At 70.1% G+C, this 57,671-nt stretch carries 43 protein-coding genes and 2 pseudogenes (1 of these 45 only partly in view); 22 read left to right on the top strand and 23 right to left on the bottom strand.

What is annotated here, in order from left to right; translation table 11 throughout:
- From ACFYUS_RS27810 to ACFYUS_RS27795, 4 genes are all read left to right on the top strand, one after another.
- Positions 1-490, top strand: partial view of a hypothetical protein gene (locus tag ACFYUS_RS27810; RefSeq protein ID WP_388857656.1) — the 3' portion only. The gene continues 146 nt to the left of window position 1, outside the view; 490 of the gene's 636 nt are visible here — the last part of the coding sequence; its start codon lies beyond the left edge, outside the window; its stop codon occupies positions 488-490.
- 700 nt (positions 491-1,190) lie between these two features.
- A complete protein-coding gene (locus tag ACFYUS_RS27805; protein WP_388857653.1) occupies positions 1,191-2,801 on the top strand; it encodes a phospholipase A2 in 1,611 nt (536 codons plus the stop codon).
- A gap of 206 nt (positions 2,802-3,007) precedes the next feature.
- Positions 3,008-5,395: a proprotein convertase P-domain-containing protein gene (locus ACFYUS_RS27800; protein WP_388857650.1), complete on the top strand. Its 2,388-nt coding sequence runs from the start codon at positions 3,008-3,010 to the stop codon at positions 5,393-5,395.
- Positions 5,396-5,631: 236 nt separating this feature from the next.
- Complete coding sequence (locus ACFYUS_RS27795) at positions 5,632-5,787, top strand: hypothetical protein (RefSeq protein ID WP_388857647.1); 156 nt, start codon at positions 5,632-5,634, stop codon at positions 5,785-5,787.
- A 13-nt stretch (positions 5,788-5,800) separates the two neighbouring features.
- Here ACFYUS_RS27795 and ACFYUS_RS27790 read toward each other — a convergent pair whose 3' ends face one another.
- A complete protein-coding gene (locus ACFYUS_RS27790) occupies positions 5,801-8,776 on the bottom strand; it encodes a BTAD domain-containing putative transcriptional regulator (RefSeq protein ID WP_388857644.1) in 2,976 nt (991 codons plus the stop codon).
- A gap of 151 nt (positions 8,777-8,927) precedes the next feature.
- On the opposite strand from ACFYUS_RS27790, the gene ACFYUS_RS27785 reads away from it, so the two are divergent.
- Complete coding sequence (locus ACFYUS_RS27785; RefSeq protein WP_388857641.1) at positions 8,928-9,689, top strand: BTAD domain-containing putative transcriptional regulator; 762 nt, start codon at positions 8,928-8,930, stop codon at positions 9,687-9,689.
- Between the two features lie 19 nt (positions 9,690-9,708).
- On the opposite strand, the gene ACFYUS_RS27780 is transcribed toward ACFYUS_RS27785, so the two are convergent.
- Both ACFYUS_RS27780 and ACFYUS_RS27775 read right to left on the bottom strand, forming a co-directional pair.
- Positions 9,709-10,287, bottom strand: a complete 579-nt coding sequence (locus ACFYUS_RS27780) for a hypothetical protein (protein ID WP_388857638.1) — start codon at positions 10,285-10,287, stop codon at positions 9,709-9,711.
- A gap of 347 nt (positions 10,288-10,634) precedes the next feature.
- The gene (locus tag ACFYUS_RS27775; RefSeq protein WP_388857704.1) at positions 10,635-10,904 is read right to left on the bottom strand and encodes a DUF6928 family protein; all 270 of its coding nucleotides are present in this window, start codon (positions 10,902-10,904) and stop codon (positions 10,635-10,637) included.
- Between the two features lie 855 nt (positions 10,905-11,759).
- Here ACFYUS_RS27775 and ACFYUS_RS27770 point away from each other — a divergent pair.
- Entirely contained in the window at positions 11,760-13,283 is a 1,524-nt protein-coding gene (locus ACFYUS_RS27770) for a hypothetical protein (protein WP_388857635.1), read from the top strand.
- Between the two features lie 155 nt (positions 13,284-13,438).
- Here the strand turns inward: ACFYUS_RS27770 and ACFYUS_RS27765 are convergent, their stop codons facing one another.
- The 9 genes and pseudogenes from ACFYUS_RS27765 to ACFYUS_RS27725 form a co-directional block, all read right to left on the bottom strand.
- Complete coding sequence (locus tag ACFYUS_RS27765) at positions 13,439-13,627, bottom strand: hypothetical protein (RefSeq protein WP_388857633.1); 189 nt, start codon at positions 13,625-13,627, stop codon at positions 13,439-13,441.
- A gap of 32 nt (positions 13,628-13,659) precedes the next feature.
- Positions 13,660-13,935 carry a hypothetical protein gene (locus ACFYUS_RS27760; RefSeq protein ID WP_388857631.1) on the bottom strand — a complete coding sequence of 92 codons (276 nt, stop codon included), beginning with the start codon at positions 13,933-13,935 and terminating at the stop codon, positions 13,660-13,662.
- Between the two features lie 529 nt (positions 13,936-14,464).
- Positions 14,465-14,746: a hypothetical protein gene (locus ACFYUS_RS27755; protein WP_388857628.1), complete on the bottom strand. Its 282-nt coding sequence runs from the start codon at positions 14,744-14,746 to the stop codon at positions 14,465-14,467.
- A gap of 727 nt (positions 14,747-15,473) precedes the next feature.
- On the bottom strand, positions 15,474-15,983 hold the full coding sequence (locus ACFYUS_RS27750; RefSeq protein WP_388857626.1) for a hypothetical protein: 510 nt from the start codon (positions 15,981-15,983) through the stop codon (positions 15,474-15,476).
- A gap of 156 nt (positions 15,984-16,139) precedes the next feature.
- A pseudogene (locus tag ACFYUS_RS27745) lies at positions 16,140-17,653 on the bottom strand (NaeI family type II restriction endonuclease).
- Positions 17,654-17,662: 9 nt separating this feature from the next.
- Positions 17,663-18,379, bottom strand: a pseudogene (locus ACFYUS_RS27740) (FAD-dependent oxidoreductase); the annotation flags it as partial.
- A 14-nt stretch (positions 18,380-18,393) separates the two neighbouring features.
- Positions 18,394-18,804: an NUDIX domain-containing protein gene (locus ACFYUS_RS27735; RefSeq protein ID WP_388857701.1), complete on the bottom strand. Its 411-nt coding sequence runs from the start codon at positions 18,802-18,804 to the stop codon at positions 18,394-18,396.
- 3 nt (positions 18,805-18,807) lie between these two features.
- Positions 18,808-20,007, bottom strand: a complete 1,200-nt coding sequence (locus tag ACFYUS_RS27730) for a damage-control phosphatase ARMT1 family protein (protein ID WP_388857623.1) — start codon at positions 20,005-20,007, stop codon at positions 18,808-18,810.
- A 26-nt stretch (positions 20,008-20,033) separates the two neighbouring features.
- Positions 20,034-23,564, bottom strand: coding sequence for an NB-ARC domain-containing protein (locus tag ACFYUS_RS27725; RefSeq protein WP_388857619.1), 3,531 nt, complete (start codon positions 23,562-23,564; stop codon positions 20,034-20,036).
- 270 nt (positions 23,565-23,834) lie between these two features.
- On the opposite strand from ACFYUS_RS27725, the gene ACFYUS_RS27720 reads away from it, so the two are divergent.
- Genes ACFYUS_RS27720 through ACFYUS_RS27695 form a run of 6 tightly spaced genes read left to right on the top strand, consistent with a single transcriptional unit; the run spans position 23,835 to position 29,769 of the window.
- On the top strand, positions 23,835-24,512 hold the full coding sequence (locus ACFYUS_RS27720; RefSeq protein WP_388857616.1) for a class I SAM-dependent methyltransferase: 678 nt from the start codon (positions 23,835-23,837) through the stop codon (positions 24,510-24,512).
- On the top strand, positions 24,509-25,825 hold the full coding sequence (locus ACFYUS_RS27715; protein WP_388857613.1) for a N,N-dimethylformamidase beta subunit family domain-containing protein: 1,317 nt from the start codon (positions 24,509-24,511) through the stop codon (positions 25,823-25,825). The genes ACFYUS_RS27720 and ACFYUS_RS27715 overlap by 4 nt, the downstream gene beginning before the upstream one ends.
- Positions 25,826-25,844: 19 nt before the next feature.
- A complete protein-coding gene (locus tag ACFYUS_RS27710; protein WP_388857610.1) occupies positions 25,845-26,993 on the top strand; it encodes a glycosyltransferase family protein in 1,149 nt (382 codons plus the stop codon).
- Between the two features lie 6 nt (positions 26,994-26,999).
- Positions 27,000-28,547, top strand: a complete 1,548-nt coding sequence (locus ACFYUS_RS27705; protein WP_388857607.1) for a hypothetical protein — start codon at positions 27,000-27,002, stop codon at positions 28,545-28,547.
- Between the two features lie 5 nt (positions 28,548-28,552).
- A complete protein-coding gene (locus ACFYUS_RS27700; RefSeq protein WP_388857604.1) occupies positions 28,553-29,107 on the top strand; it encodes an FkbM family methyltransferase in 555 nt (184 codons plus the stop codon).
- Positions 29,108-29,130: 23 nt separating this feature from the next.
- Positions 29,131-29,769 (top strand): histidine phosphatase family protein, encoded by a 639-nt coding sequence (locus ACFYUS_RS27695; RefSeq protein ID WP_388857601.1) that lies wholly within the window; start codon positions 29,131-29,133, stop codon positions 29,767-29,769.
- A gap of 32 nt (positions 29,770-29,801) precedes the next feature.
- Here ACFYUS_RS27695 and metG read toward each other — a convergent pair whose 3' ends face one another.
- Positions 29,802-31,526, bottom strand: a complete 1,725-nt coding sequence (gene metG / locus ACFYUS_RS27690) for a methionine--tRNA ligase (protein WP_388857598.1) — start codon at positions 31,524-31,526, stop codon at positions 29,802-29,804.
- Between the two features lie 356 nt (positions 31,527-31,882).
- On the opposite strand from metG, the gene ACFYUS_RS27685 reads away from it, so the two are divergent.
- From ACFYUS_RS27685 to ACFYUS_RS27670, 4 genes are all read left to right on the top strand, one after another.
- Positions 31,883-33,178, top strand: coding sequence for a nucleotide sugar dehydrogenase (locus ACFYUS_RS27685; RefSeq protein ID WP_388857594.1), 1,296 nt, complete (start codon positions 31,883-31,885; stop codon positions 33,176-33,178).
- A 20-nt stretch (positions 33,179-33,198) separates the two neighbouring features.
- Entirely contained in the window at positions 33,199-34,149 is a 951-nt protein-coding gene (locus ACFYUS_RS27680; protein WP_388857591.1) for an NAD-dependent epimerase/dehydratase family protein, read from the top strand.
- A gap of 440 nt (positions 34,150-34,589) precedes the next feature.
- Complete coding sequence (locus tag ACFYUS_RS27675) at positions 34,590-35,885, top strand: DNA cytosine methyltransferase (RefSeq protein WP_388857588.1); 1,296 nt, start codon at positions 34,590-34,592, stop codon at positions 35,883-35,885.
- Positions 35,886-36,142: 257 nt separating this feature from the next.
- Positions 36,143-36,661, top strand: a complete 519-nt coding sequence (locus tag ACFYUS_RS27670) for a very short patch repair endonuclease (RefSeq protein WP_388857585.1) — start codon at positions 36,143-36,145, stop codon at positions 36,659-36,661.
- A 158-nt stretch (positions 36,662-36,819) separates the two neighbouring features.
- On the opposite strand, the gene ACFYUS_RS27665 is transcribed toward ACFYUS_RS27670, so the two are convergent.
- The 3 genes from ACFYUS_RS27665 to ACFYUS_RS27655 are packed head-to-tail and all read right to left on the bottom strand — an operon-like array spanning position 36,820 to position 41,499.
- Positions 36,820-37,410 carry a hypothetical protein gene (locus ACFYUS_RS27665; protein ID WP_388857582.1) on the bottom strand — a complete coding sequence of 197 codons (591 nt, stop codon included), beginning with the start codon at positions 37,408-37,410 and terminating at the stop codon, positions 36,820-36,822.
- Positions 37,411-37,417: 7 nt separating this feature from the next.
- On the bottom strand, positions 37,418-39,091 hold the full coding sequence (locus ACFYUS_RS27660) for a DEAD/DEAH box helicase family protein (protein WP_388857579.1): 1,674 nt from the start codon (positions 39,089-39,091) through the stop codon (positions 37,418-37,420).
- The gene (locus ACFYUS_RS27655) at positions 39,088-41,499 is read right to left on the bottom strand and encodes an ATP-binding protein (protein WP_388857576.1); all 2,412 of its coding nucleotides are present in this window, start codon (positions 41,497-41,499) and stop codon (positions 39,088-39,090) included. The genes ACFYUS_RS27660 and ACFYUS_RS27655 overlap by 4 nt, the downstream gene beginning before the upstream one ends.
- A 1,105-nt stretch (positions 41,500-42,604) precedes the next feature.
- Between ACFYUS_RS27655 and ACFYUS_RS27650 the strand changes: the two genes are divergently transcribed.
- The 3 genes from ACFYUS_RS27650 to ACFYUS_RS27640 all read left to right on the top strand — a co-directional run bounded on the left by ACFYUS_RS27650 (position 42,605) and on the right by ACFYUS_RS27640 (position 45,306).
- A complete protein-coding gene (locus ACFYUS_RS27650; protein WP_388857574.1) occupies positions 42,605-44,212 on the top strand; it encodes a hypothetical protein in 1,608 nt (535 codons plus the stop codon).
- Between the two features lie 26 nt (positions 44,213-44,238).
- Positions 44,239-44,634, top strand: coding sequence for a hypothetical protein (locus tag ACFYUS_RS27645; RefSeq protein WP_225800491.1), 396 nt, complete (start codon positions 44,239-44,241; stop codon positions 44,632-44,634).
- A gap of 171 nt (positions 44,635-44,805) precedes the next feature.
- Complete coding sequence (locus ACFYUS_RS27640; protein WP_388857571.1) at positions 44,806-45,306, top strand: very short patch repair endonuclease; 501 nt, start codon at positions 44,806-44,808, stop codon at positions 45,304-45,306.
- A 264-nt stretch (positions 45,307-45,570) separates the two neighbouring features.
- On the opposite strand, the gene ACFYUS_RS27635 is transcribed toward ACFYUS_RS27640, so the two are convergent.
- Together ACFYUS_RS27635 and ACFYUS_RS27630 are read right to left on the bottom strand one after the other, a co-directional pair.
- Positions 45,571-46,899 (bottom strand): class I SAM-dependent RNA methyltransferase, encoded by a 1,329-nt coding sequence (locus ACFYUS_RS27635; RefSeq protein WP_388857568.1) that lies wholly within the window; start codon positions 46,897-46,899, stop codon positions 45,571-45,573.
- Positions 46,900-47,007: 108 nt separating this feature from the next.
- Entirely contained in the window at positions 47,008-49,059 is a 2,052-nt protein-coding gene (locus ACFYUS_RS27630; protein ID WP_388857565.1) for an APC family permease, read from the bottom strand.
- Between the two features lie 233 nt (positions 49,060-49,292).
- Here ACFYUS_RS27630 and ACFYUS_RS27625 point away from each other — a divergent pair, with 233 nt between their 5' ends.
- Positions 49,293-49,961, top strand: a complete 669-nt coding sequence (locus ACFYUS_RS27625; RefSeq protein WP_041131658.1) for a TrkA family potassium uptake protein — start codon at positions 49,293-49,295, stop codon at positions 49,959-49,961.
- Entirely contained in the window at positions 49,961-50,638 is a 678-nt protein-coding gene (locus ACFYUS_RS27620) for a potassium channel family protein (RefSeq protein WP_388857561.1), read from the top strand. The genes ACFYUS_RS27625 and ACFYUS_RS27620 overlap by 1 nt, the downstream gene beginning before the upstream one ends.
- A 69-nt stretch (positions 50,639-50,707) precedes the next feature.
- On the opposite strand, the gene ACFYUS_RS27615 is transcribed toward ACFYUS_RS27620, so the two are convergent.
- From ACFYUS_RS27615 to ACFYUS_RS27600, 4 genes are all read right to left on the bottom strand, one after another.
- On the bottom strand, positions 50,708-51,457 hold the full coding sequence (locus tag ACFYUS_RS27615) for a DUF3159 domain-containing protein (protein ID WP_388857558.1): 750 nt from the start codon (positions 51,455-51,457) through the stop codon (positions 50,708-50,710).
- Positions 51,458-51,460: 3 nt separating this feature from the next.
- Entirely contained in the window at positions 51,461-51,859 is a 399-nt protein-coding gene (locus ACFYUS_RS27610; RefSeq protein WP_388857555.1) for an OB-fold nucleic acid binding domain-containing protein, read from the bottom strand.
- A gap of 69 nt (positions 51,860-51,928) precedes the next feature.
- Entirely contained in the window at positions 51,929-52,615 is a 687-nt protein-coding gene (locus tag ACFYUS_RS27605) for a response regulator (RefSeq protein ID WP_388857552.1), read from the bottom strand.
- 112 nt (positions 52,616-52,727) lie between these two features.
- Entirely contained in the window at positions 52,728-55,274 is a 2,547-nt protein-coding gene (locus ACFYUS_RS27600) for an ATP-binding protein (RefSeq protein WP_388857549.1), read from the bottom strand.
- Positions 55,275-55,444: 170 nt separating this feature from the next.
- Here ACFYUS_RS27600 and ACFYUS_RS27595 point away from each other — a divergent pair, with 170 nt between their 5' ends.
- Positions 55,445-55,846 carry a YciI family protein gene (locus ACFYUS_RS27595; protein ID WP_388857546.1) on the top strand — a complete coding sequence of 134 codons (402 nt, stop codon included), beginning with the start codon at positions 55,445-55,447 and terminating at the stop codon, positions 55,844-55,846.
- 892 nt (positions 55,847-56,738) lie between these two features.
- On the opposite strand, the gene ACFYUS_RS27590 is transcribed toward ACFYUS_RS27595, so the two are convergent.
- A complete protein-coding gene (locus tag ACFYUS_RS27590; protein WP_388857543.1) occupies positions 56,739-57,467 on the bottom strand; it encodes an ABC transporter ATP-binding protein in 729 nt (242 codons plus the stop codon).
- Between the last annotated feature and the right edge of the window lie 204 nt (positions 57,468-57,671).

Genomic DNA, 57,671 nt, shown 5'->3' with positions numbered 1-57,671 from the left:
CGCGGAGGCCGGGGGAAGCCGGCAGCCTGCGCCGACCCTCGCGGAGATCCAGGAGTACATCGAGCAGTCGTGCCCCCCTCCGGGTGCCCCGCCCGTGGCGCCGCCGACACCGGCACCGGCACCGCCCGGCGCGGAGCCGCGGGCCGACGCGGTCGTGCCGGTCGCGCCCACGGCGGGACCGGAAGTGGAGCTGAACGCGCGTGACTGGTGCGCGGGCAACCAGCACGAGCAGCGCATCGCCGAGGCCCTCTTGGATCTGGCGGATCCCACCCCCACGAAGGTCAGGACGATCCTGCACGACCTCGGCTACGCCGACGAGCGCATCCATGACCTGAAGCAGTCCGGTGCGACCACACGGTTCTTCCTCGACCTGCGCGAGAAGGGCGGGCGACTCTGCCTGGAGGGCTCGGCGGCCGGCGAGGAGACCGTCGTCGACAAGTGCGTAGCCCCCGCGACCGGCCCGTTCACGCCTGGAGACCGGAATCGGTGACCACCGGCTCGGCGTGATCGGCCCGAGGCCACGGGCACTCCGACTTCGGCGAGATCCGCTCGAGGTCCAGTACCACCGGACATGCGCCGCGACAGGACCGAAGGACGACGAGGGTGGCGTCGAGCCGGGAGAGCCAAGGGCTGCCGGGCCTGTCCCGCCGACGAGACCGGTCGCCTGCCCGTCTCCTCACGTGCGCCGACGGCTTGGTCTCGGACCGACTCCAGAGCGGCCGTGAAGCCGGCCCGATCGGGATCGGTGCCGGGGACCGACTCGACGGCGTCGACCCTCGCGGTCCGCAGGAGTGGGCAGAGCGTCACAGCTGCAGCCGGGAACCGAACTCGTACGGGTGAGCTCTTCCTTCCGGGCCACCGCCGCCGGATCACGGACCGGCGAGGTCCCCGCTCCCCCTGCATCAGGAGGTCGCCCGGCTTCAGCCCCTCCTTCTCGATGGGGGGTCGAAGGGTCCGAGTCGGCGCGGGGCGGCGGGGCACCGGAGGATCGTCCGAGGGCGTCACCGTACGGGCAACCGGATGCCATCGGAGCGGCATCGGGCGGGGCGATGGCGGAGGCATAACGGATCGAAGGGGCGGGTTCCTAGGTTTCTCGTTGCCGGCCGAGAACGACCGGTTCGAACAGGCGAGACAGGGGCCGGCCGCGAGGGTCCGGACCGTATGCCGCCGGTGACCCGAAGGAACCGAACGTGCGAAGAATCGCGCTGCCCGCAGTGGCGGCAGTGTCACTGGCCCTGCTGCTCCCGCAGTCCGCGGTCGCCGAGGAGATCCCCTCCCCGGCGCTGGAGACCGGGGAGACCCAGCTGATCGGCCCGGGCATGTACCAGTCGGCCGACGACACCTTCCAGATATCCGAGAACGACGTGGCGTACGGCCTGATGAGCCGCTCCCACACGGTGGACGGCACCGGGCCGGGCCTGGCCCAGGCCCAGGACGCCCCGACCACCCGCTCCGACCTCGGGGTCTTCGGTCCGAGCTGGGAGGCCGAGTTCGTCGGCGGCCAGCTGAACCGCAAGCTGGTCCCCGGCTCCGGTTCGATCACCACCACCGACCTGGACACCGCCGAGTCCGTCCGCTACGACCTCACCGACTCGGTGGCCGGCGCCAACGGCGGCAGCATCAACACCTACAAGGCGTCCGACGGCTCCACGCTGGTGGAGAACGTGCAGTGGGACGACCTCGCGGGCGTGCTGAAGACCACGGTCACCGAGACCCTCAACATCGACCTCACCCAGGTCGCCTCCGGCGACGACGTGCCGGTGGACTCCGCCGGCAACCCGATCGCGGCCGCCGCCCTCAAGCCGTCCTACACCTGGAAGCAGGTCGGCGGCAGCGGCGACAACTGGCGGGTGACGGCGGTCGGCAACACCGCCTACAAGCAGACGACGGTCACCTACGACAGCACCGGCCGCGTCTCCACCGTCAAGGACCCGGCGCGCGCCGACGTCCCCGCGCAGACGGTGAAGGTCAACTACGCGACCGCCACCACGGCCTCCGGCCAGACCCTCGGCGACGTCGCCGGCCAGGTCAAGGACATCACCGTCACCGTCGGCCAGACCGTGCAGACCCTGGCCCGCTACTCGTACGACGGCTCCGGCCTGCTCCGCAAGGTCGTCGACCCGGCGGCGGGCAGCCAGCTCAACACCTACAGCTACGACGCCTCGGACCGGGTGGTCACCGCCTCCGCCGAGGACGGCGCGTCCTGGCAGCTGACCTACTCCGGTGACGCGGCCGCCCCGCAGTCGGTCGAGACCACCGGCATCCGCCCGGAGGCCGGCAGCGCCGTCCAGGGCGCTCCCAGCCTGGCCCAGGAGGAGGGCATCGCCCCGGCCTCCGAGGACTTCGGCCCCGGCGAGATCACCTCGGCGCAGGCCTACCCGAGCTACTGCTCCCGCCCCGAGACGTGGATGTGGTACCAGTACAGCGGCTGCGCGACCAAGGTCGCCCACTACGGCTGGCACAACCCGAGCTGGAAGAGGACCCCGACCGGCGCCTGGGTCATGGGCATCTTCGAGGACCACTGCACCGACTCCTCCGACAAGCCCGGCGGCTGGGACTTCCGTACCGCCTGTGACTCGCACGACTACGGCTACGGCACCATCGGCAACAGCTACAAGGGCTACCGCTACTACCTGGACCGCAACAAGGGCATCGCGACCGACGTCGCGTTCTACAACATGCTCTACTACAACACCTGCCCGGCGTACTTCTGGAAGAGCGCCTGCCGCTCCACCGCGTACTCGTACTACCTCGGTGTCTTCTACTTCGGCAGCCCGAAGAACGGCGCCAACGCCACCTGACGGGCCGCGCGACCGCAGGGGAACCGGGCAGCTGAGCGACCGAAGCTGCTGCCCGGTCCCCGCCCCGGGGCCTGACCACCCGGCCCCGCCCCCTTGAACTTCCGGCCCTGAACTCGCGGGCCTCATGAGCGAGTTGCCCTCCCCCCTTCTTTCCTTCTCTACCGCCGCGGCACCGCCCGCTCGGTGCCTACTCCCTGGAGCCTGTCGTGAAGAGATCTGCTGTGGCCGTCGCGATGGCCTCGGGCCTGCTGCTCGGCGCACTGCCGGCGGGCCTGGCGCCCCTGGTCGGCGTGACCCCCGCGGCGGCGGCCGACGAGGTCCCGGTGGACCCGGCACTGGAGACCGGGACCGCGGACGGCGGCACGGTCCGGGTGAACGTGGTGACCCAGACCCGCTCCGACGTGGCCACGGCCGCCACGGCAGGGGAGACGGAGGTGGCGTACGACCGGCTGCCGATGGTCACCCTCACGGTGAACCAGGCGGGGCTCACCGAACTCCGCTCCAACCCGGACGTGGTGAGCGTGACGGAGGACGTCCCGGTCCCCGCGATGCTGGACGAGTCGACGGTCCGGATCGGCGCGGACAAGGCCTTCGCCGCCGGTGCCACCGGCGCGGGCACCGCGGTCGCGGTGATCGACACCGGTGTCGCGAAGAACCATCCCTTCCTGGGCGGCCGGGTGACGGCCGAGGCGTGCTTCTCGGTGAACGACGAGAGTTACGGCGCGACCAGCCTCTGCCCGAACGGCGAGGCCTCTCAGGAGGGCACCGGCAGCGCCGACGCCGACACCGGCGGCTGCGCGGAACTGGGCGCGGCCTGCTCCCACGGCACCCACGTGGCGGGCATAGCCGCCGGCGACGGCACCGGCCTGAGCGGCGCCCCCAAGCGCGGGGTGGCCCCGGGCGCGAACATCGTGGCGATGCAGGTGTTCTCCCGCTTCGACTCCGACGACTACTGCGGCGCGGGCAACAGCCCCTGCGTGCTGAGCTTCACCAGCTCTCAGATCAAGGCGCTGGAGAAGGTGTACGCGCTGAAGCAGTCCGGCATGGACATCGTGGCGGCCAACATGTCGCTGGGCGCCGGCCGTTGGACCACGGCCTGCGACACCGACCCCCGGAAGTCCGTGATCGACAGCCTGTACTCGGTGGGCGTGGCGACGGTCGTCGCGGCCGGCAACAACGGGTACGGCGACGCGGTCAACGCCCCCGGCTGTGTCCCGTCGGCGGTGACGGTCGGCGCGACGACCGACGACGACCAGGTGGCCTCGTTCAGCAACCGCGGCCCGCTGCTGGACGTGATGGCCCCCGGCACGGCCGTGGTGTCCTCGGTCCCGGGCAACGGCTACGCGGCGAAGAACGGCACCTCGATGGCGGCCCCGCACGTGACGGGGGCCCTGGCGGTACTGCGCCAGAAGTACCCGGCGGAGAGCATCGCGAACCTGGTGGCGAAGCTGGGCACCACCGGCACGCCGATCACGTACACCGGTGCCGTCACCCCCCGGATCGACGTCGGCAAGGCCGTCCTCGGCGCGGTCGCCCCGGAGCCGGCGCCGGCCGCCCGGCCGCGTCCCTCCCAGGTCTTCGACGACACCGACCGGATCATCCCGGACCCGGGAACCCTGGAGGCCCCGCTGACCGTCACCGGCGTCCCGGGCAACGCGCCCAAGGCGCTCCGGGTCGAGCTGGAGGGCAGGCACGACTGGCGCGGTGACCTCAAGATCGACCTGGTGGCCCCCGACGGGCGGCTCTACCGCCTGAAGTCCACCTCCGCCACCGAGACGGGCGGCGCGCTCGGCGGCTTCACCGTCGACGCCTCCGCCTCCCCCGCCTCCGGCACCTGGAAGCTGCAGATCACGGACGCCTCCGCCGGCGGCAAGGGCACCCTCCTCGGCTGGTCGCTGAACTTCCCCACCCCCTTCGCCATGACCGGCAACCTCAGCGTCCCGGACGGCGGATCGGTCACCTCCGACCTCACGGTGGACGGCATCGGCGGCAAGGCCCCGGCCGCCCTCCAGGTCGCCGTGGACATCACCCACGAGTGGCGCGGCGACGTCCGGATCGACCTGGTCTCCCCCGACGGCCGGACCTACCCGCTGCGTTCGACCTCCACCGCCGCCACCGAGAACGGCGGGGTGCTCCGCGAGACCTACCGGGTGGACGCCTCCGCCTCCCCGGCGGACGGCAAGTGGACGCTGAAGGTCTCCGACCCGTCCCCCGGCTCCGTCGGCACCCTCAACGCCTGGTCGATGACGTTCCCCGCGTACGAGGTGCAGACCCCGCACGCGGTCCCGGACCCGGGCACCGTCGAGGTCCCGGTCACCGTCACCGGCATCGCGGGCAACGCGCCGAAGAACCTCCAGGTGTACCTGCACGCCACCCACACCTGGCGCGGTGACCTCGACGTCCACCTCGTCGCCCCGGACGGCAAGGTGTACCTGGTCAAGGAGTCCGTGGAGGAGGAGGGCAACGGCGTGATCCAGCAGATCTACACGGTGGACGCCTCCGCCTCCCCGGCGAGCGGGGTGTGGAAGCTCCGGGTCGAGGACATCTCGGCCGGCTCCTCCGGCACGCTCGACAACTGGACCCTGAAGTTCTGACCGATCCCGCCCCGACCGCTCCGAACCGTTCCCGCACACGCGGCCCCCGGCTTCCCCCGCCGGGGGCCGCGCCCTTTTCCGCAGGTCGGAGGGGCAGAGAAGGGGAAGGGATAACGGACCGATAAGGACTCGAAGACCCGTTCTCCTAACGTCTGTCGATGTCAGAGCGAGTCGCCCGGGAACGGACCGGCAAGGGGCCGGAGTCCGGTGGGCGAGGGGTGAGAGGGAGTGGGGACATGGAGAACGGGCGTCTGATCAAGGCAGTCGTGGCGGTCGCGGCGGTCATCGCGGGTGCGGCGCTGGCAGCCGGTACCACGGTGGCCGACGGGGCGACGGTGACGGCCGCGGCCGGTGGGACGACGGTGGTCGTGCAGACCGAGCCCTGGGACTGAACGGCGGCCCGGGTCAGGCCTCCTGCGGGAGCTCCGCGCCCGGTGCCCGCGCCTCCTCGAGTTCGACGCGGAGCAGGTGCAGGCGGCCCATGAGGACGGTGCTGCCGGTCTCCTCGGCCAGGACGAGCGCGGCGGTGAGGTCCTCGTCGGCCCGGTCGGCGCGGCCGGCCCGCAGGCGGGCCTCGGCCAGACCCAGCAGGACGTAGGCCATGCCCAGCCGGTCGTGCTTGGCGCGGACGATCCCGGCCGCCTCGGTCAGGGCCTCCTCCGCCTCCGGCAGCCGCCCGGCCGCCAGCAGGGCCCGTCCCAGTCGGTGGAAGGCCTGGGCCGCGCCCCGGGTCGCGCCCAGCCCCCGGGCCAGCGCGACCGCCTCCCGGCCGAGGCGCACGGCCTCCTCCGGGTCCCCCGCGTCCAGGGCGATCTGGGCGAGGTTGTTGAGCGCGTGGGCCTGCGCGGAGAGGTCCCCGGCGGCCCGCAGCGCGGGCAGCGCCCCGTCCAGGAGCGCGCGTGCCGCGCCGGCGTCGCCCCGCTGGCGGACCACGACGGCCAGCTTGCAGGCGTTCAGCGCGGCCCCGTAGACCTCTCCGCCGGCCCGCAGTACGCCGTCCGCCTCCTCCAGGAGCCGGACCGAGGCCTCCGACTCGCCCCGGTAGAGCAGGGCGGCGCCCAGCTCGCCGAGCATCACGCCCTCGCCCTGCCGGTCCCCGGCGGCCCGGGAGGCCGCCAGGCCTTCCTCGCAGAGGCGGCGCCAGTCGTCGGTGTTGCTGCGGATCTCGCAGAAGCCGACGGTGGAGGCGGCCAGGTCCCAGGCGAGCGCGGCGAGTCCCAGCCGGGCGGACTGGGTGACGGCCGCCACCAGGCAGTGGCGTTCGGAGTCGAACCAGTCCAGCGGACGGGCCAGCAGGTCGTCCAGGAGGTCCCGGTCGACGTGCGGGCGGGGGGCCGGGCCGTGCACCACGGAGTGGTCGCCGCCGTACTCGCGGCGGTGGGCGGCCTCGGCGACGGTCAGCCAGCTGTGCAGCGCCCGGTCCCGGGCCGCCTCGGCGGCCGGGCGGTCGGGATCCTCCTGGGCGCGTTCGCGCGCGTAGAGGCGGAGCAGGCTCTGGAAGCGGTAGCGGTACTGGCCGGTGGCGTCCGGACCGGAGACCTCCAGGAGGTGGGCGTCGGTGAGTTCGTCCAGGTACTGCTCGGCGGTCTCCACGGGGCAGTCCAGGAGGGCGGCCACGGCCCAGGCCGGCACGTCGGGGACGTCCAGCAGGGAGAGCCGCCGGTACACGGAGGCGAGGCGCGGCGACAGGCAGCCGTGGCTCAGCTCGAAGCTGGCCCGGACCCGGCTCCCGCCGAGGCTGAGCTCGTCCAGGCGGCGGTGCTCGTCGGCGAGCCGGTCGGCGAGGCGGCGCACGGTCCAGTGCGGGCGGGTGGCCAGCCGGGCGGCGGCGATGCAGAGGGCGAGCGGCAGTCCGTCGCAGAGTTCGGCCAGCCGGGCCGTCTGCGCGCGGGAAGCGGCGGTACGGCCGCCGGTGACGATCCGGTCGAGCAGGGCGGTGGAGTCGGCCCGGTCCAGCACCCCGAGCGGCACCCGGACGGCGCCGTGCCGCAGCACCAGCTCCTCCATGCTCTCCCGGCTGGTGACGACCACACAGCAACCGCCGTTGGCCGGCAGCAGCGGGGCGACCTGCGCGAACGAGGAGGCGTCGTCCAGGACGACGAGGACCCGGCGGCCACGCAGCAGCCTGCGGTAGAGCGAGATCCGGGACACCTCGTCGTCGGGCAACCGGTCGCCGGACGCGCCGAGCGAACGCAGCAGGCGGCCCAGGACCTCGCCGGGGGCGGCCGGGGCGGAGCCCAGGTCCACATGGAGGCAGCCGTCCGGGAAGGAGGCGGCCGCGCGGTGCGACCAGTGCACGGCCAGCGCGGTCTTGCCGATCCCCGCCACCCCGGTGACCAGGGCGACCCGGGGCGGCTCGCCGTCGGGGCGGCCGTCAAGGAGGGCGTCGAGAACCTCGGTCTCGACGGTGCGGCCGGTGAAGGAGGGGATGTTCGGGGGAAGGTCGGACGGGGCGAGGGCCGGGGCGGGCCGGCGGTCGGCCGGGGCGGGGGCCTCGCCCGGGAAGTCCGCGGGCGAGGTCTCCGGCCGGCCCTCCGGCTCCTCGACCGTGACGGGTGCGACCGGCACGGCAGGCGCGACCGGTGCGACAGCCGCGACGGGCTCGGAGACGGTCGGCGGGGCCGCGATGGCCGGGTCCTCGCAGAGGACCGCGTTGTGCAGCTCCCGCAGTGCGGTGCCGGGTTCGAGCCCCAGTTCGTCGATGCTCAGCTGGTGCCCGGTGCGGAAGGTCTCCAGGGCGTCGGCGCGGCGGCCGGAGCGGTACTGGGCGAGCATCAGCGAGTGCCGGGTGCGCTCCCGCAGCGGGTGCTCCCTGACCAGGGCGGCCAGTTCGGCGGTGAGCTCCTGGTGGCGGCCCAGGGCGAGCCGGAGTTCGGCGTGACCGTCCAGCGCGGTCAGCCGCTGCTCCTCCAGCCAGCAGGCCTCCTGCTCCAGCGCGTAACCGGTCAGGCCGTCCAGGGCGGGTCCCCGCCACAGGGCGAGGGCCCGCCGGTAGGCGTCGGCGGCCTCCGCCGTGCGGCCGGAGCCCGCCAGCGCGGAGGCGTGTCCGGTCAGCGAGAGGAAGTCCACGAGGTCGAGTCCGTGGCCCTCGGTGTCGAGCCGGTAACCGGGGTGGGAGGTGACGATGGCCTCGCCGTCGACGCCCGCCTCCCGGAACAGCTTGCGCAGCTGGGCGACGCAGATGGAGATCTGGGTCCGGGCGGTGGGCGGCGGCGAACCGTCCCAGACGGTCTCGGCGAGCTCGTCCACCGAGACCGTGCGGCCGTGCCGCAGGACGAGGAGGGCCAGCACCGCACGCTGACGGGCCCCGCCGAGCCGGATCTCCCGGTCCTCGCAGGTCAGCCGGAGTGTCCCGAGCAGACCGAACCGTATCGACGCCAACCCGGGCCCCCCTCCCTGAAAGTTGTCATGATCATAATGTCTTGGGATGCATGTTCGACAGAGGGAGCGGGCCCCGTCCGAGCGGGCGGTCCGGACCGCCGATAAGCGGCCGATACCGGGAGAATGACCCGTCCTCCTACGGTCTCTCCCCATGACGCCCTTCCTGGAGACAGCACTGCTCGGACCGGTCCGCATCCGGGCCGCGTCGGGGGACGCGGAGAACGCCCTGGGCGGCGCGAAGCCCCGCACGGTCCTCGCCGCACTCCTGCTCGCCGAGGGACGGGTCGTTCCCGACAGCCGCCTGATCCGCGCCCTGTGGGGCGAGCGCCCCCCGGCCCGCTCCGTCGCCCAGCTGCACACCTACGCCTCCCGGCTGCGCGCCCCGCTCGACGGGGCCGCCCGGCTGGAACGGGTGGGACGCGGCTACCGCCTGTCGGCCACCCCGGGACGACTGACCTGCGATCACCGCCTGTTCGCGGAGCGCGCCGCGCTCGGCGGCACGCTGCTGCGGCAGGGAGACGCCCGACGGGCCGCCGCCGTCCTGCGTTCGGCGCTCGACCTCTGGCAGGGCGAGGCCCTGGCCGACACCACCGAGCAACTGGCCCAGGAGGAACGCCCCTGGCTGGAGGAGGCCCGGCTGACGGCCCTGGAGGACCGGGCCGAGGCGGAGCTCGTCACCGGGCTGCCGCACGGCCTGCTCGCCGAACTGACCGGGCTGGTGGCCCGGCACCCGCTGCGAGAGCGGTTCCGCTGCCTGCTGATGACCGCCCAGTGCCGTGCGGGCCAGCCCGCGGCGGCCCTGCTCCAGTTCCACTCCGGCCGGGAGCTGCTCGCCGACCGGCTGGGCGTCGACCCCGGCCCGCTGCTCACCCGCACCTTCCAGCAGGTCCTGGCGGGTGAACTCGCCGCCTGAGCACGGCTGCCGGCGATCATCAGGTGGGGAGCAGGGCGAGCGCGGCCGAGACGTCCGGCACGAGAGCGGGGTCCTTCAGTGCCCCCAGGACAGCGTCCACGGCCTCGTACGTCCACTCCAGGCAGTTCTCCCCGCCCGCCCGCCACAGCCAGAGGAAGGCGGCCCCGGCGTAGCAGAGCGCGTACCGGGCGGCGAGGCGCCCGGCGGCGGAGCCCTCGCGGAGGTCCCCGCGCTCGGCCAGCTCCCAGTGCAGCCGGTCGGCGGCCTCGGTGAGCCGGTCCGCGCGGGAGGCCATCGCGCCGCCCGCCGACTCCCGGCTCAGCGCGGGCAGGGACTGCACCAGGGCGCAGCCGCGCCCGTCGTCCGCCCCGGCGGCCCGGTCCGGGACGACCGTCTCCCCGGGAAGCCCGGCCGCCGCGCGGAACAGGGCCCCGCTGTCGGTCCGTTCGCCCGCGAAACCGCGCACCAGCTGCGGAATCCGCTCCAGGAGGGCGGCGGGCGGCCCCTGGAGCACGGCGGAGGTCACCGCGGCCTGGCCGGGTAGCAGCCGTAAGGTGCCCGCGGCGTAGTCGAGTACGGCGTCCCGCGCTTTCCCCATGCTCGCTCCTCTCCACCAGGCCCCGGATCGCGGGGCCGAAGGACCAACATCGCGGAGCAGGCTGCACGGGTTCTGTATTTTCTCCGTACTCCCCGCCTTCTCCGGCCGCTCTCCGCCCGTGTCAGCGGCGATGACGGCGGAGGCGAAGGACGCCCTCGACCGCTCGCTCTTCTTCGACGACGACGGACCTTGCCGTCACGCAGCCGGCGCCGCTCCAGGTCGGGCGAGAGGTATCAGGTGGGCTCGGTCTGCTGGGGCGGACAGATGTTCCGCCCTCCGCGATGAACTTGACGTCCGGAGCAGGACCGGCCACCGTCGCCCCCCCCTTGCAGATGTGAATGATCAACCTATCCCAGGCCGATGCCGCCGGGGCGGGCCGGCCTTCCAGAAGGAAGCCGGGGAAGCCCACAGGGCTGCATTGCCCGGTTCCAGAGGGCGAAAGGGAAGCGCATGGGGCTCCTCCTCCCCCTCCGGATCACCCGCCGGCTACCCGACCAGTAGGGCGTCTCGAAGGCGAACGGGTCGCCGGTGTTCTCCACGATGCCGCCGTCCGGGGAGAGGCCCAGCGAGCGGACCTGCCGCCCCAAAAACGCCCGAAGTTTTCGGGAGTACCCCATGCCAAGTGCGTCCGTGCAGGTCAGAGCCACCTCACTCCCGCACCCGCCAAGTCCCTTCCCATTCTGCAAACGTCGCGTTCGGCTGACCTCGACCGGACACCACCGTGGAGGGCCGAGTGAAGGTCAGCTCGTACAGCTGCCGGCCGTGCCCCGGCGAAGGAACTCCGTGCTTCCAGCGCCGTCGAGGACCGCCACGGCGTACTGCGCGTAGCCCCGTCCTCGCCCCGCGCGGGATTCCGCGAGAACGGTCCGGCAGGCCACACCGGCGGCCTCTGCCCCCCTCCTCCCGCGTGCTCTGGTCCCACTCGGGCTTCGTGGCCCACACGTACCTCACGCCTTCGTGCGGAGCGCAGCCGATGCCGGTGTTCTCGCCGCTGATGCAGCGGGGGGCTTCGAACAGACGGGAGTTGGCGTTCCAGTCGACAAAGAGCTGGTGGACCGCCTCGGTCACCACTCTGACTTCACGCTTGCCGACGCTGGGGATCCGGGCCGCGGCCAGTCCTTCTTCGGTGGGGTGCCGGCTCGGCTCCTGCCCGGAGTCGGCGGCAGTGCGGTTGGCTTTGCCGGTCAGCGGCGAGAGCGTTTGTCGACCAAGGGCGAGAACACCCCGTGGGCACGGAAGACGGTGCCGCCGAGTTTCAGCAACGCCCGGTTTCTTGACTTGCCCCGAATGACGCGCATTCCCCCGGCGAGGTGGATGTGGAGCCTGTCGGTGTGCCGGGTACGGTCAGCGTGCGCGTCATGAGCAAGACCCTCGCTACGTGGCTTGAAGCCCTGCAGGGGGAGCCCCGGTAAGCGCCGCCGCGGTCGTATGCGGGCGCCCCGGTTCAGGAGGCAAGGTGGCAGAATGGCGCGGTGTTCGACTCCCTGCGTGAACTGTGGCTGCGCGGCCTCGCCTTCAATCGGGGGGCGCCCTCCACCGTATTGGTACGCCTGTTGGATCGAGCGGCCGGTGAAGCCGGCCTGCTGATGTGCGAGGGTCGTGACCTGCCTGACGCCGTCATCGACGCTGCCCTGCGCCATCCGGAGGGAGTCATCCGCCGCGCGCTCGCCCGCAACCGGTACGTCGACCCGGCGCGGCTCGCCCCCTTGGCGACGGACCCGTCGGGGGTCGTCCGCGGGTGGCTCGCCACAGGCCCCCGTCACTATCTCCGATGGGTCCGACCGCTGCCGGACGACATCCTCGTGACTCTCCTGACCGCCCAGGACGCGGGCGTGGACGGCAAGGTCACCGTGAACGAGATCATCGGGAGGCTCGACTCGTCCCGGCAGATCCCGCTGTCCTCCTTCCGCTCCATGGCCGGCAGCGAGGACCCCGAACTCCGGATACGGGCCACTTGGCGGTGGGAGTCACTCACCCCGGCCCAGCGGGCGGGGCTGCTCGACGATCCGGACCCCGCGGTCCGTGAAGCGGCACAGGACAGAAACTGGCGGCTGGACCCGGAACGGGTGGAGGCCATGCTGCCGTCCTTCGGCTCGCGCAACCGATTCGTGTTCGACACGTGTGCTCTGTCCCCCGCGCTCGTCGAGCAGTGCTTCACGGACGGCACGGTGCTCCCCATGGCCCGGAACCCGCACATCCCCGCCTACGCCCTCGCCCGTCTCGCCCGCCACCCCGACGCGGCGGTCCGCGCGTCGGTCGCCGCCCGGCCCGACGTAGGACCGGACCTGGTGGCGGAGTTGAGAGAGGACCCGGACGAGGACGTGCGGATGTCCGCGCGCCTCCACCCCTTCCCCCGTACCTGGGCGGAGTACCGGGCGATCGATCAGGTCCTCGGGCACGGCCCTGACTGCACCTGCCCGATCGGCGAGCCGTTCACCAGGTCGCCTATTGAGCCGGACGTCGGGCCGTCGCCCGACTGGTTCGCCGCCTGCGCGGTGTCCGAGGAGCCGGTACTCCGCCGGGTTGCGGCAAGTTGGCCGGGCCTGTCGGCGGAACTCGCCGAGACGCTCGCGCAGGACGACGACGAGGAGGTGAGGATCCGGCTGGCCTGCCACCACCCGCTGGCTCCGCCGCACCTCCTTCTGGATGTCTTCGTCACCCGCCCGGTCCACCGTCCGTACCTGCTGGACCTGCCCACGTTCCCCCGCACCGGCCGGGCTCACCTCATCGACCACCCGGATCCCGAGGTACGGGCCCTGGCCGCGGCCGATCCCGCCTTGCCCGTCCCTCCGCTGGAGGACCCCGACGCCTCGGTGCGCCGGGCAGCGGCCACCAACCCGAATCAGTCACCGGAAGCCCTGGAGGACCTCCTTGCCGACCCCCGCACCGCCGAGGGCGCTGCGGCCAACCCTGCCCTCCCCGTTCCGCGCATGCACGCACTCCTCGACCACTGCCTGAACGGTGCTGCCACCCCACAGGCGGCCGTCCAGCGCTGAGAGACGACGCCCGCCAAGCGAGGCATGGCAACCTCTGTGGACCATCGACTGGCGCCGGCACACCGGACCAGCGTTGCCCAATCCCATCAACATCCGAGACATCGGCAACAAACGACCGCTCCTGCAACTCGTCTACAGACGTTCTCCCTTCTCACCTACGCAGCCATGCGGTCGATGGTCTGCGTGATGCAGCCGGTGTCGGCGCGGAAATCGTCCTCCCCCACGATCGTCGGCACCGTGACCGTGGTGTTGTCGACCAGGACGTACTCGTCGTACGGAAGGGACTTGTAGATGCCCGCCCTCATGCGCAAGGCGAGGCAGGCGTTCTCGGCCACCCCCTGCACAACCCGTGACTCCACGGCCGGGCCACTGATGGCTATGCAGAGCTCTCTCTCCGGGACGGGGCGTAGCCCACGTCGTACTGACCGCTGTAGCGGCACTCCTCGCCCATGCCGCAGCCGAGGTCGTGCCCGAGCGCGGCCTCGGTCTCGATCTCCGCTTCTCCTTCGGCACGACGAGCCGCACGCCACGTGGCGATCGTCGCCTCGTCCTCGTCCGCGTTCGCAGGAGTAGCAGGAGTACAGGAGTAGGGGATGACGCGGCGTCCACCACAGCCTGGGAGCTTGCTGCGGATGAAGCGGAAGCCGGCCATGGTGGCGGTCTTACCGAGGGATGCGCCGGCGGGAGGACGGGAACTCGCCGAAGCCGTCTCCGTCTTGTCGGGCCGCAGGGCCAGCGCTCCAGCCGCCAGGCCACCTATGCCAGTGCCCACCACCACCGCGATGCCGACGAGTCGTCTGCCGGAACGGGCAGGACGTCTCCAGTTCGGGCCGTCCAGAGTGGGGACGTCCCACCGGGCAGCGACGAGATCGCCCACCGGTGTCGGCTCCGCACCCGTCGGCGCGACCTGTGTGGCCTGTGCTGCAAGGAGGACGGCACATGTCTCGGCAGCGTCCCACGCGGTGGCCCGGCCCCCGGCTCCTTGGCGAGAGCACTGCGCACGATGGCGTGGAGTTCGCCAGGAAGGCCACGCAGATCAGGATCCTCGGACACGACCCGGTAGGCGACCGCGTCGGGGACTCCCCCGCCGAAGGGCGCAACGACCGGTGGCCGCGAAGGCTACGAGGGCGCCCCAGACGAACAGGCCGCTCCCGGGACCCGTCGTACCGGTGCGGTAGTGCTCAGGACTGATCCATCCTGGCGTGCCGGTCAGAATGCCCGTGCGCGGCGACGTACCGATCGAGGGTGAGCCCTGAGGCATAGGCAGTGGCCAGCCACGGCGACAGCGCTTCGCCGTCGGCCGCGATCAGGGGTACGAGGCACGGGCCCTGGACACGAGCGGAGAGCTGGACTTCTCGGCGGAAGCGCGCCCGGAACTCCGCGTCGTCCGCCTGGGCAGGGTGGACGACCTTGACCGCGCCCCGTAGACCGGCGGCGTCAAGGCCGTCGAACACCGTGCCCATGCCACCTGAGCCGAGGAGCCCGATGATCCGGTAGGGGCCGACACGCTTGGGGTCACCGGGGTGGGCAGCCAGGACCCGCCCACCAGAACGAGCGTCGAATGGGCGTCAGGACATCGCCCGTAACGCCCACACCGCGCACCCTCAAAACCTCAGGTCAGTCGTCCTTCTTCACGGGCTCCAGAATCGCCACGCACTCCACGTGGTGCGTCATCGGAAAGATATCGGGCTGAGCGATTCCTGAGAATTCCCAGGTCAGAGCCGATTTCACAGCTCGCTGCCCGGCGCGAGGGCGCCCAGAGCGTCAAACGAGCGTCGTAACCAACCATCCAGCACCTCTTCGGGCGGAACAGGCCGCCACGACCAGCTCGCTGCCGTTCCCTGCAAAAGCCCGCCTCTCAGAGACACGTTCAGCCGCCTGCGGGTTCTGGCCGCCCAGACTCAGCTGGCCGACGAGCATCTGACGTGGGCCATCGTCTACCACGGCGAGCTGACATTCGAGGAGCGCGCGACGCCGCCGTACCCGCCCGGCCGTGTTCTCGAGACCCTCCTCGACGCCGGTCGCCATCTGCGACAAGCCAACATGCTGACCGCGCTCAGCGCGCCCGACGCACTGGCCGCCGCCACCGATCTCGCCGTCGCCCTCCACTCCCAGAAGCCGGCAGCAGCAGGTCGCAGCCGATGTCGCCCGCGCAGTACGCCGCCCTGCACGCGACGGCGTCCGGGTACGTCACGGTCGAAGCCCTCGGGGCCGAGGGGTGGGCTTCGGCCCGACACGGCCAGATCTCGATGGCCACCGTCCGGTTCCTGGAATCCGAGGCTGAGTCCTGCACGAACCACGCCGCCCCGTACCCGGTTCTCGGTCGGTCCACCGCCCGTGCAGGGTGAGGAAGCAGAGGTGTAGCGACTCGTTGGGGCCGATCTCGAAACGGTTCATGGTCCTGCCGAGCGGGTTCCACACGCGCCCGTCCGGCATCCACACGGCGACGGGGTGGGCGAAGACGGAGCGCATCAGGTGCCCGTCCGGCGGGTCCACCCACACGGCCCCGGCCTCCCGCACCAGCACCTCCCCGACGTACGCGCCGAGCCCGAGCAGGGTCCCGGCGACGGCCTCCCGCTCGGCACCTCCCCGCCACAGCCAGTCGGCGATCCGGTCGGCGACCCGCAGGCTCCCCACGGAGTGGTCGAGGGGCAGCCGCGCCCCCACCCGCTCCACGAACTCGGCAGCACGTTCCTCCATACCGACCGCACACAACACGAGGCTCTCGCAGTCCACTGAAGCCCATCCTTCACCAAAGAAGCGACGGAACCCGGCGGCTGATCAAGCGCCCCCGCAGAGACATCACGGGCCACGGGGGTGACGGTGGTCACAGAAGACTACTCACGCCCCTTCGTCTCACACCCGTCCGAGGCTGGAGGGAAGTTCGGGCGCCGTGACGACGGGGTCCTCGGGGGACGCCACCGACCACCGCGCACCGTCGAACTCCACGAAGGGCCGGTCATCGCCGGGAACGGCCCTCGCCAGCCGGACACTGACGAACTCCCCTTCCCGGGGGATGGGAAGTCCAAGTCCGCGGGCGATCTCCTGATGGGACCGGTAGTCGCCGAGGACGACGATCCCGTGGGGCCGGAGCGTGGAGCGCGACCCGCCGTTCCCGCGGACCCGCTTCATGTAGTCCTTCTGCTGTGCGACGGTACGGACCGTGTTCCGCCCGATCCGGCGCCGCTGCACCCGCCGGAACAACTCGTCGAGCCGTCGCTGACCGGACGCGTGCGCGAGAATGGCGGCGCGGTCCTCGGCCGGGATGTGCAGGAGGACGTTCTCCGGCAGGTCCGCGTCGCGCCAGAGCCAGACGATCTCGTCGCGGCGCTCGGCCCTGACCGTAGCCTTCCTGTCCCGGTTCGAGCCGACGCTGAGCCGTTCCCTGGCGGCGCGCACCAGTCCGACGCTCCAACGGCTCTCGTGGTCGTCCGCCCACACCAGCAGACACAGGTGGCCCTCGGCCTCGGGCGGGATCATCCACCGAACCGCTGGGAGTACTTGCAGTCCACCTCCACCCCCGCGATCCGGTAGTCCATCGCGTCCCCGTCGTCGAACCCGAACTCGCGCTGGACGGCGACCTCCACCAGCGTCCCAAGGTGCGTCCTCTCCGTCTTGAAGAGGTCCGTCCAGTCGTAGCGGCCGGTCCGCTCACCATCGAGGACGGAGTCGATGGTGTCCCGCAGGACCCGTCCCATGCGAGTGCCGTCCGGATCCAGGGCCAGCACGGTCCCGGCGACCGCTGTCAGTTCCGGGTCGTCCGCGGGCACGCTCATGAGCCTCGCCTTCACCGTCTGCGCATCGGCGGGCCGGTCCTCGGGCCGGGCGGCGAGCAGGTCGGTGACGAGCGCGTCGAAACCGGGCGGGTGGACGGAGTGGAACTCCGGCCCGGGATGCGGACCTCCGTGCGCCCACGCGTTGCGCACGGCGCGGTGGGTCAGGGCGGGAGCGGCCCCGGTGACCATCGCGTAGAACAGACAGCCGAGCGCGTACAGGTCGCTTCGGTGATCGACCTGCCGGCCGAAGAGCTGCTCGGGCGAGCGGTACGCGGGCGGGGGGGCCGTCCATGGCCTGTACGCGTCACCGCGGTCGCCCGGCAGGCCGTGGACGCCTAGGCCGGGATCGGCGACGACCACCCGCCCGTCGTGGCGCCTTACCAGGGTCGCCGCGTCGAGGTCCAAATGCGGAAGACCGTTTCGGTGCAGTGCGTCGAGGATCTCGATGACCTGTCCGCCGATCGCCCGGACCGACTCCCAGGTCAGGGGCCTGGCGACAGGGTCGAGCAGGTCCTCGAACGGCTCCCCCTCGATGGGGTCCGTCACCGCGTAGGGACGGCCCTCGTGGAATCCGAAACCGGTAACGCGCGCCAGTCCCCCGATGTCGGTCGCCGCCAGCAGCTCCGCGTCGAGAGCGGTGCCGCCCAGGACGACGGTGTCGCCGTGGGGGTAGAAGCACAGCAGGTCTTGTGAAAGGCCGGTGTCCTCGGAGAAGAACTCGGTCAGCCCGGGGTTGGTGACGACGACGTGCTGGCCGCGGATGGGCCGCAGGTCATGGTCCGGGACCAGTTCCTGGGCACCCAGGCCCGTGCAGTTGACGATCAAGGCAGCGGGGTCGGCGTCCGCAAGCGAGACCAGGCGCCGCCGCTCGACCGTTCCTCCAGCGGCGTCGAGCCGGCGCAGGAGGTAGGCGAGGTAGGTGGGCATGTCGATCAGCGGCACCGTGAACCGGTAGCCGGCCGAAAACCCGGCCGGCAGTTCGGCCGGCTCGCACGGCCGGAAGCCGGGCAGGGTGGTGGCCCACTCCGGTGGTGCCTCGGCCGTACGAGACGCCTCGATGCCGCTGGTGAGCCGGACGCCCGTGGACGGGTCATCCGCCAACCTGCGGAAGATCTCCAGGGACCGCTGCCCCCACTGGTCGACGTTGTCCTTCGGCTCGACCAGGTACGGTCCCCACATCGCCCCGGCCGCCAGCGAGGTGACGCCCGGCACCTGCTCGGCGATCACATGCACCAAGGCTCCGGCCTCGGCCAGGACGACAGCGGTGGTGAGCCCTGCCACTCCAGCCCCGACAACGACAACGCGTACCTCACGCTTCAAGGACGCGACGGAGTTCACGAGAGCAGAGCCTCATCGAGGTAGTTCTGCACCGGCCCGAACAACCCGTACGGCACGTACTGCGGGATCTCGCCGTGCGTGGCCCAGGCCAGGCCGACCACCTCATCAGCACTCGTCACGACCGCCTGGCCGCCGACGGGACGGCATGCGATGTAGTGGATCTCCCGGCCTGTCATGGGGTGCACCCGTTGTCCCAGCACACTCTGGGGCACCACCAGGAGCCCGGTCTCTTCCTCGGTCTCACGTGCTGCGGCTTCCCCAGGAGTCTCCTCGGATTCGATCTTCCCTGCCGGGAACTGCCACGAGAGCGCCCCTTCCGCCACACGTCGCCGCACAAGCAGGACTCGCTCGCCCCGAACGACGACAGCAGCGGCGACTGCTCTCTGGGCCTCGGTGGTCACAGAGATCCCCTACCGTCGCACCTGGATCAGCGCGTGCGTTCCACTCGTACGCCAGGCAGCCCCGGACCGTTCGAGCCCGTCCAGCACTTCCTGCTCCAAACCGACGATGACGTCGGACTTCAGGGTCCGGAGCGCTGCGACGGCCCCCGGGAAGTACGCGGTGAGATCGGCGAAGGACGCCTTGGCGTCCCACAGCTGGTCGCCCACCAGGCGTCGGTAGTTGAGGTCGCCCTTCAGGATGGTGAGCGTGGCGCTCTCGAACTCGCCGCGGAGGTCCTCGGGCATCTCCTCGTACGGCAGCGGAGCGCAGAAGAACGGATGGGTACGGACCTCAAGGCTTCCTGCTGCCATGGCCTTCCACAGCCGGCCTCCAATCGCACTGGCTTCGCCGGGTGCCTCGGTGAGGCGGCGGAGGCAGTCGACGACGTCGGCCGTCATCGCGTCGGAGACGTAGTAGGGGTACGGCTTGAGGTGAAGCACGACCTGTTCGGCATGCCGCTGTTCGAGGATGTGGTCGATGAGAATCAGGTCCGGAATCAGCTCGCGCCCCGCATTGTCCGCCACCACTGCGACGGTCGAGGAGCCCCCTACGGGCAGCAGCTGCCACAGCACAGCGCTGTCGTCGGCCACCAGCGCGGAGACAGCGGCGTCACCGGCCGCTGGCTCCCCCGCCGAGACGCGGAAGCCGAGGTCCGCCCGGTTGCCCCAGAGCGACGCGTGGAGCAGGGCCGCAGCCCGCTCGTCCGCCGGAACGCTCGCGAGCGCGTCCAGGGCCCGCAGCTCCTCCTCCACCGCCTCGCCTCGCAGTTCGGCCTGCTTGAACGGCGCGAACGGATCGACTCCCTGCCACGGCCCGGTGCCGAAGTACCCGACCGCACCGAGGAGCCTGCGGTAGAAGTAGCTCTCCGCCCACAAGAACGGGGCCTCGTACCAGGAGCGCCCGAAGTGCTCCTGCCCCCAGTCCGCCCAGCACTCGCGGTCGTGCTCCCCAGGGGCGAGCGGCTCGATGACGCCATTGGTGATCTCGTCCAGCAGGGCATCGAGGGCCTCGTGCTGCTGGCGGCCATATGGGAAGGCGTCTCGTACCTGCTGAATGAGGGCAGGGTGGCGCTTGGCCAGCACGCCCCAGGCGAACGAGCCGGGCTCGTTGCTCAGGATGACCGGCACTCCATTCGCATCGCCCGAGACGTGGGAGGTCTTCTCTGTCATGGTGTCCAAAGCCCTTCGCATGTCGCTCACGTGTCCATGATCCCCAGGGCCACGACGCCAGCCGCACTCCCGACCAGCACCTCACCCGTCGCCGGCTCGAAGGCCGCGCAGTGCAGTGAGGCGTCCACCCGGACCTTGGCGATCTGTCGCTGTTCACCGAGCGACCACACGCGCACCGTCCCGTCCGCCGCAGCCGACACGAGGCGGTCCTCGTCGCCCATGAAGCCAAGCATGAGGATGCGGCCCGTGTGGCCGGAGAGGTGGGAGGTGAACCGGTCCGTCCCCAGATGCCGTACCGCGATGTCTCCGGTTCCCGCCCCGACCGCCAGGCGGTTGCCCGGACCGTCCACGGTGACGGCGCGAGCCCACCCGCTGGGGCTGCTGAACCGGCTCCTGAACTCCCCGGTGGGGGCGTGCCACACGCGCACCGAGCCGTCACCACCGCAGGCAGCCAGGACGTCCCCACTGTCGTCGAACGAGAGCGACCGCAGCCGACCGGCATGCACGTCCTGAGTCCACAACAGCGTCCCGGCGGGAAGATCCCAGCACCGGATGTGTCCGTCTCCCGTGCTCGCGGCGATACGAGGCATCGAACGGGCCATCGCCACGGCCCACGTACGCGAGGTGTCCTGGTTCAGGCTGAGCGACCAGGCCGTGTCGGACAGTGACCAGATCCTGACCGCCCCGTCGCCGCAGGCCGCAGCGACGTGCTCCTCGCCGCAGGCCAGGGACCAGACGCGTCCATGGACGGCGGGCAGCCTCCGGCTGACTGTCGCGGTCGCGGTGTCGATGACGTCAACGCCGCCGTCCCCGTCGCCGACCACGGCGGTACGTCCGCCGGCCGCGAACTGCGTGGACCACACGGTGTTCGAGCCGCCGGCCAAAGTCCTGAGCCTGCTCTTCCCCACGGTCCAGACGCGGACAGCGCCGTCCTCGCACCCTGCGACCACGGTGCCGTCGCCCGTTCTAGCGAGTGAGCGCACCCAGTCCACGCCCCGTGGGAGCTGCGTCTCGCCTACGGGGGTTCCCGCCGAGAACGCCTGGATCCTTGGCTCCTCGGTGGCGGCGACGAGGACGTCGTCATGCGGGGACAGAGCGACGGCGCGCACGCGCGCCTTGAGGTCGGCTATCCGGCGGACGAGCGCGAGTTTCCCGTCGGTCACGTCCCACAAGGCTGCGGAACGGTCACCAGACCCCGAGGCCAAGAGAGGGGAGCCGGGGGCGAAGGCGACGGAGCGGACCCAGTCCCGGTGTTCCGCGCGTTCGTCGAGGAGGCGGCCGGTGCGCAGGTCGAAAAGTCGGACGAACTCGTCCTCGCCGGCTGCGGCCACGAGCGAGTCGGAGTCCCCGCCGATGGCCACGGACCAGACGGGGGTACCTGCCGCTCGCATCGTGCGCAGGAGCACGAGCCGCTCCAGGTCCCACGCGCATACGGCTCCGTCCTCGGCACCGGATACCAGGACGGAGTCGGCTGAGGAGAAGGCGAGGCTGCGAACACGGCGGTTGTGCCCGGGCAGCACCCCGACGGGTTCGCCGGTGTCCGTGCGCCACAGCCGGATCGCTCCGTCGTCCCCCGCTGAGGCGAGAACCATCCCGTCCGCGGAGAGCGCAGTTGCGAACACCCATCCGGTATGGGCTTCGTGGGCTCGGAGGAGCTTGCCCGTGTTCAGGTTCCACAGCCTGACCACCCCGTCCTCGCCGCCTGATGCCACGAGGTCGCGGACGGCGGACACGCTGACGACCGCACCGATGTGACCGCGCTCCGTCACCGCCTCGGAGCTCACCTCCGGGGGCGGCAACAGCCAGCTCGGGGCGAGCACCGTCCCCTCCCCCGCAGCGCCTTCCAGGGTTCGGGTGGCCTCGGGGGTGGATGCACGCCGCAGCACGATCGAGAGGGTCGAGGCGATGTCGGCCGGGCTCTCCAGCCCGTTCAGCAGATACCCGGCACCGGTCAGGGCCCGGGCGGTGGCCCACACCTGGTGCTGCGGGTGGCCGGCATCGTGGTACCTGGGCAAGGCGTCGAGTACGGCGGCGTCCGCGGTCAGCGACTGGTGCCCGACGAGTGCGACCTTGCGCATGACGTACGTCGGCGAGGCCAGCAGGCTGACGAGCTCGGCGTCGAGGCCCGCCTCGCGCAGGTGGTAGGGGAGGTGACGCCACAGGTATCCCTCGCCATCGGCGAGGGTCTCCCAGGCACCGTCCGTGCTCTGCCTGTACGCCTCGATCAGGGACCGGTGAAGGGTCGCCCACTGGCCGCCGACCAGATGGCGCAGGTAGGACCGGAACACGTCGTGCAGCACGATGGCGTTCCGGTCGGCGAGGTAGGCGCCGATCAAGGACCGGTCGGACAGCACCCGGCAGAACTGGCGCACCACGTGGGGGGCCCACCCGTTCGCGGTGCCCCACCAGCGAGTGAGGACCGACATGGGGATCGGCACCGAGGGAGGGAACACCGCCAGGGACAGGTACCGGTCTCGCAGGTCCGTGCGGCCGGCGATCGAGACGCTCTCCGCGAGACTGCGGAGGCTGGATTCGAGCGCCTGCCCGATGGCGTGCTTGCGCTGGTCGGAGTCCCAGACGTCGAAGGCCTGAGGGCCGTACGCACGGATCGTCGCGTTCGTCTCCGTGACGGCGCGACCGGCCGGGGCGCCGAAGCCGACCTCCTGCGAGACGTTCGCACCGACGATCGACGCGAGCAGCGGCCATCCCCCGCACACACCCGCGAGGCGTGCGGCCTCGGCGTCGTCCAGGGCCCCGACGTTACGGACGAGCAGCTCACGGATCTCCCCCGGCGCCATGGGCCCCAGGCGCACGACTCGCGCAGAGCTGGGGCACACGCGCACGTTTCTCGTGGTCACGAGCCGTACGCAGTCCTCGCCGCCGAGCAGGAAGGGGCCGAGGTCGGTGGCGGACCAGACGTTGTCGACGACGAGGAGCGCACGTCGTCCCTGGAGCAGACGGGCGAGGTGGAAGCCGGCCTGCTCCGGATCGGCAAGAGACGGACGGTTGCCGTCGAGGTGGACGCACAGGTCGGAGATCAGCTCGACGACCCGGGCGGCCGTGCACCCCTCTCCGGTCTCCACCCAGAGGATCTCCGAGAAGGAGTCCCGTACGCGGGGGTCGTGGCACACCTGCGTGGCCAGCGTCGTCTTCCCGAACCCACCAGGGCCGCACAGGGCGACCGTGGCGACGGTGTCGTCCTGCGTCGCCTCCCGGAGTACGGAGACGAGCCCTTCGAGATCTTCAGACCTGTGCACCAAGCCGGGCTCCGGAACGGGTATCGGGAGGTAGTCGTCCGGCGCCGGCGCGACCTCGGGCGTCGGAACACCGACGGAGTCCCAGAAGCGCTGCCGCACCTCCGCGTCGCTCCGTTCCAACGCCGTGTCGAGTAACGCCTGGGAGTCCGGTGCGACGACGATCTCCTCGCCCCGGGCCTCCCAGTTGGACACCGTCCGGTCGCTGACGCCGAGGTAGGACGCGAAGCCACGCACGCTCCGTCGCGTCGCGAGCCGCAGAGCGCGCGCCTCCCGTCCGGTCCAGCGCTGCACTGTGGCCACCTGAGCTCCTTCGACCGACACCGACGACGGTAACAGGGTAGGGCGGGCTGACCAGCGGCGTAGGGCCTTCGCTGCGACGGGAGTTCAGCACGGATGCAGCACCCGGGCCATTCCGGCCAGGCCCGCACGAGGCGCACCCGTCGTCCTGGACAGCGGCGGTGCTGCACCGCGAGTGCGACACCACGACAGCCCGCTGACCAGCGCCGCTCGGCAGGCTTCTCGGCACGGAGCACCACCGCTCCGTGAGGAGTCGAAAGGGGTGGTCACAGCGTGACCGGAACGAAGGAGCGACAGGGCGATCCGGGCGACTGGTCCGGAGGCCAGATCGCCTACTACCAGGCGCGAGCCAACGAGTACGACGCCACGTACAGCACCCGGATGGACATGCCGCGACTCGCGAAGGCCCTGGACTCGCTGCCGGTCGGCGGTGACGTCCTGGAGATCGCCTGCGGCACGGGCCAGTGGACGCGGTTGCTGTCCCACCGGGCCCGCAGCCTGACGGCGTTGGACGCGGCACCGGAGATGCTCCGCCGGGCCCGCGACCGCATGCGCGGCACCGAGACCCAATTCATCGAGGCGGACGTCTTCGACTGGGAGCCGGACCGCCAGTACGACACGGTGTTCTTCGCGTTCTGGCTCAGCCACGTGCCGCCGGCGGAGATGGAACCGTTCTGGGACCTGCTCAGGTGGGCCTTGGTGCCCGGCGGTCGCGTGGTGTTCCTCGACGACTCGTCGGCGAAGGCGGAGATCGAGGACCGGGTGGAAGCGGCGCCCGTGCCGGCCGTCCATCGCACCCTCTCCGACGGTTCCCGCCACGTCGCCGTGAAGGTGCTCCGAGACCCCGCCGAGCTCACCTCCCAGCTGAACGGTCTGGGTTGGGACGCCCGCGTCGAGGCGATCGACCCCTTCCACCTCGCCGGCGTGGCCCGTCCCAAGGAGGGCGCGTGACCGCCGTCAACGGCTACGCGGCCCGGCCGAGCGTGCGAGCCGGTGAGGTGGTGCGCCTGCACATCGCCACCTCCGCCCCGCGCTTCCACGTCGACTTCTACCGCTGGGGAGCCGAGCCGCAGCACGCGGGGCACGTCGAGTGGCCCGGCCGTGCCTCGTCTCCCGGACGTTTCGACGCGGACTGGCAGTGGCCGGCGTACGAGTTCCTCGTACCCCCGGAGTGGCGGTCCGGTGTCTACATAGCGGTGTTGGGCACGGAGCGCGCGTCCGGCACGCCGCCGCTGGACGCCAGGAAGGGCCGCGTCCTCCTGGTCGTCACCCCCTCCGCGCCCTCCGGCCGCGGGATCCTTTACAAGGTCCCGACGTTCACCTACCAGGCGTACAACACGGCTGGCGGCGGCTGCCTCTACAGCGCCTCCCAGGTCACGACGCGCCGCCCCGGGGGCGGTGTCGGCGGACCGGTCAAGGGTCTACCGGACGCGTACGACCTGTCGTCTCCCCGGCAGACGTTCGCGCACTGGGACGCCCCCTTCATCGCCTGGATGGAACGGAACCGGATCGAGGCCGACTACTGCACCGATCTGGACCTCCACGAGGGGCTGTTCCTGCGCGACGGGTACCGTCTCCTGGTCGCTGCCGGTCACGACGAGTACTGGAGCGCCGACCTCCGACGCCACGTGACCGCCTTCCGAGATGCCGGCGGCCACATCGCCAACTTCGGGGCCAACACCTGCTGGTGGCGCGTCGATGTAGCCCCGGACGGGAGAGGGCTGTCCTGCGACAAGTTTCCGCCCGGAGCCCCCGCCGGCACCGACCCGGACAGCTCATACGGGTGCCCGGACCACTGGTGGGAGTCGGAGCCGGAGAACGCCCTCCTGGGCGTGAGCTACCGCAACGGCGGTGGCCACTGGGAGGGCACCCGCGCACCCCAGGGCTTCATCGTCACCGACGCCGGCCACTGGGTTTTCTCCGGCGCGGGGCTGAAGACCGGCGACAGCCTCGGACACGACGGGGCCCTGATCGGCTACGAGTGCGACAGCGCGGCCTACGAGCGCGACGACACAGGCCGCCCGCGTCCCACCGGCCAGGACGGAACGCCGAAGGACTTCGAGATCCTCGGCATCGCCGGACTCCCCCCGGACTGGAACTTCGCCGCCCGTGAGCCACTGCCCAGCCCGCGGGCCGCCACGCTCGGCGTGTTCACCGCAGGCGGCACGGTCTTCTCCGCCGCCACCACCGACTGGGCCCGCCTCCTGGCCACCGACCCCCAGGTCGCTGCCGTCACCCGCAACGTCATCACCCGGCTCTCCTGACCGAAGGGAAGGGATCGTCGTGTCCGGAAACGGAAACGTACGGCCGCTCAACGTGATCATCGGTGTCAACGGCATCGGCATGGGCCACACCGTCCGCCAGAGCGTGATCGCCCAGTTCCTCCGCGACCGCGGGCACCGCGTCCGGATCATCACCAACGGCGCCAACCGGGCCGAGTACTTCCGGGACCTCGGGTTCGCCGCCTGGGACGGCTGGATGCCGACGCTCCTCGCGCGCGGTGACCGGATCCACGCCCGCGACGCCATACGCGCGAACATCCGGCAGGCGCCCGGAGGCTTCCTCCGGCACCTCCAGCTGCGCAGCGCCGTCCGGAACAGCGGCGTCCCGGACGTGTTCGTCACCGACTACGAGCCCAACACCCCGCGCCTGGCCTACCACTTCGGCCGACCGCTGATCTCCATCGACCAGCAGAGCAAGTACCGGCACCTGGACCTTCCCACCGTCGGCCGGTATGCCCGTACGGCCGACGAGCAGCGACTGCGGTACTTCGCGCCGCGCGTGGACCGGTCCTTCATCTGCTCCTACGTCCCACTGGACGCCGAGGACCACAGGCTGGAGTTCATCGCCCCGGTCGTTCCGGACCTCGTCCGGTCGGCACCGCTCGCCACCGAGCCCCTCGCCACGGCCTACTTCTCCCGCTACTTCGACCACGGCCCGGAGGAGTCCGTCCGCGAACTGGCCTCGGTCTTCCGCCAGTCCGTACCGGACCGCACGCTGCGGATCTACGCGCAGCCGACGGAGCTGAGGTCGCTGCGCGGGTACGCCGACACCCGGGTCGAGATCCGCGCCTTCGACCGCGAGGCGTTCATCGCGGACATGGCCCGTTCCGAGGTCGTGTTCTCCAACGCCGGCTTCAACCTGATCAGCGAGGCCCTCGTCCTCGGCAAACCGGTCCACCTCATCCCGTTGCCCACCTACGACCAGCACTGGTGCGCCAAGGCCGTCGACGAGGCGGGACTGGGCACGGCGGCCCCACGGGTCGAACGGCAAGCCGTCCTCGACTTCCTCGCGCGTGCTCAGACGCTCCGCGACAACGTCGTGCGTCACCGGGACCAGTACCTCTCCGCCGATCCCCGGGAGCGGATCGCCTCGTACCTGGAGAGCCTGCCGGTGGTCAGTCGGCCGATGTCCGCGCCGATCGCGGGGTAGCCGGAGATGTCGACTCCCCCGCTTCCCTCGTACGCGGCGACCGCAGCGGTCGTGGCCGCCGTCGTGACCTGCTACCGCTTCGTCGTCTCGCCTGCGGTACGCGCTCTCGCCCGGCACCCCATGCCCTTGGCCGTGATCGCGGCCGTCACGGCCATCGCCCCTCTGTCCCTCCGGTCATCGCCTCTGCCCGGGCCGCTGCACGGGTTCGTCGTCTCCGTGATCGCCTTGCTGACCTGGCGTGGTGCGACGAGCGACTACGCCGTCACGCTGCCCATCGGGCCCCAGCGTCGGGACAAGCTGCTCCTCTTGTTCCTCGCCGTCGCCTCGGTCGTCTGGGCTGCCGCCCTGCCGGCGTGGATCGCCGTGTTCTGCGGCAGGCTGCGCGGGTGGCAGCACCACGCGATGATGCCGGTGCGCCTGCTGAAGGCGTATCTCGCCTGGTTCGTCGTGACCGCGGTCCTCGCGCCTCCTCCTTCCGACTCCACGGCCGGTCTGGTGCTGGTACTCGGCTGCGTCTCGCTGTCGCACTACGTGAAGCCAGCCTGGAGCAAGGCCCGTCTGGGGCCGCGCCCCTGGTCCTGGGCCTGGCACAACCGCACGCACTACCTCATGGCCTCGGCGTACTCCTGGGGCTGGGCGCGATTCCTCCCGTCCAGGACGGTATCCCGGCTCCTGCGCCGGGCGAGGGTCGTGGACCGCCCCGTCAACCTCCTCACGATGGTCGTGGAGGCCGTCGGGCTGATCGCCTTCCTCGACCGCCGGCTGCTGATCGCGACCCTGGTGGCGACCGCACTGTTCAACCTCGCCGTCGCGCTCGCCTCCGGCATCCTCTTCTGGGAGAACATCGCGGCCAACATCGGACTCGCGACGGCCTTCGGGTTGCTGCCCGGCGCGGGGGACGACACGGCCTTCGGGTGGCCCGCCGCACTGGTCGCGCTCACCGTGATCCTGCTCAGCACCGCCGACCTGCTGTGGCAGCCCTGGCATCTGGGGTGGTGGGACGCGCCCTTCACCGCCCGCATCCAATGGCAGGTCGAGACGGCCTCCGGCGCGACGCGGGGTCTCTACAACGACTACATGTGCCCGTACGAACGCGAGTTCGGCCGCGTCGAGGGCTACTTCCTGACGGACGAGCCCGTACTCCACGGCCACCTCGGAATCGTCTGGGACCAGCGACTCCGGGATCTCCTCGTCCAGGCCCGCGGTGATCCGGACCGGCTACACCAGCTCAAGCAGACCTACGGCCGAACGCACAGAAACGAGGAACGGTCGGCCGAGCACGTCGCTTTCCTGACCGCCATGTTCAACCGGCTCAACGCCGGTACGCGCAAGAGCCCCCTGCCCCGGTGGCTACGTCACCTCAAGGCCCCCGGGGGCCAGCTCTACCGGTGGGGCGACCTGCCCGCCTACCGCGGCGAGGAACCCGTCCGCCGCATCACCATCCGCTACGAGGAGCGCTGCTACCTCCCCCAGACCGGCGACTTCGTCCTGCTCGCCGATCGCGTCGTACGGGAGATCGACCTCAGCGCTCCGATGACCCACCTGGAGGACTGACTCACATGCGCAAGATCTTCGTCGACTGCGGCGCCAACCTTGGAATCGTGCTGAGGCGCTTCATACACGAGCTCCCGGACCACGACTTCTACGCCTTCGAGCCCAACCCGACCCTGCTCCCCTCCATCACGGCGAACGTGGAGCAGGCCCAGCACGCCGGCCTGGTCGAGGTCTCCCCCAGTGCGGTGTGGACCGAGGACGGCACGATCGACCTCTTCCTCGGCCACCACGAGAGTTCCACCGTGATGCCCGGCAAGCGGGTGCCGCCCATGTACGACCAGCAGATCGACTACAGCTCCCCCGTCGCCGTACCGGCGGTGGACTTCAGCGCCTGGCTCCGCCGGACCGCCACGCCAGGTGACCACATCGTCGTGAAGATGGACATCGAGGGCGCCGAGTACCCCGTGCTCAGGAAGCTGCTCGCTGACGGGACGATCGACCTCGTCTCCGTCCTCTACGTCGAGTGGCACCACGACCGCTTCCCCGCCATGAGCCAGGCCGAGCACGACGAGGTCGCCGCCGCCGTCTCCGCACGCGTCGACGTCCGCCACTGGGACTGACCGGAGTGAGGGGACACGACGCCATGAACATCCAACGCATCTACCTGGTCAAGCACGGTGAGACGGAGGAGAACCTCCAGGGCATCCACCAGGGCCGCGCCGTCGGCGGGCGGCTCAGCGAGCGCGGGCGCGCTGACATACGGTGGGTCGGTGCCTGCCTCGCGACGGCCGGGGTCACCGTGGATCAGCTGCTCGTCAGTCCGATGTCCCGTTGCCGGGAGTCGGCCGAGCTCCTCACCGCCGCGCTCGCCCCGGCAGACGTCCGCGTCGACGAGCGTCTGGCCGCCAAGGACAGCGGTCACCTCGGAGGCCGGCCCAGGGAACTCGCCGCCACCGAGGCCGCTCGCCACGGTGTGCCGATCCACCGGCTCCGCACGCCGGGCGGCGAGTCGTCGGAGGACGTCCAGGCCCGCTACGTGGACCTCTGGGACGAGGTCTGCTCCGGGGCACGGCAAACCACCGTCCTTGTCGGGCACGGTGGGGGCATCGCCTGCCTGTTGCTGTGGCTCACCGGGAACGGCTTCGACCGGTACCTTCAGCACGTCCCCGGGTCCGCAGGGGTCACGTGCCTGGAGATCGGCGGCCCGGCTCCACGCGTGCGGCTCATGAACGTCTCGCCCGCAGACCTGCCCGCCCTCCTCCACTCCCGTACCGCCCGATGAGAGTCGGGACGGTACGGGTGCGGGGATGCCCGTCAGGCCTCCGGGGCGCCGCCGAAGCGCTCACGGTAGGACTCCAGGTCCTCCTCCGTGATCTTCGCGAAGAGCACCGGCGGGACCGTGAACGCGGTGCCTGCCGGGACGGTGTCCAGGGACTTGGCCTGGTCGACGGTCACCCAGGTCGCGGTGTCGTTCTCCAGGGCGAAGGCCCCGCGCATGGCGGCGGCCGACGTCGGGATGAACGGCTCGGAGACGACCGCGTACAGGTGGATCAGGTTCATCGCGGTACGGAGCGTCAGCGCGGCGCCGTCGGCGTCGGTCTTGATCTCCAGCCAGGGGGCCTTCTCCTCCAGGTAGGAGTTACCCGCGGACCACAGCGCACGGAGGGCAGCAGCGGCCTTGCGGAACTGAAGGGCCTCCATCTGCTCCTCGTACTCGCCGAGCAGCCGTGCGATCTCCTCGCCCAGCTTGGCCTCCGCCTCGCCGGCGGCGTGACCGGCCGGGACGTCGTCACCGAAACGCTTGCGGGAGAACGACAGCACGCGGTTGACGAAGTTGCCGAGGGTGTCCGCCAGGTCCTTGTTCACCGTGGCGGTGAAGTGCTCCCACGTGAAGGAGGAGTCGTCCGACTCGGGGGCGTTGGCGATCAGGAAGTACCGCCAGTAGTCGCCGGGCAGGATCTCCAGGGCCGCGTCGGTGAAGACGCCGCGCTTCTGCGAGGTGGAGAACTTGCCGCCGTAGAACGTCAGCCAGTTGAAGCCCTTGACGACGTCGACCTTCTTCCAGGGCTCGCGCACACCGAGCTCGGTGGCCGGGAACATCACCGTGTGGAAGGGGACGTTGTCCTTGGCCATGAACTGCGTGTACCGGACGGTGTCGTCGGCCTCGTACCACCACGACTTCCAGTCGCGGGTCTCACCGTCGGAGGCGGCGTCCGCCCACTCCTTCGTCGCGCCGATGTACTCGATCGGGGCGTCGAACCAGACGTAGAAGACCTTGCCCTCGGCCGCGAGCTCCGGCCAGGTGTCGGCCGGCACCGGGACACCCCAGTCGAGGTCGCGGGTGATGGCGCGGTCGTTCAGGCCCTCGGTCAGCCACTTGCGGGCGATGGACGTGGACAGGTGCGGCCACTCCGCGCTGACGGTGGCGATCCACTCCTCGACCTCGTGCTGGAGCTTGGACTGCAGCAGGAAGAGGTGCTTGGTCTCACGGACCTCCAGGTCCGTGGAGCCGCTGATCGCCGAGCGCGGGTTGATCAGGTCGGTCGGGTCGAGCACGCGGGTGCAGTTCTCGCACTGGTCGCCGCGGGCCTTGTCGTAACCGCAGTGCGGGCAGGTGCCCTCGACGTACCGGTCCGGCAGGAAGCGGCCGTCGACCGGCGAGTACACCTGCCGGATTGCCCGCTCCTCGATGAAGCCGTTCTCGTTCAGCTTCCGCGCGAAGTGCTGGGTGATCTCGACGTTCTGCTGCGAGGAGCTGCGCCCGAAGTAGTCGAAGGCGAGCTCGAAGCCGTCGTACACGGCCTTCTGCGCGTCGTGGGCCTGCGCGCAGAACTCGGCAACCGTCAGCCCGGCCTCCTTGGCTGCCAGCTCGGCCGGCGTGCCGTGCTCGTCGGTGGCGCAGATGTAGAGGACGTCGTGGCCACGCTGGCGGAGGTACCTGGAGTACACGTCCGCCGGAAGCATCGACCCGACCATGTTGCCCAGGTGCTTGATCCCGTTGATGTAGGGAAGCGCGCTGGTTACCAGGTGTCGAGCCATCCTTGGATGCTCCATTTCGTACGTACGGCGCCGGTGGCGCTGCCACGGCGGGCCCAGGTCGGGAGGCCGCAGCCGACGCGATCACTCCGATCGCACGTCGGCGTCACTCATGGTGACGGAACGGGACTGCAAGCCACCGTCATCGTATCGAACCGGGGATGGGGCCAGCCGGTGGGTTTTCCCGCCCCTTCCTATCGCGCCCGAAAAGCACTCGGCCGTCCGGGACAGGCGGCCAAGCGAGTCCCGGACGGCCGAGGCGCTCCCCATCTTACGGCCACCGCCCATGCCGGATCTCGCACTGCGAGTACGCCCCCACCACCCCAGTCCCGATCCCGAACCACAGCGAGGTGGACCGCATGACCAGGAACCACGAGCCCCGTCGACTCCGCGTCGTCATCGTCGGGCAGGGGTACGTCGGGCTCCCGCTCGCGGTGCGAGCCGCCGAGATGGGGCACAGCGTCGTCGGCCTCGACGTTGACGCCGGCCGGATCAAGCGGCTCGTGCTCGGCGAGTCGTACGTCGAGGACGTCTCGGACAAGCGGCTGGCACCGCTCCTCGCCGCCGGCGTCTACCGGCCGACCGTCGACCCTGCCGACTGCGCCGGGTTCGACGTGGCGGTCGTCACCGTCCCGACGCCACTGCACGACGGCGCGCCGGACCTGTCGCACGTCGAGGATGCGGCACGGACGCTCAGCCGTCACCTCACCCGTGGGGCGACCGTCGTCCTGGAGTCGACCACGTACCCCGGGACGACCGAGGAGGTGTTCCGCCCGCTCCTGGAGCGAGGCTCCGGTCTGACCGCCGGCCGGGACTTCCACCTCGGGTACAGCCCGGAGCGCATCGACCCCGGGAATCCCACCTGGAGGCTGGAGAACACGCCCAAGGTCGTCTCGGGCATCACCCCGTCCTCCTTGGAGTCGGTCCGCGACTTCTACGCCTCCCTCGTGGACACGGTCGTGCCCGTGGCCAGTTGCAAGGAGGCGGAGCTGACCAAGCTCCTCGAGAACACCTTCCGGCACGTGAACATCGCCCTCGCCAACGAGCTGGCGATCTTCGCCCACGACCTGGGCATCGACGTCTGGGCGGCCATCGACGCTGCGTCCACCAAGCCGTTCGGGTTCATGCGCTTCACCCCAGGCCCCGGGGTCGGAGGCCACTGCCTGCCAGTCGACCCCTCGTACCTGTCGTGGCGGGTCGAACGAACCCTGGGGCAGAACTTCCGCTTCGTCGAGCTGGCGAACGACGTCAACAACCACATGCCCGACTACGTGGTGCGGCGTCTCGTCGCGGGTCTCAACGAGCGCGGGAAGCCGCTCAAGGGCTCCCGGATCCTGCTGCTCGGCCTGGCGTACAAGGCCAACACCGGGGACGCCCGCGAGACGCCGGCGGCCCGCATCGCCGAACTCCTCACCGGTATGGGCGCCGGGGTCCAGGCCGCCGACCCCCACGTCCTGGACGACGCCCACCCCCGCGCCGCCGGTCTGGAGGGCCTCCAGCGGGTCGAGGTGACCTCCGACCTGCTCGCGACGACCGACGCCGTAGTCCTTCTCGCGGACCACGACGCCTTCGACTACCCCCTGATCAGCGCGCACTCCCCGTACATCCTCGACTGCCGCCGCCGGCTCACCGGCGCCCACGTCGACTCTCTCTGATCTCTCCGAAGGGAACCATCGTGAAGATCGTGATCACCGGCGGCGCCGGATTCATCGGCAGCAACCTCGTCCGCGCCCTGACCGAACAGCCCCAGATCTCCCGACTCCGGGTCGTCGACAACCTCTCCACCGGGGACAAGGCGAACCTCGCCAGCCTCGACGTGGAGTTCTTCGAGGGCGACGTCCAGGACGCCGCCCTCCTCGACCGGGCGTTCCGCGGCGCCGACGCCGTCGTCCACCTGGCCGCGCTCCCCTCCGTACCGCGCTCCCTGCGGGACCCCCTTGCCAGCCACCACGCCAACGCGACCGGCACCCTCCAGGTCCTCGAAGCCGCCCGCCGCGCCGGCGGCCCGCACGTGATCGCCGCCTCCTCGTCCTCCGTCTACGGCGCCAACCCCCACCTGCCGAAACACGAGGACCTCGCATCCGCCCCGATGAGCCCGTACGCGGTCACCAAGCTCACGACGGAGGCGTACCTGAGCGCCTACCACCACAGCTTCGACCTGCCGGTCCTCCCCTTCCGCTTCTTCAACGTCTACGGCCCCGGCCAGCGCGCCGACCACGCCTACGCCGCCGTCATCCCGAAGTGGATCAGCGCCACCCTCGCCGGCCGACCGGTGACCATCCACGGCGACGGCACCCAGACGCGCGACTTCACCTACGTGGGCACGGTCTGCGACGTCCTCACCGACGCCCTCCTCCGTCGGGTCGTGGACCCCCACCCGGTGAACCTCGCCTTCGGAAGCCGTACCTCGCTGTTGGACCTGATCAGCGAGATCGAGACGGCGACGGGGCAGCAGGTTGCCCGGGTCTACGAGGCCCTGCGGACCGGTGACGTCCACCACTCGCAGGCGGACAGCGCGCGTCTGCGAGCGCTGTTTTCCGTGGTGGCCCCGCTGCCGATCAAGGAGGGGATCTCGGCGCTGGTGGGCTGGTTCCGTTCCACAATCGAAGTTACGGCCGCGAGCTGAGCACGATGACATTTCACGGCCGAGGGACGGCCGTGACGCGGTGAAGGGGCAGGTCCCACCAGGGCACAAAACCACCCAGCGCCGACTGCTGCGGGTGGTCCTCAACGTCGCCTCGGCGTAAGTATTGCGGCGGAAGACCTGGGGCCCATGTCTCGGGGGGCAGCCGAGCCACTGCGCAGAGACTGCACGTACACGCAGGTCAGAGCCCCCTCTCCCGCCCGCCAAACTGAACCACTCTGACGGCAAGGCCCGGCTTGACGATTGGGGCAGGCGCGCCGGGTTGGCGAATCGCGCCTCGGATCCGTCTCGTTTTGGCCACGACCACTGGCAAGGCCAGCGAGACGGCCGGACCGTCTCACAAGGCATCTCACGTTACCGTCTCAAGATCGCTAACTCCGCGGTACGCTTTTCTGGTACTTGATCTGCAGAGAAGGTGGAGAATGGCGCGCACATCCGTTGAGCTGTTCGCTGGCGGGGGTGGCCTGGTCCAGGCTGCCAGGCAGGCCGGTTTCCGCCCCTTGCTTATGAACGAGTTCGCGAAGCGGGCGTGCGAGACGCTTGAGCAAAACAAGGGCGAGCTCGTCCCGGAGGGAGAGCGTCCCAGGATCCCTAACGAGGATGACCCCACTCCTCTCGTAGCCGGTGACGTGCGCAAGCTCGAGATGGAGTACCTCGAAGGGAAGGTTGACCTCCTTGCGGGCGGACCGCCGTGCCAGCCGTTCAGCCTAGGCGGCATCGCGAAGGGAGACGAGGACAAACGGAACATGTTCCCGGAGATGTTTCGCGCAGTCCGTGAGATCAAGCCGAAGGCAGTTCTATGCGAGAACGTGCGCGGACTTCTTCGCCCCTCCTTCGAGCCCTACTTCCAGTACATCCTGCGCGAGCTTGAGCTGCCCTTCGTGGAGCGAAAGGAAGGAACGACCTGGCAGGAGCATGATGCACTGCTGCGTTCCCTCATCGACTCTGATGATGTACCGGCAGAACAGCGCTACGACGTGATCATGACTGAAGTGAACGCCGCAGACTACGGAGTGCCGCAGATTCGCCATCGGGTCATCATCGTCGCCTTTCGCGCAGACCTTGGCGTCGACCGCAATGCCTTCAAGCGATCGGTCCAAGCAACGCATTCCGAGGAGGCCCTACAGCAGTCGATGCTCGACGGCAGCTACTGGGATCGCCACCCGGAGGTCACCGAGGACGTCAAGAAGCGCGCCATGGCCTCCTTCTCCTCACGGCTGCCTTTGCCGGCCACCGGAGACCCTGAAAAGCAACCCTGGAGGACCTTGAGGGATGCCATCAAGGGCATCCAGCCTGGCGAGGGCCCCCTTCCTAAGGTGCCGCTCGACGAGCTGGACAAGAAAACGGCCCAGGGCGGGGTACCCGATCATGTCGGATGGCCAGGGGCTCGTATCTACGCCGGTCACACGCCGAACATGCTGGATCGTCCTGCCAAGACGGTAAAGGCGGGCGTTCACGGCGTGCCCGGGGGTGAGTCAGTGATGCTGCTCGATCAGTCCGTACCCGACGAGCGTGAGCACGGAGGGCGGCGCTACCTACATCGCTACATGACCGTGCGCGAGACCGCTCGAGTCATGACCTTCCGGGACGACTGGACGCTCTGCGGACCGCGAGGGGAGAAGATGCGACAGCTCGGCAACGCCGTTCCCGTCCTCCTTGGAGAGGTATTCGCCAAGGCGGTCGGCAAGGCTCTCGATGCTGCGGAGAAGGGGAAATGACCTCAGAACCCGGCAAGCAGGGCAAGTGGAAGGAGTATCGCCCCTCTGATCGAGCTTGGAAGCGACGAAAAGGGGTTTCTCCCTCTGCGGAGCAGGATCGTGCGGCAGGGGGACGCAATCGCCGCAAGGTTCAGTTGGAAGACGGGCGATACGCAACAGCATCGGTGGCCCTAAAGCTTCAAGGGCGCTCTCGTCGCATTCGGGCGGTCTTGCGGTGGTCCGACCAAGGTAAGTCTCCGGAACGCTACCTAGGCGAGGTGGACTGCGACACTCGGGCCGCCAACCTCGTCAGCGCCTGGGGCTTGGCACGCGCCGCCGGGTATCTCGCAGAGGATCTCCCCGATAACTCGTGGGCGAGTTCCGCCGCGACCCGAGCGGTCATGCAAGGTAATCGCGGGCAGGACACGAAGCCTGAGCTTCTGCTGCGATCGCTGCTTCACAAGCGCGGGCTACGATACCGGGTTGGGGAGCGCCCGCTGCCTGAGCTATCCCGTCGGGCGGATGTGGTCTTTCGACGCGAACGCGTAGCGATCTTCGTCGATGGCTGCTTCTGGCACGGCTGTCCCGAGCACCTTCGCCCCGCCAGAAAGAATGCATCCTTCTGGTCAGAGAAGATTGCTGGGAATAAGAAACGCGACTCTGAGACGAACGCCGCGCTGACCCAGGCGGGCTGGGTCGTCGTGCGGGTTTGGGAGCACGACGACCCGGCAAAAGCATGCGAGCGCATCAGCGAACTCGTTCAGGAGCGCCGCGCGGATTCAAAGAACGCAGCGTAGCGGGGCGTCCCAACCCCTCACCCTCAAGCAGGGACTGAACCGCGTTGCCGGCACAACGCATGTCGATTCGACCGCTTGCGGAGATCCTCGTCTCAGCCGGTTCTCTGATCACGCGACTAGTGTCTCACCATGGCAGCCCCTGGGGCCGCGACGCACCTTCAGAGGCGCACCCGCTGCCAGCTGATGTGCACGAGGGCAATCCCCGCAACGCCCGCCAGATCCTTATGGCGTTGCTTCTCACCCTCACTGAGTCGCGTTCCCCGCGGGACGGTAGCCACGATTCGCGGCTGGGGGCTTCCATCGACCGTTGCCTCAATTCCGGCCCACACGAGCGCTCCCAACTTCTTATGGTCGCCCCAAATCATCAAGGCAGACGCTTCCGCGTTCCGAACGAGGCACTTGTTTGGCTTGATCTTGAGTGTGCCCTCTTCGGCGCTCCACCCCTCGCCAAACGCTTGAAACGCGATCTGGGAGGGGCTCGGGTCTCGGCTTGTCACGTACTTGGCGTAGGGTCCAACACCGGTACGAGCGTGCGGCAGCTCCTTCACCGGTGTGTCCTTCAGCCAATACCGTGCGCTGTCAGGCGTGCGATACCGGCGAAGCACCCCACCGATGGCCGGATCCTCCAGCCACTGATCGTAGGTACTAGTGCGCTGACGGGACGTCATCCCGTCCCAGTCCATCTCCTCGATCCGGCGATACACCTCGCGGATGACTTCATCACGGACGTCAGCTGGCATGTCACTCATCCGAACATCATCCTCCGAACACGGTGGGGTCCGGGAACTGAAGCCGACTTTCGTCCAGTTCGGTCTCCAAGCTGGCCGCGTCCTCGATCCACTCCCTCATGAGTGACTCGGCACGTTGATCGCTGAACTCAAAGCTCGTGCCACGGCGTTCCAACCTCAGTGTCTCCATCTCGTCCGTGGCAATGCGTTCACGGATGTTGAGGATGGCTGCGACACGCCTGATGTCGCTCACGAAGTCCAAGACCTCGACATGAGTCTTGCCAGCTCGGAGCCTGAGGCCACGTCCGAGCTGCTGGACGAAGATGCGGCGGCTGTGAGTGACCCGGGCAAAACAGAGGATGTTGACGTCGGGGATGTCGACGCCTTCGTTGAGGATGTCGACTGCGGTGAGGATAGGTGTCTGCCCGCTACGGAACCGCATGAGCCGAGACTGGCGCTCTCGCCGGTCGAGGCCGGCATGAACAGCCAGCGCTTCGCGCCACTGGGGAACCTCCCCAAGCAACGAGGCCATTCGCTCCGCATGCTCAATGGTGCGGCAGAAGACCACCGCACGCGGTTCCTTCGTTCCCGCCCAAGCTGTCAGAAGCTGGTCGCGAACGGCTTCATCCCGTTCCGGGAGGAAGAGGCGGGCGTTGAGGTCCTTGATGGTGTAACCGTTCTCGCTCGCGTGGCGGACGAAGTCCCAGTCGATGTTGTCTGCGAACAGTCGATAGCGCACCTCAGAGAGGTACCCGAGTCGCATGCCATCCTCAATGCCAAGGCTGTAACTGGGTACCCCGAAACGCTCCCTGATGTCGAACTTGTCGCCCCGCCACGGGGTGGCGGTTACACCGAACTGATCACTGGCGGAGAGGACTTCCAGCAACTTCGTCAGCTGGCCATCTTCGGACACATGATGTGCCTCGTCGACCATGACCAGACCAGGACGGTAGCCGCTCTGAGCGTACGTCAAGGCACTCGCGATGGTCGCGCAGGTCACACCACGCAAGTCGTCAGGCCGGCTCTCTCCCGTGAGCAGCTGCGTCCGAACGCCCTTGGGCAGGTGATGCCATAGTGCGCGCTCGAGTTGCTCGGCCAGGTCCTTCGTCGGTGCGACAACCAAGACCTTGTCCTCAGGACGGCTCTGCAGATGGCGGCAGATGATCTCTCCTCCGACCACCGTCTTACCCAAACCGGTGGCCAGAATCAGCAAAGCCCGTCCAGTGCTGTCCAGGTCACCGACCACCGAGGCGAACGCTTCCTCCTGGTAGGGGCGGAGGGAGCGTTGCGGCAGTCGATCGGACGCGAACTGACTGTCGGCGTACAAGTCCAGCAACTCCTGCCCAGACCACAACTCAACACGAATGCCAGCGGCGGCGAGGGCCTCACGGCGTTCGTGCGTCTTGCGGCCAAAGCGGCTGTTTGTGACTACGACTGCGTAGTCCGCGCCGTAGTACGCCTTGGCGCGGAGCACTTCATCGATCGCGGAAGGCGGTACGGTGCCGCCAGCCTTCCATTTAGCTTGGAATACCCAGCGCTTACCTGCCCGCTGGCCAAGAATGTCACCTCCCTGGTCGTGGGAACCGTCGATGTTGGTGACGTCCGTGAAGCCAAGGTGGAGGGCCAGCCGTTCCAGCTGCTTGGTGAACGAGAAAGGGCCTCCCTCACGCAGAAATGCCGGATCGACGAAGGAGGCGGTCATGGCGTATCCCTCCGGGCGATGCTTTCGTCAAGCATGTCCAAGGCCAGGCGAAGGAAGGATAGTTCGAGGCGAGTCCTTGCCCCCTTCTCCTCCATGAACGCATTCAAGATCTCAAGGGGGCGTACAGCCTGAGCCACCTGACGCCTCTTCGTCTCGCTGTCAGACCACGTCGCCCACGTCGTCTGAAAGACAACCCCGTCCAAGAAGCTCTGTGGCGCGTACTCGATCAGGAAGGCAATTCCACTCGCGTCTAGATGAGGAGTGAACTTTCCGTCCTTGACGGCGCTCGACCAGTCCAGTGAAGGATTCGCCCGCCCAGCGTCCCGCTCGGCCTGCAGCCGGCACGGCTGCGGCAATGCGTTCCAGAGGCCCTCAGCGTCCTTGATGACCACCGGCGCCATGAGCTGACGGACCGTATCGAGGAGAGAGTCAGCACGCTCCCGCAAAGCCGCATCGGTGACACGCTGGTCAGGGAACAGCTGAGTGACCTCTGCGGTGACCGCAGTGAATCGCTGGTCGTCCGGATCGAACGCGTGAAGAGTCTGAGCGATCTCCATCAGCGCGTAATCCCTGGGGTCACGCCCGTACTCGCGGAAGATCGGGTGTCCGCCGTAGACGAAAACCTCCAAGCTGATGCCCCGACCCATCCTGGTCACGGACGGAATCACTCGTTCCCGGTCATCCCTCAGCTTCTCCAAGGTCTCGTACACCGCCACCTGCCGGCGGCCAAGGCGCGCGTGGCTGACCTCTCCCGTGAGGTCATAGACCTTGCGGGCACTTCGGCGATAGCGGTCGAATCGCTGCTCCTCGGTCTCTACCTCCTCTTCCTCCTCGTCGGCCGCTACGCCCGATCCAGGCATAGTCGGCGGCTGACCCCCACCAGCATTGCCTCCGAGGGGCGTGAGACCGGTCCTACCGGACAGCGTGCCGCCTGCCAGCGTGGGGTCAGCAGGAGCCTCACCACCGTTTCCACCCCCATCGCGCACCTCATCGTGGTGCGTGACCGCCTGGTGCCACATCTCGTCCGTCAGGTATTCCGGGGTGCCCCTGTGAAACTTCTTGCCCCACTCTCGGGCTGCCTCGTGGATAGCCTTCGTCCCATCGCCAGGGATAAGACACCTGGCACCCGGGCGGTTCTCCTGGTAACCCCGGAAGATATCAGCCAAAGGGGACGTGTTGGTCTTGTAGCCGAGCTCCTTTGCCTTCTTCGGGCGCATGGGCTCCTCGCCTCGAATGCGAATCACCGCCTGCCTCCACTCACGCGACTCACGCGTGAAGTCGATCTTCTGGTAGCCGACGGGGACGTGGTCGAGGTGAATCTCACCGACGATGCGGCCCTGTCCGGCGGGGAGGTCTACGGGGTACTCCGACACCAGCTGTCCCGTGTCGGGGTTTTCCCATGCGAAGAGGGTGTGATCACCAACCCGAATCTTCCTGCCGTTGCGGAGAAGATCGAGTCCAAAGTCGCTTTCATCGAGGTAACGCTGCACTCCGATCCAGCCGTGGATTCTGCGCTCACGATGCTGGAGGTCCTCGCCATCACACCGAGTACAGGAGTCCATCATCAGGTCGGGGTTCTGCCAATGGCCACAATCCATGCAGGCGAGAGCCAAGGGAAGGGGGATGTCAATCGGCTTGATCGCGGGAATCTCCCGGCCGTCGCGCATCACCGAACGTGAAGCAGACCAGACACACGGAAGCCTGGCGGCCACGTTCTTTTCGTTGACCTTGAGCCGGAAGCCTCGGCCAGACAGAGGGCCGTCGGGCAGACCAGGTACAGCGTTCTGGCTCCGGAGAAGATAGGAATAGACACGACCGAGATCCTCGCGGATGTTCCGGTGCCTGTTGGTGCGCTTCAGGTCCTCGGCGATCTCGTCTCGCAGCCGGCTTACCGTGATTTCGGTACCGTGCAATTCCTTGTCCGGCTTCGGCTCTCGCCGCAGTGGCGCCAGGAACGAGTCATTGTTCGACAGCTTGCGGAGATCGATCTCAACGACGAGCCAGTCAGGGTCACCGGATCGCGTCGTGCGGACCTCAGTCAGATACCCCAACCGAGCCGTAGCAATGTTGAAACCCATACCGAAGAGGCCCAGCGTGCCGTGCCGTCGCTTCCCGCTGTAGCCGGCCTTCAGCGCCTTCTCCAACGTCTCGCGGCTCATACCCCGCCCGTTGTCCGTGACGCTCACAACCGGGTCGTCGTCGCTCGGCTTGGGGAGCGTGATCCAGACCGTGGGGACCTCATCACCATCCGGATCAGGATTGGTCAGGAAGTCGTCGAAGGCGTTGTCAGTCAGCTCCGCCAGGCACTGCCACGGCTTGAAAGGGATGTCCCCGAGCGCCTCCAGGAGTTGGGGAGACGGTGTCAGATCGATCTCTTCAGTGCTCGGCTCGCTGAACTCGCTCGCCATGGTGCCCCCTCCAGCCCGCGTTTGTTTGGACCTACTCCGCTGTCACGCCCTGCGGAGCATCTGGTCAACTGATACACCACGGCACTGACATTTGGCTGCGAGCGTCGCCCCTACCGTCCTCACCAGCGCGTTTACCTGAGCAGCGGTGGGGTTCACAGGGCGTCGCACCTGCTCGCTGGTCGAGCGACGTCTTGATAGCGACCTAGCCGGGGCCGTGCCGCAGCGCCACGGCGCAGCCCTTCGTGCGTTTCTCCGTCCATAGGGCGCGGCCGTCAAGCGGCGGCTCTCGCGGGAACGGTCCTCGTGGACCTCACCGGCAGATGATCAGGTCACTGCAACGCCGTGACCAACTCGCTTCGGGCGGTCGGTCCGTAGAAGTACTCACAGGTACAGCAGGGCAACGGCAATCGAGGCGGAGGCATCATGGGGCGAGGCCGACGAGGACGGACTGGTCGATGTGCCAACTGGAGCGGGGAACCGTCTTCACCTCGTGGACACACGGCATTTGTGACCGGGGCCAACCGCTGACAGGTAGTCGTCCCGAAGACGCCCGAAGTTTTTCGGGAGCGGCCGGCACCCAAGCACGTTCACGCAGATCAGGGTCACCCCACTCCCCCACCCACCAAGTCCCTTCTAAGCACTTGGCCGAAGGTTCGAATCCTGCGGAGGGGCATGACGGACGGCATTCTCCGGTTACGCACGGTTCCTCAATGGCGATCGAACGATCGGCGCGCCCGCCCCCGGGGTCGCCGTGTCCGCCCCCAGCTCCGGATGAGGCCCCGCTCCTCGGGATGAACACACGTCGCGCCCTTCGTGTAGACAGCGAGGGTGGGCCGTCGGCCGCCCCCAAGCACTCGATCCGGCCCGCACCGAAAATCTTGAGCACCCGAACAGCACCTCCGCGAAGAGGTGACTTTCGGTCATTGTCCGACCAGAACACCTCACCGACCGCCTTGTGCGGGTTTGCGGTATGGCGCCCCCTCCTCCACCCGAGGACGATGCCCCTCTGTGTCCGCCCCTGATCTTCAGCGCGGTCGACACGAGGAGACACGGGGGTGGGACCTTGTCATACGCGGAGCACCAGTCGGTGTTCTCAGCTCCTGCGGTGCCCCTGGGCACCGCAGCCAAAGTTCGAGAGACGATCGGCCACGGCACCTACACCGAAGGCGTCACCCGTCGGCTGAGCGCTGCCGCCTTCGTCCGCGCCGACTGGTCGGCCGTCCTCCGCGCCGTTCTGGCGCAGCATTGGAAAGCGCTGAAGGCCGCGGTACGGAAGCGTCTGCGATGGATCTTCCCGGAGAAGGCCCAGGAGGCCACCGAACGAGCGGAGCCGGCGCCCCCTGTGGTCGTACTGGGCGAGGACTACGCCGTCTGGGTCCGTCGTCGGATCAAGAAGCCGGCACGACCGGTACCGGTCTACGGCTTCCACCAGGAGCCGGTGGTGCACGCGTGCGACCGGGCCGTCCGGCACATGCGTGGACGCCGGACGGCGATCGTGATCCTTGTCGCTGCCGTCGCGTGGCAGACGGTCGTCGGCACCCTCGGCGCGGGGTGGGCGGCCCTCGTCCTACTGGCCGGGTCATGGGGCGTGCACCTGGTGGATCGCTACTTGGCGCAGTTGCGGCTCAATGCCCTGCTGGCCGGGGAACTGCAAGCGCCTGTGGCAGCGGAGCAGGCCCACGCCCTGCCCTACCAATACGAACGCCGCCCGACCGGCGACCGGCACCGATTCATCGGGGCGGGTCTCCAAGCGTGGCATGAGGCCGTCATCGGCATCGACGTCGAGCCGGCCCCTGAGAACCAGGACGCCGAGCACGATGCCGCGGCGGAACCGTTCCCGAGCCCTGGCTCACCGACGGTGCGCTCTGGAAGCCCTGACATGGCGGCGGTGGCCAAGGCGGTGCTTGACGCGTTGACGAAGCACAACGAGCCGGTGGCCAAGAAACCGCTGAAGCACTTCACCGCCGCTCAGCTGCATGCTTACATCGCACGCCGTCTCGACGACCCGGCACCTTCCCATCACCAGAGCCATCCGAAACTCCGGGTGGAGGTCGTGGGAATCGCCGGCATCCACCAGAAGCGGTGGAGCCAGATCGATGACGACACCTGGCGCAGCCTCCATGCCCTCGCCGCGGACGAGGCCGGTGACAAGCCCGCCGAGGAGATCGCCCGTCGGTACATCTGGGCCCGCGTCACCGCCTGGAACGGGGAGCTCGTGGCGACAGTACTCGTCCACTTCGCGTACCAGGGCGGCTTCCTGCGCGTCACCGTTCGCCCCCACATCATGGGGCCCCTCAATCCGAAGGTGGCCGGGATCGTCCCGGCCGTCCCGCTCACTCCCACGTGGCTGGCCCGGGCCGCCTTCAACGCGTTCGTGGACGTCTACGTCGGCCTTGACCGTCTCCTACGCCGCAAGGCCCGCCCGCGCCCCGAGCTCGACCCCGGCAGCGGCCCCTTGAGCCTCCGCGAGGTCTACAGCACACGTCGCTTGGACGACATGCACGCCTACGACGACGCCCGCTACTACGTGCAGATGATGCAACGCAGGGTCTTCGACTCCACGGAGATCTTCTTGCGCGACCACAACGTCGACATCGCCGCCTACCGCCAGCAGTCCACCGCGATCTACAACTTCGGCGTCATGAACGGCGGCACCATGACCGGCCCCGTCCAGGCAGCGCCCCTCTCGGCCAATCCGTCCATGAGCAACTGACCCTTCGAACAATGCAGGAGCCCAGCATGCCCCTCCGAAGCCAGCCCGACCCCGTCCCGAACGGCGTGAACTTCGGCATCATCAACACCGGCCGCATGACCGGACCCGCCCAAGCCGCTCCCTTCTCCCAGAACGCCGCTCAGACCAACAACCTCACCAACGAGGCCGTGGACAGGGCCCGCGAGAGCATCGACGAACTGCGCCAACGCCTGGAAGAGCTGCGCGACCAGCACCCCGGAGTGGACGGCGCCCTGCGCGACCTCGACATGATTGCCCCACGGTTGGACGAGCCCGACCGAGACCCCGGAGCCCTCCGCTACATGATCGAGAGCCTGGTCGAACGGTGCGGAGGCATCCCCGGCGTCCTCGCGGCGGCCCAACTCGTTCAATCCACGGTCACGGCGCTGCTGCCCGGCTCCTGATGTCTCCCCGTCGCACAGCCACGCCCGACCGCCGCTACGAAACCCCTCGCTGAGACCGGGAAAGAACGCGATGCCGGGTTCGGTCGCAGCATGAGCGGCGGTCGTGAACGGCTCGGGCAGATCACCGGTACGACGCCCGTAACGGTGAGGCAACCCGATGGTTGATCAGGCGTGGGAATCCAGGAACGCCGCAGAGAAACGCCGGCGCCGCGCGATGCCAACGCGCGGAGGGTCATGGTCGCCCAGCGAAGCCGGGACACGGCTCCGGAGCTTGCGCTCCGCCGGGCTCTGCACTCATTGGGCTTCCGCTACCGCGTGGACCTGCCGATCGTCGGCATACCACGTCGCCGTGCTGACGTCACGTTCACGAAGTGGCGCACCGCCGTGTTCGTACAGGGCTGCTTCTGGCACGCGTGCCCGAGCCATCTACACGAGCCACGGCACAACGCGGAGTGGTGGCGGCAGAAGCTTCGGGGCAACGCCCGCCGCGACGAGGAGACCGATGCCCACCTCGCGCTGATCGGTTGGCTGCCACTCCGCGTCTGGGAGCACGAGACCGTCGGCGGTGCCGTCGAGCGGGTGACGGCGGCGCTCGCCGCCCGGGGGCATCCCCGCGCCCTGGCCATCAGCACCTGGGCGCCCGTGTCGGAACGGGCGACCGAGGGCTCGTAGAGGAGCGCGTGCGGCATCAAAACACACGCGGGACGGGACTCTCAGTCGTGGGGAAGCCGCCACGACGCCAGCACCACCCCAGTGGAGGTGGAAGACGCCTTGCGTAATCGGCAGGACAGGGAGGGGAACAACCTGAGCGACCCAGCCCTGACCTGACACCCCATCAGAACGAGCGTCAAATGAGCGTCACGAGCGTCATCTCAGCGTCAAGATATCGCCCGTAACGCCCACACGGCACATACCGCGCACCCTCAAAACCTCAGGTCAGTCGTCCTTCTTCACGGGCTCCAGAATCGCCACGCACTCCACGTGGTGCGTCATCGGAAACAGGTCGAAAGCCCGCAGCGTGCGGACCTTGTAGCCGCGTTCCGCGAAGTAGGCGAGGTCTCGGGCGAGGGCGGCCGGGTCGCAGGCGACGTAGGCGATGCGGCGGGCGCCGAGGCCGGCGAGGTGGTGGACGGTCTGCTTGCCGGCGCCGGCGCGGGGCGGGTCGAGGACGATGAGGTCGACCTCGGTGATGCCGGTGCGGGGGAGGACGGATTCGACCTTGCCCTGTTCGATGCGGACGCGGGGGAAGCCGGCCAGGTTGTGGCGGGCGTCCTCGACGGCGCGCTTGCCGGACTCGATGCCGAGGACCGCGCCCTGGTCGCCGACGCGGTCGGCGAGGGCGCCCGCGAAGAGGCCGACGCCGCAGTAGAGGTCGAGGGCGGTCTCGCCCTTGCGGGGGGTGAGGCCCTGCATGACGGCGAGCATGAGGGTCTGCGCGGCCTGCGGGTGGACCTGCCAGAAGCCGCCGCTGCCGACGCGGTAGGTGCGGTTGTCGGCGCGCTCGCGGACGAAGGCGCGGCCGTGGACGCGGTGGACCCCGCCGTCCTTCTCGTCGACGCGCATGACGGAGACCGGCTTGTCCAGCTCCACCAGGGGGAGGCGGGCGCCGGGGCGGGGGGTGAGGATGACCTGGCGGTCGTTGGAGCCCGAGGCGGCGATGGCCTCGATGGCGGCCATGCCCTTCCAGTCGCGCTTCTCGATGCCCAGCTCCGAGACGCCCTCGGCCGCGATCATGCAGTGGTCGACGACCTCGACCTCGTGCGAGCGGTGCTTGCGCAGGCCCGCGTGGCCCTCGGCGTCGACGGCGTACTGGACGCGGGTGCGCCACTGCGGGACCTCGCCCGCGGGCAGCTTGTCGCCCTCGGCCGGCATGACCGTGCCGTCCCAGCCCGCCTCCTCCGGGGTGAGCCCGGCCAGGCGCAGGAGCTGCTCGGCGACGACCTCGCCCTTGAGGCGGCGCTGGGCGCCGGGCTTGGCGTGCTGCCAGTCGCAGCCGCCGCACTTGCCGGGGCCGGCGAAGGGGCAGGGGGCTTCCACGCGGTCCTTGGAGGCGTCCAGGATCTCGATCGCGTCGGCGCGCAGGAAGCGGGAGGTCTCCTCGCCCTCGGTGACCCGCACCCGGACCCGCTCGCCGGGCAGCGCGTGGCGGACGAAGAGGACCCGGCCGGCCTCCGTACGGGCGATGCAGTGCCCGCCGTGGGCGACCGGGCCGACCTCTACCTCGTACTCCGCCCCGACCAGCGACGTAACAGGGGTGTTCTGCATGGTGGGGAGTCTCCAAAGGGAAGTACAGGGGGAGGTGCTGAGGAAGGTACTGAGGGACGTGCAAGGGGATGTGACTGTGGGCTGCCGTTTGTACGGCAGCCCACCAGTCTAGTTGTTCTTCGCGGCCGGTTCCTTCTGGCGCTTCTCCACCGGGCCGCGGCGGACGGAGCCCGGCGCGTTCCACTCCTGGCGCTTCCTGGCCCGCTTCTTCGCGGCCTCGGAGGACTGGAGCTGGTACGGGACCGAGGTGACCATGACGCCGGGGGTGAAGAGGAGCCGGCCCTTGAGGCGCAGGGCGCTCTGGTTGTGGAGCAGGTGCTCGTACCAGTGGCCGACGACGTACTCCGGGATGTAGACGGAGACGGCGTCGCGCGGGCTCTCCTGCCGCAGGTTCTTGACGTACTCGATGACCGGCCGGGTGATCTCGCGGTACGGCGAGTCGAGGATCTTGAGCGGGACGTTGATGCCGCGCCGCTCCCACTCCTCCTTGAGCGCCTTCGTCTCGGCCGGGTCGACGTTGACGGTGAGCGCTTCGAGGTCGCCGGGGTGCATGAGCTTGGCGTACGCGAGGGCTCGCAGCGTGGGCTTGTGGAGCTTGGAGACGAGGACGAGCGAGCGGACGCGGGAGGGGCGGACGTACTCGTCGGGGCGCTCCTCGGCGGCGGCGATCTCGGCGGCCACGGAGTCGTAGTGCCGGCGGATCGCGGTCATCGTCACGTAGAAGATCACCATGCCGAGCAGGGCCACCCAGGCGCCGTGGGTGAACTTGGTGGCGAGGACGACGGCGAGGACGAGGCCGGTGAAGAAGGCTCCGAAGGCGTTGATCGCGCGGGAGCGCATCATGTGGCGGCGCTTGGCCGTGTCCTGCTCCGTCGCCAGGTGCCGGTTCCAGTGCCGGACCATGCCGATCTGGCTGAGGGTGAAGGAGACGAAGACGCCGACGATGTAGAGCTGGATCAGCCGGGTGGAGTCGGCTCCGTAGATCCAGACGAGGAGGGCGGCGGCGCCGGCGAGGAGCACGATGCCGTTGGAGAAGGCGAGGCGGTCGCCGCGGGTGTGCAGCTGGCGCGGCAGGTAACGGTCCTGGGCGAGGATCGAGCCGAGGAGCGGGAAGCCGTTGTACGCGGTGTTGGCGGCCAGGAAGAGGACGAGCGCGGTGGCGGCGGCGAGGACGACGAAGAAGAACGTTCCGTCGCCGAAGACGGCGGCCGCGACCTGGGAGATCACCGGGTCCTGGACGTAGCCCTCGCCGACCGGGACGCCGTTGTGCAGCAGCTGTTCGGCGGGCTTCTCGGCCATCCGGACGTCGGTGGCCATGGCCAGGAAGATGATGCCGCAGAACATGGTGACGGCCAGGCCGCCCATGAGGGCGAGCGTGGTGGCGGCGTTCTTCGACTTCGGCTTGCGGAAGGCGGGGACGCCGTTGGAGATGGCCTCGACGCCGGTGAGCGCGGCACAGCCGGAGGAGAAGGCGCGCAGGAGCAGGAAGACGAGGGCGAACCCGGCGAGGCCCTGGTGCTCCGCCTTGATCTCGAAGCCCGCGGTGGGGGCCTGCATGGTGTCGCCGAGGACGAGGCCGCGCCAGGCGCCCCAGGCGATCATGATGAAGACGCCCGCGACGAAGACGTACGTCGGGATGGCGAAGAGGCTGCCCGATTCCTTCACGCCCCGGAGGTTCATGAGCGTGAGGAGGACGATGACCGCGATCGCCGAGGCGACCTTGTGCTCGACGACGAAGGGAACGGCCGAACCGAGGTTCTCGATGCCCGAGGCGATCGACACGGCGACGGTCAGGACGTAGTCGACGAGCAGGGCGCTCGCGACGGTGAGTCCGGCCTTCGGCCCGAGGTTGGTGGTGGCGACCTCGTAGTCGCCGCCGCCGCTCGGGTACGCGTGCACGTTCTGCCGGTACGACGCGACCACCGTGAACATCAGGACGACGACCGCGAGCGCGATCCACGGGCTGAAGTGGTAGGCCGACAGGCCGGCGACGGAGAGGACGAGCAGCACCTCACCGGGTGCGTACGCCACCGAGGACAGCGGGTCGGAGGCGAAGACGGGGAGGGCGATCCGCTTCGGGAGAAGGGTTTCCCCGAGCTTGTCGCTGCGTAGGGCCCGTCCGATCAGGATCCGTTTGGGCACGTCAGTCAGTTTTGACACGCGGAGGATCGTAAGCGCTAGGAAAGCGTCAGGACCACATCGCCCCCCGATCCCCGCCGAATCTCCCCGCAGGACACCTCGGATGCGTCCCCGTAGGCGTTGCCGCTTAAGCTCGGACCGGGCGACCCGTCGGGGTGTCGCCCGCCACGGCCCGGGCCGATCGGGCGAGGAAAGTTGTGAGCAGCGTGTATTCGCAGGTCAGTAAGACGATCAGGAGTGCGGGGTAAGGGGACGTGCACATCGTCATCATGGGCTGCGGGCGAGTGGGAGCCGCTCTCGCGCAGACCCTCGAACAGCAGGGGCACACCGTCGCGGTCGTGGACCAGGACCCGACGGCGTTCCGTCGTCTGGGCTCCGGTTTCGGCGGCCGCCGGGTCACGGGTGTGGGTTTCGACCAGGACACGCTGCGTGAGGCCGGGATCGAGGAGGCGGGTGCCTTCGCCGCGGTGAGCAGCGGCGACAACTCCAACATCATCGCGGCGCGGGTCGCGCGCGAGATGTTCGGCATCGAGAACGTGGCGGCGCGGATCTACGACCCGCGGCGCGCCGAGGTCTACCAGCGCCTCGGGATCCCGACGGTCGCGACGGTCCGCTGGACCGCCGACCAGATGCTCCGCCGGCTGCTGCCCTCGGGCGCGGAGCCGCTGTGGCGCGACCCGAGCGGTGGCGTGCAGCTCGCCGAGGTGCACACCTCGCCGGCGTGGATCGGCCACAAGGTGAGCCGGCTCCAGGAGGAGACCGGCGTCCGCGTCGCCTTCCTCACCCGGCTGGGCGAAGCGATTCTGCCGACCTCGCAGACGGTGCTCCAGGAAGGTGACCTGGTGCACGTGATGATGCGTACGGACGAGATCGCGAAGGTCGAGGCGGCCTTCGCCGAGGGTCCCGAGGAGGGCGGTCACTGATGCGTGTCGCTATTGCGGGCGCGGGTGCGGTGGGCCGGTCCATCGCGGGCGAGCTCCTGGAGAACGGGCACGAGGTCCTGCTGGTCGACAAGGCGCCGACCGCCATCTCGGTGGAGCGGGTGCCGCAGGCGGAGTGGCTGCTCGCCGACGCCTGCGAGATCACCTCGCTGGACGAGGCGGCGCTGCAGCGCTGCAACGTCGTGATCGCGGCGACCGGCGACGACAAGGTGAACTTGGTCGTCTCGCTGCTCGCCAAGACCGAGTACGGCGTGCCGCGCGTGGTCGCCCGGGTGAACAACCCGAAGAACGAGTGGCTGTTCAACGAGGCCTGGGGCGTGGACGTGGCCGTCTCGACGCCGCGTCTGATGTCGGCCCTGGTCGAGGAGGCGGTGAGCGTCGGCGACCTGGTCCGGCTGCTGCGCTTCAGCCACGGCGACGCGAACCTGGTCGAGCTGACGCTCCCGCCGGAGTCGGCGGTCGCCGGCACCGCCGTCGGGGACGTGGCCTGGCCGCAGGACACCTCCCTCGTGACGATCATCCGCGGTTCGCGGGTGCTGACGCCCAACGCCGAGGAGACCCTGGAGGCCGGCGACGAGCTGCTGTTCGTGGCCGCGCAGGCCCGCGAGGAGCAGCTGGAGGACCTCCTCCAGGTCCGCCGGGACGCCTCGGAGTCCTGACCTCCGACGTACGTACGCGGAAGGGCCCGGACCTGTTCGTCAGGTCCGGGCCCTTCTCCGTATCGCTTCTCAGGCCTCGGGGTGGCTCCGCGCCGCGGCGGCCGCCTTGCGCTCCTTCTCGGCGCGCTCCTCCGCCTCCATCTCGGCGAAGACGTCGATCGGCGCCGGGGCCTTCGCGAGGAACACCCAGGTGAGGTAGACCGCGAGCAGGAACGGCGGGATCTTCAGGGCGACGAGCACCCAGCCGAACTTGGTGGTGTCGGCCCACCAGTACATCGGGAAGAGGATCGCGCACTTGCCGAGCAGGATCAGGCCCCAGGCCCAGCTGGCCTTCGTGTACGCCTTCTTGCGGCCCGGGTTGCGGGTGCGCCAGGAGAGGTTCTCCTTGAAGACCGGGCCGAGGATCAGGCCGATCAGGGGCACTCCGGCGAGGGCGGTGATGATGTACGCCAGGGCGAGGCCCAGGGTGTACAGCATGCCCGGCAGGTAGAAGTCCTTGGCGTTGCCCGTCATCATCGCGAAGACCACGCCGAAGGCGACGCCGAAGACGCCGCTGAAGGCGTGCTTGACGGTGTCCCGGCGGATCAGCCGGACGGCCACCAGGACCAGCGAGACCGCGAGCGCGGCGATCGCGGAGACGTGCAGGTCCTTGTTGATCGTGAAGATCGTGACGAACAGCAGGCCGGGCAGGACCGTCTCGATCATGCCCCGCAGGCCGCCGAAGGCCTCGAAGAGCGCGGCCTCGGTCACCGCCTTGTCCGCCTGGGCGTCCTGGTCCGGGGTCGAGCGGTCCGCGGTCGGCTTGTCGAGGGACGTCACCGGCTACTCCTGTCCGAGCGGTCGGAGCTCGTATTTGGGGTTGAAGAGGACCCGCCGGCCGTGGCTCATGGAGATGCGGCCGGAGGCGATCAGCTTGCGGCCCGGTTCGATGCCCACGATGGAGCGCCGGCCGAGCCACACGACGTCGAGCGGTGCCGTGCCGTCGAAGAGTTCGGCCTCCAGCGCGGGCACACCGGCCCGGGGACGCAGCGTGACCGTGCGCAAGGTACCAGTCACCTTGACTATCTCGCGGTCGGAGCAGTCGGAGATACGGGTGCACCCCGAGGCCTCGGCATCCTCCTGGAGCTCCACCGACTCCAGGTCCTCCGGAGAGGACGAGAGCCGGTCGAGCATCCGGCGGAACCTTCCGGCCGGCTTCTCTGTACGCGGTGCAGCACTCATACAGAAAGCGTACCGGCCACCGCTGTCGCCCGAAGCGGCCCCGGACCACCCTTCCGTACGGCCCCCGTCTCAGTGTTCGAAGCGGTACCCCATGCCCGGTTCGGTGACGAAATGGCGGGGGTGGGAGGGGTCGGTCTCCAGCTTGCGGCGGAGCTGCGCCATGTACACCCGGAGGTAGTTGGTCTCCGTGCCGTACGAGGGGCCCCAGACCTCCTGGAGCAGCTGCTTCTGGCTGACGAGCCGGCCGCTGTTGCGGACGAGGACCTCCAGGAGGTGCCACTCGGTGGGGGTGAGCCGGACGTCGCGCCCGTCGCGGTGCACCTTCTTCGCGGCCAGGTCGACGGTGAAGCCCTCGGTCTCGACCATGACGACGCCGTCCTCGGCGCCGCCGACCGGTTCGGCGCGGCGCACGGCGGCCCGCAGCCGGGCGAGCAGCTCGTCCATGCCGAAGGGCTTGGTGACGTAGTCGTCGGCGCCCGCGTCGAGCGCCTCGACCTTCTCGTCGGAGGTCTGCCGGGCGGAGAGGACCAGGATCGGCACCCGCGTCCAGCCGCGCAGGCCCTTGATGACCTCGACGCCGTCCATGTCGGGCAGTCCGAGGTCGAGGACGACGACGTCGGGGTGGCGTTCGGCGGCGAGCCGGAGGGCGGTGGCGCCGTCGGGCGCGGCGTCGACCTCGTACTTCCGCGCCTTCAGGTTGATCACCAGGGCGCGGACGATCTGCGGCTCGTCGTCGACCACGAGGACCCGGGTCATGGAGGGGGCCTACCTTCGTTCGTTGTGTCGGGGGTGCGGATACGAGTACGGGTACGGGTGCGGATACGCGTGCGGGGAGTACGGGTACGGGGGACGGCTACGGACGCGGCGGTCAGGTCACGGCGTGGGTCGGGAGGTCGACGGCCGGGGACTGCGGCCCGCCCGGCGCGGCCCGCAGGGTGAGCACCATGGTGAGGCCTCCGCCGGGGGTGTCCTCGGCGCCGAGGGTCCCGCCCATGGCCTCGACGAAGCCGCGGGCGACCGCGAGTCCGAGGCCGACGCCGGTGCCGCGCGGGGCGTCGCCGAAGCGCTGGAAGGGCTCGAAGATGCCGTCCCTGGCCTCTTCGGGGACGCCGGGACCGCGGTCGACGACGCGCAGCTCGACCCGGTCCCCCAGGGCGCTGGCGGCGACGGCGACGGGCTCGCCCTCGGGGCTGTACTTCACGGCGTTCTCCACGATGTTGGCGACGGCCCGCTCCAGGAGCCCCTTGTCGACCTCGACCATGGGCAGCGTCTCGGGGATGTCGAGCTCGGCGCTGCCGTCCGGCACTCCCCCGAGGGCCATCGGGACGACCTCGTCGAGGTCGACGGGACGGATCAGCGGGGTGACGGTGCCGGTCTGGAGGCGGGACATGTCGAGGAGGTTGCCCACGAGGTGGTCGAGGCGGTCGGCGCCGGCCTCGATGCCCTCCAGGAGCTCGGCCCGGTCCTCCTCGGACCATTCGACGTCGTCGGAGCGGAGGGAGGAGACGGAGGCCTTGATGCTCGCGAGCGGGGTCCGCAGGTCGTGGCTGACGGCGGCGAGCAGGGACGTGCGGATCTTGTTGCCCTCGGCCAGCTTCCGGGCCTCCTCCGCCTCGTCGACGAGGCGCTGGCGGTCGAGGACGACCGCGGCCTGGGCGGCGAAGGCGCCGAGCACCCGTCGGTCCTCGGCCGGCAGCACCCGGCCCGACAGGGCGAGGGCCAGGTGGTCGCCGACCGGCATGTCCACGTCCGCGTCCTCGGGGCGTGCCGCCGGGTGGGGGCCGACGCTCGCCGCCCGCGTCCACGGCTCGACCTCGTCCACGCGCTCCAGGAGGGCCACGGACTCCATGGAGAAGGTCTCGCGGACCCGTTCCAGGAGGGCGTCCAGGCTCGTCTCGCCGCGCAGCACGCTGCCGGCGAGGTAGGAGAGGACCTCGGACTCTGCGCGCAGCCGGGCGGCCTGGTGGGTGCGCCGGGCGGCCAGGTCCACCACGGAGGCGACCGACATCGCGACGCCGAAGAAGACGGCGATGGCGACGATGTTCAGGGGGTCGGCGATGGTCAGCCGGTGCACCGGCGGGGTGAAGAACCAGTTGAGGAGGAGGGAGCCGGCGGCGGCCGAGGCGAGCGCCGGCAGGAACCCGCCCAGCAGCGCGGCGGCCACGGTCAGGGCGAGGAAGAGCAGCATGTCGTTGGCGAGGCCGAGGTCGGCGTCGACGTGCGTGAGGAACAGGGCGAGGGCGACCGGGCCCGCGACGCCGACCAGCCAGCCGCCGATGATCCGGGAGCGGCCGAGGCGGGCGCCGCGCGAGACCGGCAGGCCCCGGCCCTTGGCGACCTCGCCGTGGGTGACGATGTGGACGTCGAGGTCGGGCCCGGAGTCCCGGGCCACGGTCTGGCCGACGCCGGGACCGAGGATGTACTGCCAGGAGCGGCGGCGGCTGGAGCCGAGGACGATCTGGGTGGCGTTGACCCCGCGGGCGAACTCCAGGAGCGCGGAGGGGATGTCGTCGCCGATGACGTGGTGGAACGTTCCGCCGAGGTCCTCGACGAGGGTGCGCTGGACGGCCAGCTCCTTCGGGGAGGCGGCGGTGAGTCCGTCGCTGCGGGCGATGTAGACGGCGAGGACCTCGCCGCCGGCGCCCTTCTCCGCGAGCCGGGTGGCGCGCCGTATGAGGGTGCGGCCCTCGGGGCCGCCGGTCAGACCGACGACGATGCGCTCCCGGGCCTGCCAGGTGGAGCGGATGTTGTGCTCGCCCCGGTACTGCTGGAGGTACTCGTCGACCCGGTCGGCGGTCCAGAGCAGGGCCAGCTCGCGCAGGGCCGTGAGGTTGCCCGGGCGGAAGTAGTTGGAGAGGGCCGCGTCGACCTTGTCCGAGGTGTAGACGTTGCCGTGGGCCATCCGGCGCCGCAGCGCCTCCGGGGACATGTCGACCAGCTCGATCTGGTCCGCCCGGCGCACCACCTCGTCGGGGACGGTCTCCCGCTGCCGTACGCCGGTGATCGCCTCGACGACGTCGCCGAGGGATTCCAGGTGCTGGATGTTGAGGGTGGACACGACGTCGATGCCGGCCGCGAGGAGTTCGGCGACGTCCTGCCACCGCTTGGGGTTGCGGGAGCCCGGCACGTTCGTGTGGGCGAGTTCGTCGACGAGCGCGACCGCGGGGCGGCGGGCGAGGACGGCGTCGACGTCCATCTCGGGGAAGGTGGTCCCCCGGTACTCCAGGATGCGGCGCGGGACCTTTTCCAGGCCGCGCAGCATGACCTCCGTACGCGGCCGTCCGTGGTGCTCCACGAAGGCCACCACGCAGTCCGTGCCGCGCTCCACCCGGCGGTGGCCCTCGGCGAGCATCGCGTAGGTCTTGCCGACGCCCGGCGCAGCGCCGAGGTAGATCCGAAGCTTGCCGCGTCCCATGGCTCGACCATACGTCCAGCCAATCGGACATTCCGTACGCGGGGAGAAGCCCCGGTGCGGTATTGACGTGATTCTGATGTCGGATCCCGTGTCGAGAACACGCCTCCGGCTCCGACCACCGGGTGACGGCCCGCCACGGGGCCGCCGCGACACCCACCGAGGAGCACCTCATGAAGTACATGCTGCTGATGCAGTTCAGCTCGCAGACCCTCGACGTCCCCCCGATCAGCGAGTGGCAGCCGGAGGAGATCCGGGCCCACATCGACTTCATGGCCACCACCAACGGGAAACTGGCGGCGGCCGGCGAGCTGGTCGACGCGCAGGGGCTCGCGATGCCTGACACGGCACTGATCGTCCGCGCGGACGCGGGCGGCGTGCCCGTGGTGACCGACGGCCCCTTCGCCGAGACGAAGGAGTTCCTGGCCGGCTGGTGGATCGTCGAGGTCCCCTCCCAGCAGCGCGCCCTGGAAATCGCCGCCGAGGTCTCGGCCGCCCCCGGCCCGGCCGGCGCCCCCCTCAACATGCCGATCGAAGTCCGCGAAATCCTCTCCGCACCTCCGACGGAGTCGTGACCGACGGTACGCAGGGTCAGGACAGCACCCCACGGGCCCGCCGCCCGGCCAGCCGGCGACGCCACAGGCACTCCGCCCGACCCGACAGCACGGGCCCAGGCCACCTCGCCCCGGTCCGGCAGCGCAGGGCGAGGGCCACGGCCACCCCAGCCCGGCGAGGCAGGCACAGGCCACGCCACCCGGCCCGGCAGCACGGGCACGTACACCGCCCCGGCCCGGCGGCGCATCGTCTGTGCCCCGCCCACCGGCGACGCGGGCACAGGCCACCTCACCCTGGCCCGGCAGCCCGGGGCGCAGGCCACCTCACCCTGGCCCGGCGGCGCGGGCACAGGTCACCTCGCCCCGGTCCGGCAGCGCGGGGCCCAGGCACGTCACCCAGGCCCGGCAGCCCGGGCACAGGCCACCTCGCCCCGGTCCGGCAGCCCGGGCCCAGGCACACCACCCAGGCCCGGCAGCCCGGGCACAGGCCACCTCGCCCCGGTCCGGCAGCCCGGGACCCAGGCACACCACCCAGGCCTGGCAGCCCGGGGCGCAGGCGCACCCCCCTAGCCCGGCGGCGCATCGCCGATGCCTCCGCCCAGGCCCCGGTGGCGGGAGCGCAGACCACGCCGCCCCAGCCCGGCAGCACGACCGGCAGGGCATCGCCCCGGTCCGGCAGCGCGTCGCCGGTGCCCCCCGCCTCCGGCAGCACGGCCGCGGGGCCTTGCCCAGGCCCTGGCAGCACGGTCGCGCGGGGCTCACCCAGGCCCCGGCGGCGCGGTCGCCAGGGGCTTGCCCAAGTTCCGGCGGCGCGGTCGCCGGGGGGCTGCCCGAGCCCCCGGTGACGCGGTCGCCCGAGGACGGCACCGCGGCGGCGTCCCGTCGGTCGCGTACGCAGCCCCCGGCCCGCGGCTCAGTGCTCGATGATCTCGCCGTCGCGCAGTTCCAGGACCCGGTCCGCGAGGCCGAGGAGCTGGGGGTCGTGGGTGGCGACGAGGGCGGTGCAGCGCTCGCTGCGGACCACGGCGCGCAGGAGCTGCATGACGGCGAGGCCGGTTTCCGCGTCGAGCTGGCCCGTGGGCTCGTCGGCTATCAGGAGCGCGGGCTTGTTGGCGAGGGCGCGGGCGATGGCGACGCGCTGCTGCTGGCCGCCGGAGAGCTCGCCGGGCCGCTGGTTCGCGTGGTCGGCCAGGCCCACGAGCCCGAGCATCAGGGCGACCCGCTCCTCGCGCTCCTTGGGGTCGGCCTTGCGCAGCCGCAGGGGAACGCCCACGTTCTCGGCGGCGGAGAGGATCGGGAGCAGCCCGAAGGACTGGAAGATGAAGCCGATCCGGTCGCGGCGCAGCTCCAGGAGCCCGCTCTCGCCGAGCGTGGAGAGGTCGGTGCCGTCGATGACGATCCGGCCCCCGTCGGCGGTGTCGAGGCCGCCCACGAGGTTGAGCAGGGTCGTCTTGCCGGAGCCCGAGCGGCCCTTGAGCGCGACGAGCTCGCCGCGCGGGATGTCGAAGGAGACCCCGCGCAGGGCGTGGACGGCGGCCTCACCCGTGCCGTACGACCGGCGCAGGTCCTCCACGCGGACCATCGGCGGTCCGGCCGGGTCCTCGACGACGGCCGTGGCGGACCTGCTGCTGCTCTCACTCACCCGTACTCCCCCTCCTCGATCATCTGCGCGGCCAGTATGGTCCGCGGCCGGGCCCCGGGGCCAGAGCCGGTGCCCAGACCTGTGGAAAACGGCCGGGGGGGGGGGGGGCCGGGGGGGGGGGGGGGGGGCCGCCCCCCCCCCCCCGGGGGGGTACGCCCCCCCCCCCCCCCCGCCCCCCCCGGGGGGCGGGGGGCGCAGGTGCGT

Source organism: Streptomyces sp. NPDC004284, from assembly GCF_042874035.1.
Classification (GTDB): Bacteria; Actinomycetota; Actinomycetes; order Streptomycetales; family Streptomycetaceae; genus Streptomyces.
This window is presented reverse-complemented; position numbering and strand designations above follow the sequence as displayed.

Bases quoted from the DNA above. Each gene is read 5' to 3' on its own strand.
- ACFYUS_RS27795 (WP_388857647.1), top strand. From the start codon at position 5,632: ATGGAGAACGGGCGTCTGATCAAGGCAGTCGTGGCGGTCGCGGCGGTC.
- ACFYUS_RS27785 (WP_388857641.1), top strand. From the start codon at position 8,928: ATGACGCCCTTCCTGGAGACAGCACTGCTCGGACCGGTCCGCATCCGG.
- ACFYUS_RS27780 (WP_388857638.1), bottom strand. From the start codon at position 10,287: ATGGGGAAAGCGCGGGACGCCGTACTCGACTACGCCGCGGGCACCTTA.
- ACFYUS_RS27775 (WP_388857704.1), bottom strand. From the start codon at position 10,904: ATGGGGTACTCCCGAAAACTTCGGGCGTTTTTGGGGCGGCAGGTCCGC.
- ACFYUS_RS27760 (WP_388857631.1), bottom strand. From the start codon at position 13,935: ATGGCCGGCTTCCGCTTCATCCGCAGCAAGCTCCCAGGCTGTGGTGGA.
- ACFYUS_RS27755 (WP_388857628.1), bottom strand. From the start codon at position 14,746: ATGGGCACGGTGTTCGACGGCCTTGACGCCGCCGGTCTACGGGGCGCG.
- ACFYUS_RS27750 (WP_388857626.1), bottom strand. From the start codon at position 15,983: ATGGAGGAACGTGCTGCCGAGTTCGTGGAGCGGGTGGGGGCGCGGCTG.
- ACFYUS_RS27730 (WP_388857623.1), bottom strand. From the start codon at position 20,007: ATGACAGAGAAGACCTCCCACGTCTCGGGCGATGCGAATGGAGTGCCG.
- ACFYUS_RS27705 (WP_388857607.1), top strand. From the start codon at position 27,000: ATGTCGACTCCCCCGCTTCCCTCGTACGCGGCGACCGCAGCGGTCGTG.
- ACFYUS_RS27700 (WP_388857604.1), top strand. From the start codon at position 28,553: ATGCGCAAGATCTTCGTCGACTGCGGCGCCAACCTTGGAATCGTGCTG.
- ACFYUS_RS27695 (WP_388857601.1), top strand. From the start codon at position 29,131: ATGAACATCCAACGCATCTACCTGGTCAAGCACGGTGAGACGGAGGAG.
- metG (WP_388857598.1), bottom strand. From the start codon at position 31,526: ATGGCTCGACACCTGGTAACCAGCGCGCTTCCCTACATCAACGGGATC.
- ACFYUS_RS27685 (WP_388857594.1), top strand. From the start codon at position 31,883: ATGACCAGGAACCACGAGCCCCGTCGACTCCGCGTCGTCATCGTCGGG.
- ACFYUS_RS27675 (WP_388857588.1), top strand. From the start codon at position 34,590: ATGGCGCGCACATCCGTTGAGCTGTTCGCTGGCGGGGGTGGCCTGGTC.
- ACFYUS_RS27665 (WP_388857582.1), bottom strand. From the start codon at position 37,410: ATGAGTGACATGCCAGCTGACGTCCGTGATGAAGTCATCCGCGAGGTG.
- ACFYUS_RS27660 (WP_388857579.1), bottom strand. From the start codon at position 39,091: ATGACCGCCTCCTTCGTCGATCCGGCATTTCTGCGTGAGGGAGGCCCT.
- ACFYUS_RS27655 (WP_388857576.1), bottom strand. From the start codon at position 41,499: ATGGCGAGCGAGTTCAGCGAGCCGAGCACTGAAGAGATCGATCTGACA.
- ACFYUS_RS27645 (WP_225800491.1), top strand. From the start codon at position 44,239: ATGCCCCTCCGAAGCCAGCCCGACCCCGTCCCGAACGGCGTGAACTTC.
- ACFYUS_RS27635 (WP_388857568.1), bottom strand. From the start codon at position 46,899: ATGCAGAACACCCCTGTTACGTCGCTGGTCGGGGCGGAGTACGAGGTA.
- ACFYUS_RS27620 (WP_388857561.1), top strand. From the start codon at position 49,961: ATGCGTGTCGCTATTGCGGGCGCGGGTGCGGTGGGCCGGTCCATCGCG.
- ACFYUS_RS27610 (WP_388857555.1), bottom strand. From the start codon at position 51,859: ATGAGTGCTGCACCGCGTACAGAGAAGCCGGCCGGAAGGTTCCGCCGG.
- ACFYUS_RS27605 (WP_388857552.1), bottom strand. From the start codon at position 52,615: ATGACCCGGGTCCTCGTGGTCGACGACGAGCCGCAGATCGTCCGCGCC.
- ACFYUS_RS27600 (WP_388857549.1), bottom strand. From the start codon at position 55,274: ATGGGACGCGGCAAGCTTCGGATCTACCTCGGCGCTGCGCCGGGCGTC.
- ACFYUS_RS27595 (WP_388857546.1), top strand. From the start codon at position 55,445: ATGAAGTACATGCTGCTGATGCAGTTCAGCTCGCAGACCCTCGACGTC.